We start from the raw sequence: 55,106 nt of genomic DNA, 5'->3' as shown, positions 1-55,106 counted from the left end.
TGCCGGGGCCCAGGGCGACCGCCCCGATACGGCCGTCGAGCGGCTCGGCCCCCGCCCGTTGCAGGAGTACGGAGGCCAGCGCGCTCGGCAGGAAGGGCCCGGGCAGCGCCGCCCGGGCGGCCTCCTCCACCACGACGGCCAGATCCAGCAGGGTGCCGCCCGCCAGGTGGGGCACCGCCAGCCCGGATTCCACCAGCCCGTCCCAGTAGCCGGGCCGGACCCCCGTCCGCGGCGGGGCGTCGAGCAGCTTGCGCACCTCCTCGGGCGGTACGGTCCGCGCCACCCAGCCGCGCACGGCGTCGGCCAACTCCCGCTGTTCCCGCGTGATTCCGATGCCCATGCGCGGCAGAGTAGAACACGTTCCAATCTGACGGAAGGTCAGGAACGGGCTCTTCTCGGCACCCCGTACGCCCCTTCGGCAGCGGCCCGGGTGCTGTGGGCCGCCCCCCATCAGCCCGGACTGCCCGCACTGCGGGAGAGCACTGACCGCGCTGAGCGTCTCGTACCGCCGCAACCGCTGGGACGGGGCACCACCGTCGCCGAGGCCCGAACAGTGGTGGAGGTGCAACGGCTGCGGCTGGCTGGGCCACCGCCGCGACGCGGACCGGCCGCTGCGCCCGATGCGGCTCCTGGAGGGCGACCGCGGCACGAGCAACCCGCGCCGCGTCGCGCCGCCCGGCGGGAGCTGCCCCCCGCCCTCAGCCGGCCGGCACGGCCGCGAGGGCGGCTCGGGCGATCGCCACGGCTTCTTTCCGGCACCCGGACGGCGGGGCGGGCGACCCGCTCGCCCCGCTTTCGTCCGACGCGCCGTCATCCGCCTGGCTTTGATCCGAATCGCCTCCGCTCCACACGTAGAGCCTGAGGTTCCCGTCCCGGACCACGAGTTCGCAGCTGTCCTTCCACAGCGTCTCGTCGCCGAGCCCCACCTTCGTCTGCTCCACCGTCCGCACGGCCGCCCGCACCGTCCGCCGCTCCGAGGCGAGCCGCTCCCGCTGCTCCTCCCGCCCCTCCCGGCCGCCGCCCTCCGCGTTGAGCTTCAGGGACCACTCCGCGATCACGCGGGGCTTCCCCCCGCCGAACCAGTAGCAGCGCACCGAGGTGGTGGGGCCGCCACCGCGCTCCGGCAGGACGGTTTCCAGCGTCGGCGCCGGCTCCGCCCCGGGCGGCAGCGGCAGCTTGGCGGCCGCCGTATCGCAGCGGTCCAGCTTCGTGTGCACCGTCTCGCCCCACCACCCACCGGCCTGCTGCCCGTACGCCCATACGCCCGTACCGGCCGCCACCAGCGCGACGGCCGCCGCCAGCGGCCCGGCCACGCGGAGCACGCGGCGCCGGGGCGGCGCGGAGGTCAGGGCGCCCACGGTGACGGGCGGATCCTCCGGCAGGGGTACGAGGGCGGGCCGTGGATCCGGAACCCGCGCCGGCTGCGGCTGCGGCTGCCCCGTCGACGCCGGTGCCGGTGCCTGCTCCCGCTCCGGCACCACCTCGGCCACGAGCGTCGCCGGTTCCCGCGGGCCGCCGCCCAGCAGGCGGTCGATGGCCGCGCCCTGCTCGGCGATCATGCGGTGCACCGCCGGAGGCCACGGCTGACGGCCCGACGGGGCGACCGGGCCGAGGAGGGCGAACAGGTCCGCCGGGGACGGCCGGGCGGCGGGGTCCTTGGCCATGCAGCGCTCCACGACCTCCCGCAGCCCCGCCGGGACGGCCGACAGCTCGGGCTCCGCGTGCACCACGTCGTACAGGGTCTGGAGGGTCGACGACGCCGCGAACGGGTTGCGCCCCGTGACCGCCAGGTACAGCACCGACCCGAGGGAGAACACGTCGCTGGCCGCCGTGAGTTCGCGCCCCTCGGCCTGCTCGGGCGACATGAAGGGCGGTGAGCCGATCACCAGGCCCGTGTGCGTCAGCCGAGTGTCGACCCCGCTCTCGGCCGCCCGTGCGATGCCCAGGTCGATCACCCGGACGCCGTCCTCGGTGAGCAGTACGTTCTCGGGCTTCAGGTCACGGTGGACCAGCCCCGCCCGGTGGATCTCCGCGAGCGCGGACGCCAGGCCGGCCGCGAGGCGGCGTACGGTCTCCTCGGGAAGCGCCCCGACCTCGGCCACGGCCGCCCCCAGCGACGGACCGGAGACGAACACCGAGGCCAGCCAGGGGGTCGGCGCGTCCGCGTCGGACTCCATCACGGCCGCCGTATAGGCCCCGGACACCCTCCGGGAGGCGGCGACCTCCCGCCGGAACCGGGCGCGGAAGCCCTCGTCGTCGGCGAACCGCGCGAGGACCTGTTTGACGGCGACCAGCCGCCCGTCCGGCGCGGCGCCGAGCAGCACCCTGCCCATCCCGCCCTCGCCGAGCACGCCCAGCACCCGGAACGGCCCCACGTACGACGGACCCGACGGCCCTAACGGCTCCACAGCAGCCCCCTCATCGCGGCATCGCCGCCGGCCCGGCGCGGGCGATCGCCCCGGCCTCCGTCGCCTCCCGGCCCGGCCCGCCCGGCCCCGGCCCCGCGGACGGATCCCGCCCTCCAGGTACGGGAGGGGATCATACCGACCCGTCAACTCCCGTCCCCGGAGCGGGTACCGCGTACCTCGCGGCGAGTACCCCGACGGCCCCGACCACCGCCGCCCGCAGCTCCGGCGGGCCGAGGACCTCCGCCTCCGCGCCCAGCCGGAGCAGGTCCCCCACGGCGACGGCCCGCGACTCCACCGGCAGCTCCACCTCCGCCCAGCCGTCCTCGTCCGGGGGCCCGGCGCCCTCCAGGGCCCCCGCCCCCGCCGCCCCGAACTGCACGGGCAGCAGCCGCTGCGCACGCGGCGAGACCCGCAGCCGTGCCACCCCCTGCCGGAGCGCGGCCTCCAGCCGCCGGGAGGACTCAGCCCAGTACTCCTCCAGCACGAACCGGGCGGGCCGCTCGAAGCCCTCCCCCGTCTCCCGCACCGACAGCAGCCGCGACACCCGGTAGGTGCGGGCGCTCCCCTCCGCCGGGGCCGCGACGAGGTACCAGATGCCGCTCTTGAGGACGATGCCCAGCGGGTGCAGCGCCGCCTGCCGCGGCTCGCCCGACCAGCGCCGGTACTCCACCCGCACCGCGCGCTGCTCCCACACCGCGCGGGCGACCGCCGCCAGGTGCGGCACCGGGTCCGCGTCCCGGAACCAGGCGGGCGCGTCGAGGTGGAAGCGGTCCCGTACGAGGCGGGCCCGGTCCGCCGGTCCGGCCGGCAGCGCGGCCTGGAGCTTCAGCTGGGCGGTGGCCAGCACGGCGCCCAGCCCCAGCTCCCGCGCGGGTCCCGGCACCCCGGCCAGGACCAGCGAGGCCGCCTCGGCGTCGGTGAGCCCCGTCAGGCGCGTGCGGTAGCCGTCCATCAGCCGGTACCCGCCCGAGGGGCCCCGGTCGGCGCGGACGGGCACGCCGGCCGCGCCGAGCGCCTCGATGTCCCGGTACACCGTGCGGACGGACACCTCCAGTTCCGCCGCCAGTTCCGGGGCGGTCATCAGGCCGCGGTTCTGGAGCAGCAGGAGCAGGGAGAGAAGCCGGTCGGCGCGCATGGGCCCATTGTGGCCGCGTACCTGACAGGAGGTGTCAGGTACGCCGTCCAGGCTGGTCACAGCGCGGGGAAAGCCCCCGCTGCCCTCGGAAGGATCCCCATGCCCACGCGCACCGCCACCGGCCACTTCACCTTCGCGGACTGGGAGGAGCGCCCCGTCGGCCCGGCCGACGCCCTGCCGCGGCTCGCCCACGCCTCGGTCGTCAACACCTTCTCCGGCGGCATCGAGGCCGTCGGCACCGTCTGCGCGTACACGATCGCCTACATGACCGCGACGACCGGCTCGTACACCGGCGTGGAGCTGGTCACCGGCAGCCTCGACGGCCGCGTGGGCGGCTTCGCCGTCGAGGAACGCGGCACCTTCCTGGAGGACGGCACGACCCACTGCGCCTTCGAGGTCGTGCCCGGTTCCGGCACCGGCGAGCTGACCGGCCTGCGCGGCGCCGGCACCTTCCTCGCCCGGCACGGCGAACCGTCCGTCGCCTACACCTTCGACTACGACCTCGGCTGAGACCGGCTGTGGAGCAACCGCCGGGCCTGCGCGGCCAGTCGGGCGAAAGAAGCAACCCGCACGGCCCAGGGCCCACAACCGGCCGGGCCGGGCGGCGTTGGTGCGGTCATGGCCCACCTCACCCTCACCCGTGTCCTGTCGGGCGCCGCCCTGGCCCTCGCCGTAGGCCTCGCCTCCGCTCCCGCCGCCCAGGCCGCTCCCACCCCCGGGCGCCCGAGCGCCAGTCCCCTCAGCCTGGACAACCTGCTGTCGCTGCGCTTCCTCACTCCGACAGTCGAGGACGCCAAGCGCCAGATCGCCGGCCTCGCTTCCGGGCTGTCGCCGGCGCCGGCCAACGCCACCGGTCTCGGCACCCTGCTCAAGTAGCCGGCGACAGGACTGTCCGCATGAGACTCGCCGGAGGACTTGCCCTCGTGTGTTCGACCGCCACCGCGCTGTCATCCTCTCCGCCGGCGGAGCCGCCGCCGACGACGACCTGATCCCGGCCTTCAACAACCCGGCGGTCGGAGCGGTGCGTTACCCCTCCGGACAGGGATGGGCATCGGGAACACCTTCAACGGCACGCAGAACGTCAGCTGCGCCCAGAGCACCGACCAGACGGTCACCACTCCGACGCCCCCGGTCGACGGCGGTGTCACCGGCACAGAGGTCGTGGAGTCCGAAGGGGTCGACGCCCCGTCGGGCGGCATCGTAGGAGCCACGGCGGAATGCCCTGCCTGCAAGGTGGCCACAGGCGGGGGCTACACCCAGTCCGGGGGGTGACGGCTGACGGGATGCGGGCGGCCCGCGAGGGCGCGGACCCCGGCATGGTGCCCTACCGGGCGGTAGGGCACCATGGGCCGCCACAGCCGCTCACCGCCGGAGGAACCACCATGGCCGCCACTCCCAAGCCGGAGACCCTCGCCGCTTTCGAGGCCGCCAAGGGGTTCATGCCCGTACGCGAGGGCCTCGCCCTGTACGGGGCGGCCGCCGCGGCCGCCGCACTCGGGCTGCCGCTGCTGGAGGTCGGCACGTACTGCGGGCGCTCCACGATCCTGCTGGCCGACGCGGCCCGCGAGGCGGGCGTCCCCGCGATCACGGTCGACCACCACCGGGGCAGCGAGGAGCAGCAGCCCGGCTGGGAGTACCACGACCCGACCGTCGTGGACCCGGAGATCGGCCTGATGGACACCCTGCCGGCCTTCCGCCGCACCCTGCACCGGGCCGGTCTCGAAGAGCACGTCATCGCGATCGTCGGCCGCTCCCCGCAGGTCGCCGCGGCCTGGGGCGGCAAGCTCGGCTTCGTCTTCATCGACGGCGGCCACACCGACGAACACGCCACCGGTGACTACGAGGGCTGGGCCCCGCACCTCGCGGAGGGCGGCACGCTCGTGATCCACGACGTGTTCCCGGACCCGGCGGACGGCGGCCAGGCCCCGTACCGGATCTACCTGCGCGCCCTGGCCTCGGGCGCCTTCGAGGAGGTCTCGGTGACGGACTCCCTCCGCGTGCTGCGGCGTACCGGAGCCGGCATCTAGGCCGGCGTCCGGGCCTCGGGAGCGGCGTCCGGGCCTCGGGGCCGGCGTCCGGGCCTCGGGACCGGCGGAAGTGCGCCTGTCCAGGATCATTGGACGACAATCACACCACGCCCCCGGATGGCCCATGGTCCGTACGGGGCCCGGGCGGGCGTTCTAGCATCGCGACGTGCGCTACGACGAAAGCCCCCCGCTCCCCGAGTCCCGGTCCTCGATCAGCCCGGACCGGCCCTGGTTCGCGCGTCGGCCCGCCCTCACGGTGGCCCTGGCGGCGCTGGCCCCGACCTGTCTGGCGGGCTGGGTGCTGGCCCAGGTGCTGACCGGCCCGGGGCCCGACGGGCGGCAGCCCGAGGGCCCGCCCCTCACCGCCTCGCACGCCACGGGCTCGACGGACGCGAAGTCCAGCGCCTCGCCCAGCCCGGCGCAGGGGCCGGCCCAGAGCCCCGCCCCGAGCGCTGGCGCGCAGGCCCCCACCGCCGCCAAGGGCCCGCTCGCCGGCCGGACGGTCGTCATCGACCCCGGCCACAACACGGGCAACTTCCAGCACGGCTCCGAGATCAACAAGCTGGTGGACATCGGCACCCACCGCAAGGAGTGCGACACCACCGGCACCACCACCAACTCCGGCTACAAGGAAGCGGAGTTCTCCCTCGACGTCTCCCGCCGGGCGCGCGCGCTGCTGGAGGCCAAGGGCGTCAAGGTGGTCTTCACCCACGAGGCCGACCGCCCGTGGGGCCCCTGCATCGACGAGCGGGCCCGGATCGGCAACGAGGCGGCGGCCGACGCAGTCGTCTCCGTCCACGCCGACGGGGCCTCCGCCGGCAACCGGGGGTTCCACGTCATCCTCCCGGCCCGGGTCAAGAGCGGGGCGGCGGACACCACGAAGATCGTCGGCCCCTCCCGCGACCTCGGGGAGCGCATCGCGCGCAACTTCGGCCGCACCACGGGCTCCGCCCCGGCCAATTACCTCGGCAGCGGCACCGGGCTGGTGGTCCGCGACGACCTGGGCGGGCTCAACCTCTCGACGCGTCCCAAGGTGTTCCTCGAATGCGGCAACATGCGTGACGCCAAGGACGCGGCGCAGTTGACGAGTCCGGAGTGGCGGCAGAAGGCGGCGCAGGGCATCGCCGACGGCATCGTCGGCTTCCTGGGCGGGTAGTTCACCGGCAGTCGTCCCGGGGCGGCTCGCCGCCCCGATCCTCTCGGCCGCGCGAAGCTCCGTACCATGGGGGCGCCCGCTCCGCCCAGCCAAGACCGAGAAGGACACCCCAAGACGTGAACATCCGCTCCCTCACTCGAGGTGACGGCGTGGTGATCGGAGCAGCGGTGCTGCTGTTCATCGCCTCGTTCCTCGATTTCTACTCCGCCACCGGCCTGGACCTCCCGAGTGCGTGGGACACCGACGTCTACGGGCTGGCGCTGCCCACCATCTTCCTGACGGGGTTCATCGCCGCCGGCCTGCTGATCGGCGCCCGCTTCCTGCCCGAGGGCCGCAAGCTCGGGGGCCTGACCCTGACGGCCTGGGGCACCGTGCTGGCCGTGGCGGCGGCCTGGGCGGCACTGTGGTCGCTGATCACCAGCCCGGCCAGGGCCGACCTGGGCGCCGGCTGCATCATCGCCTTCCTCGCCAACCTCGCGCTGGCGGGCGTGGCCGTCGCCGGTGCGAAGATCCCCGCGCTGGCCGGGCCGCTCGTGCCCGAGCCCCGGCCGGTCGCCCCCCAGCCGTACGGCGGCCAGCCCGGCACCGGGTACGGCTACCCGGGCGGGCAGCAGCCCCAGGCCTACGGGGCCAACCCGCAGCCCGCCCCGCCGTACGGGGGCACCCCGGCGCCCGGCCCGCAGGACGCGCCGGCCGCCCCGGCGGCGGACTTCACGCCGTTCTGGTTCGCGGTGCCGGTGGCCCGGCCCCTGTACGGCGAGGACGGCTCCCCCGTCCCGATCGCGGAACTGGCCCCGGGCACCTGGTACCTGGCCGTCGACCAGCGCGGCCCGTCGGCGCTGATCGCGCAGACGCAGGACGGCCGCCGCGGCGTCCTGAACGACACCTCCGGGATCCAGCGCGGCTGACCGCCCCGCCCGGACCACGGCGTACGGCCCCCCTCCCCGCACTTGAGTTCTAGTGATCGTCGCAACACCCCAGCCTGGGGAGTGCGATGGACTTCGAGATCCGAGACCGTTCGGTCAACCGGGGACGCCGTTCGTTGACCGAGGAACGGCGTGCCTACCTTCAGCTCATGCAGCAAGGCGTGAGCAGTCGGGAAGCGTGCCGGATCGTCGGCATCAACCTTCGGACGGGGAAGCGGTGGCGTAATGGCCGCGCCCCGTCCGGCAGGACCGGAAGGGCGCTACCGCTCACAGCGGTAGCGCCCTCGTCCGGTCCTTCGCGTTATCTGCGCGAGGCGGACCGGATCCACATCGCTGACCGGCTGCGGGAGAAGGCCACGGTCCGTGCGATCGCCGCCGAGCTGGGCCGCAGCCCCTCCACGGTCAGCAGGGAGGTACGCCGCAACCGGCACCCGTTCAATGGCCAGTACCGGCCGCACGCGGCCCAGGCCCGGGCCGATGCCCGCCGGCCTCGCCCCAAACCGGGCAAGATCGGCCAGAACACCGCGCTGCGGGACTTCGTCCAGGACGGCCTGGACCTGAAGTGGAGCCCGGAACAGATCTGCGAGAGTCTGCGCCGGACGTTCCCCGACCGGCCGGAGATGCACGTGGTCCACGAAACGATCTATCAGGCCCTCTACGTCCAGGGCCGCGGCGAACTGCGCCGAGAGCTGGCAAAGGCACTGCGTTCGGGACGCGCCCGCCGCACACCGCGACGCCAGGCCCAGCAGCGCCAGCCCCGCTTCGCCACCCCGATGATCATGATCAGTGACCGCCCGGCCGAGGTCGAGGACCGGGCCGTGCCCGGGCACTGGGAGGGCGACCTGATCATCGGTAAGGACAACGGCTCCGCGATCGGCACCCTCGTCGAACGCGCCACCCGCTACGTGATGCTCCTGCACCTGCCCGACGGCCGCAGCGCCGAACACGTCCGCGACGCCCTCGTCGAGACGGTTCAGACGCTGCCCGCACACCTGGTGCGCTCGCTGACCTGGGATCAAGGCAGCGAAATGGCAGCCCATGGCTCGTTCACCCTCGCCACCGACATCCCGGTCTACTTCTGCGACCCCGCCAGCCCCTGGCAACGCGGCTCGAACGAGAACACCAACGGCCTGCTGCGGCAGTACTTCCCCAAGGGAACCGACCTGTCTGCCCACAGCCGCGAGCACCTCGACGCCGTCGCAGCCCAGCTCAACGGCCGCCCACGCAAAACGCTCGGCTGGGAAACCCCAGCCGAGCGCCTGCATAAACTACTCGCGGCCTGATCAACACAACCACGTGTTGCAACGATCCCTAGAAACCGCCGCACGGGGAGGGGGGCCGTTCCGCACTTCCCGGCGGGGCGCGCGTGCCCTACAGTCGCCTGACGTTACCTGACGTACCGTCAGATCCGGCTTCGCGGAGGGGACCGTCCATGCGCCTCGGACTCGCACTCGGCTACTGGGGCCGCGGACCCGCCCCCGCCCACCTCGGCCTCGCCACCGAGGCCGAACGCCTCGGCTACCACTCGGTGTGGACCGCCGAGGCCTGGGGTTCCGACGCCTTCACCCCGCTGACCTGGATCGCCGCGCACACCTCCCGCATCCGGCTCGGCACCGCCATCGCCCAGATGGCCGCCCGGACCCCCACCGCCACCGCCATGCACGCCCTCACCCTCGACCACCTCTCCGGCGGCCGGATGATGCTCGGCCTCGGCCTGTCCGGGCCGCAGGTGGTGGAGGGCTGGTACGGGCGCCCGTTCCCCGCGAGCCCGCTCACCGCGACCCGGGAGTACGTGGACGTCGTCCGCCAGGTGCTGCGCCGCGAGGGCCCGGTCACCCTGGACGGCCGCTTCCACAGCCACCCCTACCGCGGGCAGGACGGCACGGGCAGCGGCAAACCCCTCAAGCCCATCACCCACCCGCTGCGCGCGGACCTCCCGCTGCTGCTCGGCGCCGAGGGCCCCAAGAACATCGCCCAGACCACCCGCATCGCGGACGGCTGGCTGCCCCTCTACTGGTCACCCACCCGCACCGACGTCTACCGGGCCTCGCTGACGGACCTCCCCGACGGGTTCATGATCGCCCCGATGGCCCGTGCCGAGGTCTGCGAGGACGTCGCCGAAGGGCTGCTCCCCGTCAAGGCGATGCTCGGCTTCTACATCGGCGGCATGGGCCACGCCACCCGGAACTTCCACGCCGACCTGATGGGCCGCATGGGCTACGAGGCCGAGGCCCGGCGCATCCGGGAACTGTTCCTGGCGGGGCGCAGGGAGGAGGCGGTGCTCGCCGTCCCGGACGCGTTCGCCGACGAGATCTCCCTCGTCGGGCCCCGCGAGCGGATCGCGGAACGCCTGGAACTGTGGCGCGGGGGCCCCGTCACCGACCTGCTCGTCACGGCCCCGGACCCGCACACCCTGAGGGTGCTGGCGGAGCTCAACGCCTGAGCCGGGACTAAGGGGTCTCTTCCGGCACGGCTTCGAGGAGCGCGCGCAGGTCCAGCGGCATCACGGCGATCTCCATCGTCCCCCCGCCCTCCAGGGCACAGGCCACGATCCGCGAGCCCGGGTTGATGGAGATCCCCTCCCGTACGGAGGGCACCCGGACGGCGGTGGCCCGGGCGCCGGCCAGGGGCACGGCCGGGCGCCGGGCGGGCTGCCAGCGGGCCGCGCCCTGGTCCGCGTACAGCCGGCCGGGGCGCCAACGCCCCTCGCCCGCCGGGATCCGGGCCATGCCCGGGATCCCGGCGGGACCGCCGGCCGCCAGCCGCTGCCGGTGCCTGCGCCGCAGCAGCCAGCCCAGCCCGCCGACCGCGAGGGAGAGGAACAGGAACTCGATCACATCCGCCATTGAAACAGGCGGGCGGCTCAGCCGGTCAGCTGCGAGGTGCTCGGCACCTTGTCGGTCACCACGGCGCCCGCGTTCTTGCCGGCTTCCTTGACCCCGCCGATGACGTTGTTGAAGGCGTCGATGTCGGCGTCGCCCGCCTCGCCCTTGCGGAGCTTGTTGCCCAGCCCCTTGAGGGAATCGATGCCCGCCGTCAGCGGGCCCATCGCCTTCGACAGCAGCGGGTCGCCCTTGGCGTTCTCGGCGGCCGCCTTCAGCCGGTTGTACGCGAAGGCCCCCGCGAGCCCCGCCTTGATCAGCGCGAACGTACGCCCCTTCGCGCCCTTCTTGAACTTGCCCTCGCGGTACGGCTTGACGATCCACTGGTACGTCGCCCCGGCCGCGAGGCCGGCGTTGGCGACGAACCGCGTCTTGGCGAACTTCTGCCTCTCGGCCTCGGTGCTCGGCGTCGGCGTCACGGCGGCCAGCTCGTCGGCGGCGGCCGCGTCCGTCTCCGCCACGGCGAGGGCGGCCAGCTCCGCGGCGGCGGCCGAGGAGACCTCCCCCCGCTGCCCCCGGTCGCCGCCGCTGCCGCACGCGGTGGCACCGGCCAGCAGCGCGGTGGACAGCACCACCGCCGTGAGGGCTCGACGGATACGGACGGTTGCGGATACGGCCACGGTTTCCTCCGGGGACTGAGGTGTCCCCCGCAGCCTCACCCCCGGCACCCGGCCCCACCACCCGGGGGACCCGTTCGGGGGGTCCCCCGCGGGACGTCAGCGGCAGCAGTCCGGTTCCAGGCCCGACGGCAGGGCCAGCCCGCCGAAGACCTCCCCGGTCGCCCCGTCCCCGCCCAGTGCCGCCACCGCGAGCAGCAGCGAACCGGCCGTCCAGGTCGTCTGCTCCACCGGCCACACCGCCCGGTCCTCGAAGACGTACCCCGTCCAGTACATGCCGTTCTCGGCGCGCAGGTGCCCGATCGAGCGCAGGATCTCCAGCGCCCGGTCCGACTCGCCCATCACCCACAGGGTCAGCGCCAGCTCGCAGGACTCGCCGCCCGTCACCCACGGGTTCGGCAGCACGCACCGCACCCCGAGGTCCGGGACCACGAACTCCTCCCAGCGCCGTTCGATCCGCGCCTTCGCCTCCGGGCCCGACAGCGCCCCGCCCAGGACCGGGTAGTACCAGTCCATCGAGTAGCGGTCCTTGTCCAGGAACCGCTCCGGGTGCCGGCGTATCGCGTGCGCGAGCGCGCCCGTCGCCAGCTCCCAGTCCGGCTGCGGGTCACCCCGGTGGTCCGCGATGGCCAGCGCGCAGCGCAGCGCCTGGTGGATGGAGGAGGAACCGGTCAGCAGGGCGTCGGTGACGACGGTGCCGTCCGCCTCCCGCTTCCAGCCGATCTCGCCGCCCGGCTGCTGGAGCGCGAGGACGAACTCGACGGCCGCGACCACCGACGGCCACATCCGGTCCAGGAAGGTGTCGTCGCCGGTCGCCAGGTAGTGGTGCCAGACGCCGACCGCTATGTACGCGACGAAGTTGGACTCCCGGCTCGCGTCCTGCGGCGCGTCCGTGTCCACACCGTCGGGCCGGTCCGCGTAGGCCGCGTACCAGGAGCCGTCCTGGTTCTGGTGCCGGGCCAGCCAGGCGTAGGCCCGCTCGGCCGCCTCGTGCTCGCCCGCCGCGTCGAGGGCCATCGCGGCCTCGGTGTGGTCCCACGGGTCGAGGTGGTGGCCGCGGAACCACGGTATGGCCCCGTCCGCGCGCTGCGCGGCCAGGATCCCCGCCACGGTCCGCGCGGCCTGCTCGGCGGTCAGTACGCCGTCCAGGACGAGGTGTTCCGGCACGGTGCGCCCCGGCGAGCTCACTGGGCGGAGCCGGCTGCGCCGACGGGCAGGTGGGGCTTGGTCGCGTACGCCACGAAGCTCTTGCCGATGAGCGGATTGAGGGCCTGCTCGGCGAGGCGGGTGGCCAGCGGCTTCTTCATGATGTCCCAGACCAGGAGCTTGTGGTACGCCTTGACGGGCAGCGCCTTGTCGTTGTCGACGCCGAACGCGCACTTGAGCCACCAGTACGGGGAGTGCAGGCCGTGCGCGTGGTGGGTGCCGTACGGCTTGAGGCCCGCGGCCTCCATCTTGCCGAGCAGCTCGTCCGCCTTGTAGATGCGGATGTGGCCGCCCTCGACCTCGTGGTAGGCGTCCGACAGCGCCCAGCAGACCTTCTCCGGGCCGTAGCGCGGGACGGTCACCGCGATGCGCCCGCCGGGCTTGAGCACGCGCACCATCTCGGCGAGCACGCCCTTGTCGTCGGGGATGTGCTCCATGACCTCGGAGATGATGACGACGTCGAAGGACTCGTCCGGGAAGGGCAGCGCCAGGGCGTCGCCCTCCATGGCGGTGGCGGTGGCGCCGGCCGGGGCCTCACCGGCCTCCTTCATGGCGGCGAACCACTTGGCTACCTCGCGGATCTCCTCGCCGTTGCGGTCGACGGCGACGACCTGGGCGCCGCGCCGGTAGCACTCGAAGGCGTGCCGGCCTGCGCCGCAGCCCAGATCGAGCACGCGGTCGCCTGCGGCGAGCGGGAACCGGGAGAAATCGACGGTCAGCACGGGGTCCTGCCTTCGCGGTCACGGGGGTGAAGGGTGTTGCGGATGAGAAGAACTGCCAGGTGGCGCCCGGGGCGCTCGACGTGGTCGGGGCGCTTCGGGCTCATTCAGGTGCTTCGGGTGCTTCGGGTGCTTCGGGTCTCGGTGGTGCGCCGGGCGGCGCGCCCGGTGCGGGCTCCGGAGCTCACCGGGTCCGGGCGGCGGCGGCCCGCGCGACGGCGGATCTGTAGTGCGCGACGGTGCCCTCGGCGGCCTTGGCCCAGGTGAACCGGGTCAGGACCCGCTCGCGCCCGGCGGCCCCCAGCCGGGCGCGCAGCCCGGCGTCGCCCAGCAGCCGGCCCAGCGCGACGGCCAGCGCCCCCGCGTCGCCGGGCGGCACGGCCAGGCACGTCTCCCCGTCGGGGCCGGACACCTCGGGGATGGCCCCGCCGGTGGTGGCGACCAGCGGGGTGCCGGTGGCCATCGCCTCGGCCGCCGGGAGCGAGAAGCCCTCGTACAGGGAGGGCACGCAGGCGACCTGGGCGCTGCGCACCAGGTCCACGAGCTCGGCGTCGGTGATGCCCTTGACGAACCGCACCGCGTCCTGGAGCCCGTACGTCTCGATCGCGCGGGCGACGGGCCCGCTCTCGGCGCGCTTGCCGACGACGACGAGGTGGGCGCCGGGCTGCTCGGTACGGAGCTTGGCGAGGGCCTCGACGAGGTGGACGAGCCCCTTGAGCGGGACGTCGGCGCTGGAGGTGGTCACGATCCGCCCGGGAACCTCCGGGACGGAGGGGTCCGGCGACCAGAGGTCGGTGTCGGCGCCGATGTGCACGACGTGGATGCGGTCGCCGCGCACACCGAGGTGCTCGGCGATCTCCTGCTGGGAGGAACCGGAGACGGTCAGCACCGACGGCAGCCGTCGGGCCACGCGGCCCTGCATGCGCGTGAACGCGTACCAGCGACGCACGGACGCGCGCTTCTTGCGGTCCTTCGCGGCGGCGAGGTCGAGCTTGCGGTCGACGGTGATGGGGTGGTGGATGGTGGTCACCAGGGGCGCGCCGAGATCGCCCAGCAGGCCGTAGCCGAGGGTCTGGTTGTCGTGGATGACGTCGAACTCGCCCGCGCGGGCGCGCAGGTGGCGCCGGGCGCGCAGCGAGAAGGTCAGCGGCTCGGGGAAGCCGCCGGTCCACATCGTGCCGACCTCGAGGGCGTCGATCCAGTCCCGGTACTCGTCGCGCTTGGGCGTACGGAACGGATCGGGGCTGCGGTACAGGTCCAGGCTCGGCAGCTCGGTGAGCGCGGCACCGGTGTCGAGCACCGGGTAGGGCTGGGCGCCGATGACCTCGACGGAGTGCCCGAGCTTGACGAGCTCCCGGGAGAGGTGCCGGACGTAGACGCCCTGGCCGCCGCAGAACGGGTTCCCCTTATAGGTGAGGAGTGCGATGCGCAACGGGCGGTCGCCGTCAGTGGCGGAACCCACGAAAGGGCTCGTCACCATGGCCTCTGCGGTCACTCTCGGCCCCCTTCTCCCTGCACTTTCGCCGGAGCGTAACCGCTCGGATAATGTAGAACAAGTTTCAGACTTGATCCTCTGAAGACCATTGAATCTACCGGCCGGAAACCGCACCGTAAGAGGCGGAGCAGGTGATTCGCGCCACGGCTCGGACGCCTGACATGCTGACCCCCGGACCATCCCGGAATCAGCCGCCGCAACGACACGGAACGCCAGGAACGGGACACATGACAGCGGAAGCGAAGGCCGTGACGCCTCCCCTGACGGAACGCCAGGAGGCGCGTCGGCGCCGCATCCTGCACGCGAGCGCGCAGCTGGCCAGCCGGGGCGGCTTCGACGCCGTGCAGATGCGGGAGGTCGCCGAGTCGTCGAACGTCGCGCTGGGCACCCTGTACCGCTACTTCCCGTCCAAGGTGCACCTGTTGGTGGCCACCATGCAGGACCAGCTCCAGCACATGCACACGACCCTGCGCAAGCGCCCCCCGGCGGGCGAGGAGCCGGCGGCCCGCGTCGCGGAAACCCTGATGCGCGCCTTCCGCGCGCTCCAGCGGGAACCGCACCTCGCGGACGCGATGGTGCGCGCCCTGACCTTCGCGGACCGGAGCGTCTCCCCCGAGGTGGACACGGTCTCGCGGCTGACGACCGCGATCATCCTGGACGCCATGGGCCTCGACGCCCCGCCGACGGCGGAACAGCTCTCGGCGGTCCGGGTCATCGAGCACACCTGGCACTCGGCCCTGATCACCTGGCTCTCGGGCCGCGCGTCGATCGCCCAGGTGAAGATCGACATCGAGACGGTGTGCCGGCTGATCGATCTGACGGGTGGGGCGGCGGGCGGAGCGGGCGGAGCCGCGGGAAAGGCCTGATTGTGGTGTAGGGGGTGCGGGGGGCGGGGCCCTGTGGGGCCGTCTCACAGCCGGTTTGGGGGGTTCCCGGCAGTCCCATCGTCCTTCCGGTGCGTGCCGGTCCCTCAAGGGCGCTCACTTCGTTCGCGTCGCTACGCGATGGCCTTCGGCCACCCTTGACCGACCGACCCGCCCCGGAAAGACAAGGACTGCCGGGAACCCCCCAAAAGAACGGTCACGGGGCAGGAATGGAGGGACCCCCGTGTCAGGGATGAGGCGGGCGGCCGGGCGTCGGCCCGCCGGGCATCCGGGCCCCCGGAGACGCTCGGCGGTCCACCCCGCGCACCAGATCGCTACGCGCTCCTCCCGGCTTGGCGTCCGGCGGCCGTCCGTGGCCGATACCCGCACCACATGTTGACCAGGACAGCATGGGGACCGGGTGGACGCGTCAGATCGCCACCGGCCAATCGGCTGCTGGTGGTGTGTGCAGTCGCCAGATGACGCCCGTTGCGTCCTGCGAGGACAGCGTGAATCCCAGGCGCTTGGGGACGGCGGCGCTGGCGGAGTTGGCCGGATCGTGGGCGATCTCGACGTACTCCACGCCCGGCAGGGCGAACGCCTCGCGGACTGCGGCCGCCGCTGCGCGGGTGGCCATGCCCCTGCCGGTGGCGGCCGGGTGCAGCCAGTAGCCGACGGCGCGGCCCTGCGGTTCGTCGGCGAGGTACAGGGAGAGGCTGCCGACGGGCCGGCCGTTCACGGTGATCGCGTAGTTGTACGCCTCACCGCTGCGCCAGTTCGGACCGCAGCCGGCGAGGAAGTCCCGGGTGTGCTGCGGCGTGTGCGAGCGTGCCCACGGCATCCAGGGACTCAGGTGCTCGAGGGATTCCTCGCTCAGGCGGAGGAGGGCATCGAAGTCGCTCTCCTCCCGCCAGCGCCGCAGGACGAAGCCTTCACAGTCAATGGTGTCTTTCGGCTGCTCCATGGGCGCATCGTTTCGCCACGCAGGTGATCACCGCAATCGGATTGACCGTTAGCCTCTCCGGATGATCGCTGAAGCCGACGTATGGAACCGTTTCGTCCGCCTCTTGCCGGATGCCGAGGGGCGCGAGGTCCAGGTCTGCTGGGAGATCGGCGAGCAGGAGGCCGGGCTGGACCTGCTGGTGTGCGGTCTCCTCGAACACCGGGTGGCCATCAGTGAGACCACCCGGGTGGAGATCTCCGTCATCGCGGAGAGCTGGGGTGTGCGGCGGGACATCGCTTCCCGTCTCCTCGCCTGCCAGGGTGACGGTCTCCCCAGCCCGGTGGAAATCGTCGAACACCCCACCACCACACCCCTGGCGTACCCGGACCTGGCCGATCTCCTCGTCATCCCCTGGATCCGACACACGTCCGGCCGCCTGCTCGCCCGCGCGCACGTCGAGGAGCCCTGGGGCGACCTCTCCCTCATCCCGGCGCACTACGCCGTCCTGGCCTCCGAACAGGGCCCAACCCTCCGCCTCCTCGAGTCCTTCTCCGCAAGGGAAGCCCTCGAAGCCCTGCATTCCACGCACCTGTGAGCCACGACCAGCCCCAGACGGCCGTCGGACGCCGAGACGTGAGAGGCGCGTAGCGATCTGACGTCCCCCATGCCGCCCTGATCGTCATTTGGTGCGGGTATCGGCCCCGGACGGCCGTCGGACGCCAAGCCGGGAGGAGCACGTAGCGATCTGGTGCGCGGGGTGGACCGCCGAGCGCCTCCGGGGGCCCGGCGGGCCGACGCCCGGCCGCCCGCCTCATCCCTGACACGGGGGTCCCTCCATTCCTGCCCCGTGACCGTTCTTTTGGGGGGTTCCCGGCAGTCCTTTGTCTTTCCGGGCGGGACGGTCGGTCAAGGGTGGCCGAAGGCCATCGCGTAGCGACGCGACGAAGGAGCGCCCTTGACGGGCCGGCACGAACCGGAAGGACGATGGGACTGACGGGAACCCCCAAACCAGCCCTGAGACGGCCCCACAGGCACCCCGCCCCCGGCCCCCCACCCCTCACTCCTCCGGCGGGAACACCGCCTCCCCCGACGGGGACAGGGTGATGAGGATGGCCTCCACCGGGCAGCCCTCGGCGGCCGTCAGCGTCGGTTCGTTGGCGTCCGTTTCCGGGGAGCGGGGGTGGGACTGGCGGGCCGCGTCGAGGGTGAAGGCGTCGGGGGCGTGGCTCACGCACATGCCCGAGCCGATGCAGACCCCCCGGTCGACCTCGACCTGCCAGCGGTCCCCCATCAGGCACCCGCCGGGAGGTGGATCATCTTGTGCTCCAGGTACTCGCTCAGGCCCTCCGGGCCGAACTCCCGCCCGACGCCGCTGCTCTTGTAGCCGCCGAACGGTCCCAGCATGTCCAGGCTGAAGGTGTTCACGTTGAAGGTGCCGGTACGCACACGCCGCGCGAGGTCGATGCCGTGTTCCACGTCGGCCGTCCAGACACTGCCGCTCAGGCCGAACTCCGAGTCGTTGGCGATCCGTACGGCCTCCGCCTCGTCCCCGTACGGGATCAGGCACACGACGGGGCCGAAGATCTCCTCGCGGGCGATCCGCATCGAGTTGTCGACGTCGCCGAAGAGGGTCGGTTCCACGTACCAGCCGCGCTCCAGGCCCGCCGGGCGGCCGCCGCCCGCCAGGACCTTCGCGCCCTCCTCCTGGCCGATCCGGATGTAGTCCAGCGAGCGCCGCTGCTGGCGCTCGGCGACGAGCGGCCCGAGCTGCGTCGCCGGGTCGAGGGGGTCACCGACGACCAGGGCGCCGGCCGCTGCCGCGAGGGCTTCGGCGACCTCCGCGTAGCGGCTGCGCGGGGCGAGGATGCGGGTCTGGGCGACGCAGGCCTGGCCGTTGTTCATCCAGGCCGCCGGGACGATCCCGGCGATGGTGCTCTCCAGGTCGGCGTCCGGCAGGATCACGGCGGCGGACTTGCCGCCGAGTTCGAGGGTGACCCGGGTCAGGTTGCGGGCGGCGACCTCCATGACCCGCTTGCCGGCGGCGACGGAGCCGGTGAAGGCGACCTTGTCGACGCCGGGGTGCCCCACCAGGTACTCGCTGACTTCCCGGTCGGCGGGCAGCACCGACAGCACTCCCTCCGGCAGCCCGGCCTCCCGTGCGATGTCGGCCAGGATGAAGGAGTCCAGGGGGGCTTCGGGGGACGGCTTGAGGATGACCGAGGAGCCGGTGAGCAGCGCCGGCGCGAGCTTCGCCGCGGCCACGAACTGCGGGACGTTCCACGGGATGACGGCGGCGACGACGCCGACCGGTTCGCGGCGTACGAGGATCGGGCCGAGCGCGCCCTGACGGCGCTCCTCGTAGGGGTATGCGGCGGCGACCTTGATGGCGGAGTCGTACACCATCATGGCGCCGAGCGCCTGGGCGAGGACGCTCCAGGAGTACGGGGAGCCGTTCTGGGAGCTGATGGAGCGGGCGATCTCCTCGTGCCGGACGGCGATGGCGTCCTTGATGCGGGAGACGACGGCGGTCCGCTCCTCCAGCGACAGGCGGGGCCAGGGACCCTCGTCGAAGGCCTTGCGGGCGGCGGTCACCGCCCGGTCCACATCGGCCTCGGAGGCGTGCGGGACGCTGCCGATGACCTGCTCGGTGTGGGGGGAGACGACCCGGATGGTGCCGGTGCCCAGCGGATCCGTCCATTCCCCGCCGATGAACAGTTGGCCGTGTTCCACGAGCTCGGTCATGTCCGATGCCTCCAGGAGCTGCGCACGATCTCACCGATGTCGCAGAACTGATACCAGTTCTACTTCAAGGAGTCCACGGTCGGGACGGGGTCGGCGGCGAGGACGTCAACCGCGCGGCCCGATCTCACCGCTGGCCAGGAAGCCCCACAGATGGTCGACTTGGGCTACTACTGAAACACGTTCTCGCCACCTCAGCCCTCGCCCCTCGCCCCTCGCCCAAAGCCCCCCAGGGAGAGCCCTCATGACGGAAACCACTCCCCGACCCACCCCCCGAACCCCTCCCCACCCCCTCCCCACCCCCCACCTCACCGACCACGGCGGCGGTGTCCGGGCCATCAAGGTGCCCATCCCCGACAACCCGCTCGGCCACACCCTCGTCCACGTCCTCGACACCGACCGCGGGCCCGTCCTGATCGACACCGGCTGGGACGACCCCGCCTCCTGGGACACCCTCACCGCCGGGCTCGCCGCGCTCGGTACCGCCGTCGCCGACGTCCACGGCGTCGTCATCACCCACCACCACCCCGACCACCACGGCCTGTCCGGCCGGGTGCGGGAGGCCTCCGGGGCGTGGATCGCCATGCACGCCGCCGATGCCGAGGTCGTCGTACGGACCCGCTCCGCCGAGCCCGCCGTCTGGTTCGAGTACATGAGCGAGAAGCTGGCCGCCGCCGGGGCCCCCGAGGAGCACATCGCGCCCCTCCGCACGGCCCGGGCGGAGGGGCGCGTCCGCACCCTCCCCGGGCTGAGCGCCGCCGTGCCCGACCGGGAGATCGTCCCCGGCGAGCTGCTGCCCCTCGCCGGGCGCCGGCTGCGCGCGATCTGGACTCCGGGGCACACCCCCGGCCACGTCTGCCTGCACCTGGAGGAGGCCCACCCGGCCGGCCTCCCCGGGAGCGGCCGGCTCTTCTCCGGCGACCACCTGCTGCCCGGGATCTCCCCGCACATCGGCCTGTACGAGGCCCCGGGCGACACCCGTGTCACCGATCCCCTCGGCGACTACCTCGACTCCCTCGAACGCGTCGGCCGCCTGGCGCCCGCCGAGGTGCTCCCGGCCCACCAGTACGCCTTCACCGACGCGCCGGCCCGCGTACGGGAGCTGCTGGAGCACCACGAGGACCGGCTGGCCGGGCTGTGGCGGCTGCTGGCCGAGCCCCTGACCCCCTGGGGGCTCGCGGAGCGGATGGAGTGGAACCGGCCCTGGGAGCAGATCCCGCACGGCTCCCGGAACATCGCCGTCTCGGAAGCGGAGGCGCATCTGCGGCGGCTGGTGAAGCAGGGCCGGGCGGAGCCGGTCCCGGGCACGGACCCGGTGGCGTACCGGGCGCTGTAGGCCGCCGCACGGCCGGTCGGGGGCCGCCCGCGGGGGGCCGGTGCCCCCGGGCCGGGGAGCTACGGGCCGGTAGAGTGGGCCCGTCGTCCACACTTCCGTACGGGGGGAAGCCGGTGCGAATCCGGCGCTGACCCGCAACCGTGACCCGGCCCGCAGCACGCGGGACGGCAGCCGGAATGCCCCGTACCGGAGGTGCGCGGCTCGTGCCGCCGGGTCCTCCGGCGGCCGGCACCGTCGAGGTAAACGGAGCCGGAGCCCGGTGCCTGCGCGTGCCTGTCTCCCGCCCCCCGTACGAGAGGCACCCTCCCCGCCATGAACGTCCGCCGCAGCGCCGCCGCGCTCGCCGCATCCGCCGTGCTCTGCGTGGGCGCCGCTCCCGCCGCTCTCGCCGACACGCCGCCGCCCTCCCCCGCCGCTTCCCCGGTCCTGCCGGCCGGCCTGTTCGGCAAGGCGGACCCGACGTACGACGGGGTGTGGCGGCAGTCCCTGGCCCTGCTCGCCCAGCGGACGGCCGGTGTGAAGCCCGCCGCGCAGGCGGTGGCGTTCCTGGTTTCCCAGCAGTGCCCGAGCGGCGGTTTCGCCTCTTTCCGCGCGGCCGTGCCGTGCGACGACAAGACGATGTACGACACCAACGCGACCGCCGTCGCCGTGCAGGCCCTGAAGGCCCTCGGCGGCAAGGACGCGGAGGTCAAGAAGGCCACGGACTGGCTGAAGTCGGTACAGAACGAGGACGGCGGCTGGGCCTACGTCCCCGGCTCCCCCAGCGAGGGCAGCTCCACCTCCCTCGTGATCAGCGCGCTGGCCGTGGCGGGCGAGAAGCCGGCCGAGGTGAAGTCGAAGGCGGGCAAGTCGGCGTACGACGGGCTGCTCTCCTTCCAGCTGGGCTGTTCCGCCGAGCCGGCCTCCGACCGGGGTGCCTTCGGGTACCAGCCGGCCGACGGCAAGCTCGCCGCGAACGCCGACGCCACCGCCGCGGCCGCGCTGGCGGGCCTCGGCAAGGGCATGGTCGTCGACCCGGCCGCCGCGGACACCCCGGCCGCCGCGCTGGCCTGTCCGGCCGGCTCCGCCGACCCGGCGGGCGCGGCCCGGGGTGCGGCCGGCTACCTGGCCGAGGCCCTGAAGAAGGACGGCCACCTGACGGCCGTCACCCCGGGTGCCGACCAGCCGACCGCCGACACCGGCAACACCGCCGACGCGGTGATCGCCCTGGCCGCGGCCGGGCACCGGCAGGCGGCGGCGGGCGCCCTGGAGTGGCTCCAGAAGAACTCCACCGCCTGGGCCAACCGCAACCCGGCGGCGCTGGCCACCCTGGTCCTGACCGCCCACGCGACGGGCACCGACCCGAAGGCCTTCGGCGGCGTCGACCTGGTGGCGGCGCTGAACGCCACCGGTCCGGCCCCGGAGGCCGTCCCCGGCACCGAACCGCAGACGGTGGAGGGCGAGGAGGAGCCCGGCTCCGGCAACGGGAACGTCTGGTGGATCGTCGGCGCGGGCGCCGCGGCCGGCATGGGCATCGGCATCCTGCTGAGCGGCCGCCGCAAGAAGAACCAGCCGTGATCCGCGGCCGTACGCGTACCCGGGCCGGTGCGGTCGCGGGAGCCCTCGGCCTCCTCGGGGTACTGGGTCTGGCGCTGACCCTGTTCGCGGCCGCCCCCGCCCTGGCGGCGAGCTACCGCTACTGGTCGTTCTGGGACGGCGCGGACGGCAGCTGGACGTACGCCACCCAGGGGCCCTCCACGGCCCGTCCCGCGGACGGCGCCACGCTCGGCTTCCGCTTCTCCGTCAGCAAGGACGCCGGCGCCGAGGCGGCCCGGCCGCGCGCCGGCGCCGACTTCCAGGCCGTCTGCGGCGGTACCGCCCCGGTGGACGGCAGGAAGCGGGTGGCGCTGGTCATCGACTTCGGCGTGCCCGGGGACGCCCCGGACGGCGAGAACGTGCCGCAGGACACCCCGCGCACCGCCTGCGCCCAGCTGGCGCCCGCGGCCACGGCGGCCGAGGCCCTGGCGGAGGTGGCGAAGCCGCTGCGCTACAACGGCGCGGCCCTGCTCTGCGGGATCTCCGGCTACCCGAGGACGGGCTGCGGCGAGCCGATCCCCGACGCGGAGCCGAAGCCTTCGGCCTCCGCCCCGGCACCGGCGGCCTCCTCGGACGGCGGCTCCTCCGCCCCCTCGGCGGGCCTGTTCCTGGGCATCGCGGCGCTGCTCGCCCTGGGCTCCGCCACCGTCTGGCAGTCCCGCCGCCGCAGGCGATGACGGCGCGCCCCACCCACGGCGGGGCACGTGCCGGCGCACCCCCGGCCCGGCGGGGCGCGGCCGGGCGGGCCGGCCCCGCGCACGGGCCCGCGTACGGAAGGGAACGGCGCTGGCGGGCCCCCGAGGCACGGCGCGGGAACGCCCTGCACGCGGGGGCCTGGTGGCTGTGGGCCCTCGGGCTCGCGACCGCCGCCTCCCGGACCACCAATCCGCTGCTGCTCGGGCTGATCGTCGGCGTCGCCGGGTACGTGGTCGCGGCGCGCCGGACGCAGGCGCCGTGGGCGCGGTCCTACGGGGCCTTCCTCAGGCTCGGCCTCTTCGTCATCGGGCTCCGGCTGGTCTTCTCCGTGCTGCTGGGCTCCCCGATTCCGGGCTCGCACACCCTCTTCACCCTGCCCGGGATCGCGCTGCCCGACTGGGCGCAGGGCATCCGGTTCGGTGGCCGGGTCACCGCCGAGCAGCTGGCCTTCGCCTTCTACGACGGCGCGAAGCTGGCCACCCTGCTGATCTGTGTCGGTGCCGCGAACGCGCTCGCCAACCCGGCCCCGCTGCTGAAGTCGCTGCCGGCCGCGCTGTACGAGGCGGGGGTGGCGGTGGTCGTCGCCATGACCTTCGCGCCGAACATGGTCGCCGACGTGGCCCGGCTGCGGACCGCCCGCCGGCTGCGCGGGCGCCCCACCGGTGGGGTGAAGGCGGTCCTGCAGATCGGGCTGCCGGTGCTGGAGGGGGCGCTGGAGCGTTCGGTGGCGGTCGCCGCGTCGATGGACGCGCGCGGGTACGGGCGTACCGCGCGGGTGGCGCCGGCCGTGCGGTACACCACCAACGCCCTCACCCTCGGCGGGCTGCTCGGCATGTGCGCCGGTACGTACGGGCTGCTCGCGGCGGAGGGCGCCGCGTTCGGGCTGCCCGTGCTCGGCATCGGCCTCGTGCTGGCCCTCGCGGGGCTGCGGCTCGGCGGGCGGCGCAGCGTCCGCACCCGTTACCGGCCCGACCGGTGGGGGGTGCGGGCCTGGCTGGTCGCCGGCTCCGGGACGGCCGTCGCGGCGCTGCTGATCCACGCGGGCTCGCTGGACCCGGAGGGGCTGCGGCCGGGCGTGGTCCCGCTGGTCGCGCCCGCCCTGCCGCTGTGGCCGGCGGCGGCGGTCCTGATCGGTCTGCTCCCGGCCTTCGTGGCCCCCGTACCTTCCGAGGAGTCTTCCCGTTGATCCGCTTCGAGCAGGTGTCGGTGACGTACGACGGCGCCGAGCACCCCTCCCTCCGGGACGCGGACTTCACCCTCCCGGAGGGTGAGCTGACGCTGCTGGTCGGCCCGTCGGGGGTCGGCAAGTCCACCCTGCTGGGGGCGGTGTCGGGGCTGGTCCCGCACTTCACCGGCGGGACGCTGCGGGGGCGGGTGACGGTGGCGGGCCGGGACACCCGTACGCACATGCCGCGTGAGCTGGCGGACGTGGTGGGCACCGTGGGGCAGGATCCGCCGGCCCACTTCGTGACGGACGTGGTGGAGGACGAGCTGGCGTACGGCATGGAGTCCCTGGGCCTGCGGCCGTCGGTGATGCGCCGCCGGGTGGAGGAGACGCTCGACCTGCTCGGCCTGAACGAGCTGCGCGACCGTCCGATCGCCTCCCTGTCGGGCGGTCAGCAGCAGCGGGTGGCGATCGGCTCCGTCCTGACGACGCACCCGCGCGTGCTGGTGCTGGACGAGCCCACGTCGGCGCTCGACCCGGCGGCGGCCGAGGAGGTCCTCGCGGTGCTCCAGCGGCTGGTGCACGACCTGGGCACGACGGTGCTGATGGCGGAGCACCGCCTGGAGCGGGTGGTCCAGTACGCCGACCGCGTCCTCCTCCTCCCGTCCCCCGGCGCGGCCCCGGTCCTGGGCTCCCCGGCGGAGATCATGGCCGTCTCTCCGGTCCACCCGCCGGTGGTCTCCCTGGGCCGCCTGGCGGGCTGGAGCCCGCTGCCCCTCTCCGTCCGCGACGCCCGGCGGCGTGCGGCTCCGCTCAGGGCCCGCCTGTCGTCCGTGACCGCACCCGCGGCGGGGGAGCTGCCGCGGCAGTCCGCGTCCCCGGGCCCGGGGCCGTCCTCATCCCCGGCCCTGCCCCCGGCCGGCCCGGTCGCCGTCGCCGCGGCCCCGGGCCGGGGGCCCGCCGCACCCGCCGGTGCCGCCGGTGCGAGCAGCACGGCCGGACCGTGCGACGCGGCCGCCCCCGGCCTCCTCGGCCGGCTGGCCCGGTTCGCGCGCCGCGCGCCGTCCGCCGACGCCCCGGCCGGCCCGCCCGGCGACACCACCGCCGCCGCCACCGCCACGGGTCTCGGCGTCCGCCGCGGCCGCGCCGAGGTGCTCCACGACGTCACCCTCCGGGTGGCCCCCGGTGAGACCGTCGCCCTGATGGGCCGCAACGGCGCCGGCAAGTCCACCCTCCTCGCCGCCCTCACCGGCACCCTCGCCCCGTCCGCCGGCCAGGTCACCGTCGGCGGCCGCACCCCGCACCGCACCCCGCCTCCGGAGATGGTCCGGCGCGTCGGCCTGGTCCCGCAGGAGCCCCGCGACCTCCTCTACGCCGACACCGTCGCCGCCGAGTGCGCCGCGGCCGACGCCGACGCCGGGGCCGCGCCCGGGAGCTGCCGCGCCCTGGTCACCGCCCTGCTGCCCGGCGTACCGGACGACACCCACCCCCGGGACCTGTCCGAGGGCCAGCGGCTGACGCTGGCCCTGGCGCTGGTGCTGACCGGCCGGCCGGCCCTGCTGCTGCTGGACGAACCGACCCGAGGGCTGGACTACGCCGCCAAGGCCCGTCTGGTGGAGACGCTGCGCGGCCTCGCCGCCGACGGCCACGCCATCGTCCTCGCGACGCACGACGTGGAGCTGGCGGCCGAACTGGCCCACCGGGTGGTGATCCTGGCGGGCGGAGAGGTCGTCGCCGACGGCCCGACGGCCGAGGTCGTGGTGTCCTCCCCGGCCTTCGCCCCGCAGGTCGCCAAGATCCTGGCCCCGGGCCATTGGCTCACCGTGTCCCAGGTCGCCGCCGCCCTCGGGGAGTCCCGATGAGCCCCGCCCGTCCGGTCCGCGTCGGCCCCCGTGCCGCCGCGGCCCTGCTCCTGGTCACCCTCATCGGCATCGCCGCCTTCGGCTGGCCCCTGCTCGCCGACCGCCAGTCCGGTCTCGCGCACTCCCAGGACGCCCCGTGGCTCTTCGCCGCGCTGCTCCCCCTCCTGGTGGCCGTCGTCATCGCGACCCTCGCCGACGGCGGCATGGACTCCAAGGCCGTCGCGATGCTCGGGGTGCTCGCCGCCGTGGGGGCGGCGCTGCGGCCGCTGGGCGCGGGCACGGCCGGGCTGGAGCCCATGTTCTTCCTGATGGTGCTCAGCGGCCGGGTCCTCGGGCCGGGCTTCGGCTTCGTCCTCGGCTCCGTCACGATGTTCGCGTCCGCCCTGCTCACGGGCGGGGTGGGGCCGTGGATGCCGTTCCAGATGCTGGCGCTGGGCTGGTTCTCGCTGGGCGCCGGGCTGCTGCCCGGGCCGGGGAGGATCCGGGGGCGGGCCGAGCTCGCGATGCTCGCCGCGTACGGGTTCCTGGGCTCCTTCGCGTACGGCACGGTCATGAACCTCCAGGGGTGGGTGATCCTGCAGGGCATGGGCCAGGGCATCTCCTTCCACCCTGGCGATCCGGTGCCGCAGAACCTGGCGCGCTTCGTCGCGTACTGCCTGGCGACCTCGGTGGGCTGGGACCTGGGGCGGGCCGCGCTGACGGTCGTACTGACGCTCGCGCTCGGGGGCACGCTGCTGAAGGCGTTGCGGCGGGCGACTCGGAAAGCCGCGTTCGACGCGCCCGTTTCCTTTGATTCAGCGGCTGGAAGTGACCCAGACCACCGCCCAAAAAGGGACGAACGGGGCACTCAGCGTGACATCGGGGCCGCCGGGCGGTGAGGCGCCCCACAGGACCCACGTCACATTCGACCCGAGGTAGTAGACGCACCCGGCCGCCTGAAGACCCCCTCCACCTGCGCGTACGCCACCCCGGGCCAGGGGGTCCTCCGTCCCCGCCTGCCAAAGTCATTAGTAAGAGGGGGGCGTTGCCAGGGCGGCGGGGGGCTGGCTAACTGGTGTTGTCGCCGAGGCGGCCGGGGCGCTTCGCCCCCCGCCGGTCGGATCCCTCTCCTCCGTGTGAGTGGCTCACGCATGTTTCGGCATGCGGCGACCGCCCTTGTTCCCGTCGGAAGGTTCCTCCGTGTCCAACGCTGTCATCCGCCGCATCGCCGCTTCGAAGAAGGCCCTCGCCGGCACTGTCCTCGCTCTGGGCGTCGCGGGTTCCATGCTCGCCTCCGCTCCGGCGCAGGCCGCTCCGACGGGTGCGAAGGCGATCGCCCAGCAGATGATCAAGGACCCGGTGCAGTTCGCGGCCTTCGACAAGATCATCAGCCATGAGAGCGGCTGGAACCACACCGCGACGAACCCCTCCTCCGGCGCTTACGGCCTGGTCCAGGCGCTGCCCGCGTCGAAGATGTCCTCCGCGGGCTCGGACTGGAAGACCAACCCGGCCACCCAGATCAAGTGGGGCCTGGACTACATGAACGACCGCTACGGCAGCCCGGTCGGCGCCTGGAACTTCTGGCAGGCCAACCACTGGTACTAAGCCACCAGTACCGCGAGACGTACGAAGGCCCCGGTGGCCGGCCTCCCCAGGTCCGGCCACCGGGGCCTTCCGCCATCCCTTCCCAGGGGGTTCAGCGGGCGCCCGGAACCGTACTCACAGGCGCTGGATGATCGTGCCCGTCGCCAGCGCGCCTCCCGCGCACATGGTGATCAGCGCGAATTCCTTGTCGCGCCGCTCCAGCTCGTGCAGCGCGGTGGTGATCAGCCGGGCGCCGGTGGCGCCGACGGGGTGACCGAGGGCGATGCCGCCGCCGTTGACGTTGACCTTCTCCAGGTCCTGGCCGAAGACCTGGGCCCAGCTGAGGACGACGGAGGCGAAGGCCTCGTTGATCTCGACGAGGTCGATGTCCTTGAGGGACATCCCCGCCTTGCCCAGGACGGCCCGGGTCGCGTCGATCGGGCCGTCCAGGTGGAAGTGCGGGTCCGCGCCGACCAGTGCCTGGGCGACGATCCGGGCGCGCGGCTTGAGCTTCAGCGCGCGGGCCATCTTGCGCGACGCCCACATCACGGCGGCGGCGCCGTCGGATATCTGGGAGGAGTTCCCGGCGGTGTGCACGGCCGTCGGCATGACCGGCTTGAGCCGGGCCAGGCCCTCCATGCTGGTGTCGCGCAGACCCTCGTCCCGGTCGACCAGCCGCCACATGCCCTGACCGGCGGCCTGCTCCTCCTCCGTCGTCGGGACCTGGACGGCGAAGGTCTCCCGCTTGAAGCGCTCCTCGGCCCAGGCGGTGGCGGCCCGCTCCTGCGAGAGCACGCCGAGCCGGTCGACGTCCTCGCGGGTCAGGCCCCGGTGGCGGGCGATCCGCTCGGCGGCCTCGAACTGGTTCGGGAGGTCGACGTTCCACTCGTCCGGGAAGGGCTTGCCGGGCCCGTGCTTGGAACCGGAACCCAGCGGGACCCGGCTCATGGCCTCGACCCCGCAGGCGATGCCGATGTCGATGACCCCGCCGGAGACCATGTTGGCGACCATGTGGTTGGCCTGCTGGGAGCTGCCGCACTGGCAGTCCACGGTGGTCGCGGCGGTCTCGTACGGCAGGCCCATGGCGAGCCAGGCGTTGCGGGCGGGGTTCATGGACTGCTCGCCGGCGTGGGTGACGGTGCCGCCGACGATCTGCTCGACGCAGTCCGGCTGGATTCCGGTACGGGCCAGGAGCTCGCGGTAGGTCTCGCCGAGCAGGTAGGCGGGATGGAGGTTGGCCAGCGATCCCCCGCGTTTCCCGATGGGGGTGCGTACGGCTTCGACGATGACGGGTTCCGCGGCCATGAGCTCGTCCTCTCCTGCACTCTCTGCACAGCGCCGGCGTGGCGGGCCCGTCCCGGCGACTGCCCCGCACGAACTAGTACGCGTTCTAGTTCTCCCCCGCAGTCTTATGACCTCGACCCCGGGCACGCAAGGGTCTTGCACGCGCCTTACACGGATTCCACACGCAACAGTTGCCGCGAGAGCCCTTGTGGCTTCTAGAACTCGTTACTACCTTCGAGCCAAACTTCTGATGGGCCGTCAGACATTCGTCAGACTTTGGAGTCGCCCGATGCCCTGTCCCGCGCTGCCCGAAGGCTTCGACGCCACCGACCCCGACATCCTCCAGGACCGGGTCCCCCTCCCGGAGTTCGCGCAGCTGCGGCAGACCGCGCCCGTGTGGTGGTGCGCGCAGCGGCGGGGCGTCACGGGGTTCGACGACGAGGGCTACTGGGCCGTCACCCGGCACGCGGACGTCAAGTACGTCTCCACGCACCCCGAGCTGTTCTCCTCCACCACCAATACCGCGATCATCCGCTTCAACGAGCACATCCAGCGCGAACAGATAGATGCCCAGCGCCTGATCATGCTGAACATGGATCCGCCGGAGCACACCCGCGTACGCCAGATCGTGCAGCGGGGATTCACCCCCCGCGCCATCCGGGGCCTGGAACGGGCCCTGCGCGACCGGGCCCGGAAGATCGTGGAGGAGGCACGGGAGGCCTCGGCGGACGGCTCCTTCGACTTCGTCACGCACGTGGCGTGCGAACTCCCGCTCCAGGCCATCGCCGAACTGATCGGCGTACCGCAGGAGGACCGCTCCCGGATCTTCGACTGGTCGAACAAGATGATCGCGTACGACGACCCGGAGTACGCGATCACCGAGGAGGTCGGCTCCAACGCGGCCGTGGAGCTCATCGGCTACGCGATGAACCTGGCCGCCGCGCGCAAGGAGTGCCCGGCCAAGGACATCGTCACGCAGCTGGTGGCGGCGGAGGGCGAGGGCAACCTGCGCTCCGACGAGTTCGGCCTCTTCGTCCTGCTGCTGGCGGTCGCGGGCAACGAGACCACGCGCAACGCCATCAGCCACGGCATGCACGCCTTCCTCACCCATCCCGAACAGTGGGAGCTGTACAAGACGGCCCGGCCGTCCACCGCCGCGGAGGAGATCGTGCGCTGGGCCACCCCCGTGGTGTCCTTCCAGCGCACCGCCACCCGGGACACCGAGCTGGGCGGCCAGAAGATCAAGGCCGGTGACCGGGTGGGCCTGTTCTACTCCTCCGCCAACCACGACCCCGAGGTCTTCGAGAACCCGGACGTCTTCGACGTCACCCGCGACCCCAACCCGCATCTCGGCTTCGGCGGCGGAGGCCCGCACTTCTGCCTCGGCAAGTCCCTGGCCATCCTGGAGATCGACCTGATCTTCAACGCCCTGGCCGACGCCCTGCCCGACCTCCGGCCCGCCTCGGACGGCCCGCGGCGGCTGCGTGCGGCATGGCTCAACGGCATCAAGGAGCTGCGGGTCAGCGCGGGGTGACGGACCGCCGGCGCCCGGGCCCGTCGCCGGGCCGGCCCGTGAACCAGGACGGCAGGGGCCGTACCACCCACGCCCCGGCCCCTGCCGTCCGCCGGCCCGGCGACGGGCGTCGTCGCCGCTACGCCCGGCCCGACGCCGCGGAGGCGCGTACCGGGTCCCCGGCGGTCCGGCGCTGCACGGGAAGGGGCGCCTTCAGCCCGCGCGGCCCGGACAGCACGTGGACCAGCCCGAAGCCGGCGGCGACGACGGCCGCGCCGCCGACCGCGTCGAGCACCCAGTGGTTGGCGGTGGCGACGATCGCGCACACCGTGATCAGCGGGTGGAGGACGCCGAGCAGCTTCTGCCACCGTTGGCGCGCGAGGACCACGATCACGGCCCCGCACCACAGGGACCAGCCGAAGTGCAGCGAGGGCATCGCGGCGTACTGGTTGGAGATCGCGGTCATCGCCCCGTACGACGGGTTCGCCAGGTCCTGCACCCCGTGCACGGTGTCGACGAAGCCGAGGCCGGGCATGAGGCGCGGCGGTGCGAGCGGATACAGCCAGAAGCCCGCCAGCGCCAGGACGGTGGCCAGCCCGAGCGAGGCGCGCGCCCAGCGGTAGTCGCCGGGGCTGCGCCAGTACAGGACGGCGAGGATGCCGAGGGGGACCACGAAGTGGAAGGAGGTGTAGTAGAAGTTGAAGAAGGCCTCCGGCCAGCGCGTGTTCACCACGGCCTGGTTGACGGCGTACTCGATGTCGATGCCGAGCGCCCGCTCGATCCCGTGGATCCGGCCGGCGTTGTCCTCGGCGACGGAGCGGCTCGCGGGGGCGGCGGCGCGGATGTGCGAGTAGACCGAGTAGCCGACCCGTATCAGCAGGAGTTCCAGCAGCAGGTTGGGGCGCGAGGCGACCCGCCGCCAGAACGGCAGCAGCGGGACGCGGGACCAGCGCGCCTCGGCGGGCCGCCCGTGGACGGTGGGCACCGGCTCGCGCCAGTACGGGGAGGAGCGCGGCAGGAACGGCACGGCGCAGGCCGCCGCCAGGGCCGCGAGGAGCGGCACGTTGTCGCGTACGGGGGCGAGCGCGGCCAGGTTGGGCAGCAGTACGGCGCTCGGCAGGGTCATGGCCAGCACGACGGCGACGGGCCACACCGGGCGGTCGGCCGCCCGCCTGCCCACCTTGCCGGCCACGGCGAGGAGCACCCAGAGCAGCTGGTGGCGCCAGCCGGCCGGGGACACGACGACGGCGACGCAGCCGGTGACGGCGACGGCGAGCAGCAGCTGGCCGTCGCGGGCGTAGCGGACCGCGCGGCGCAGGCCGGTCCAGGCGACGGCGGCGGCGAGGGCGAGGCAGAGCGCGACCTCGCCGGGGCCACTGAGGCCGAGGCGCAGGAGGGCGCCGTGCAGGGACTGGTTGGCGAGGCCGTCGGGGGCGCCGCCGAGGCCGGTGCCGGCGAGGTGCTCGACCCAGTACGTCCACGAGTCGCGCGGCAGCGAGGCCCAGGACAGGGCGGTGGCCCCGGCGAAGGTCACGGCGGCGGCCCTGGCAGCCGGGCGGCGGCCGATGAGCCACAGCAGCGGGACGAAGAGCAGCAGTGCCGGCTGGAGGGCGGCGGCGAGGCCGGCGAGGAAGCCGGCGGGCCGTCCCGCGGGGACCCGGAAGACGGCGAGGAGCACCAGCAGCACGGGCAGCACGGCGGTCCGTCCGGGCAGGGCGGCCTCGCGGACGGGGAGGGAGACCAGCAACAGCGCGACCAGCACGGGCGCGGCCGGCAGCGCGGCGCGCCGGGGCACGGGGGCGGGGTCGGGGCCTGGGCCGGGGTCGGAGCGGGGGAGCGCCCGCGCGGCGACGAGACCGGTCGCGGCGACGAGCAGCACGGTCACGCAGGTCCAGGCCACCTCCAGGGAGGGGGCGGCGAGGGCGGCCAGCGGCTTGAGGACGAGCCCGGCGAAGGGGGTCCCCGTGAACTGCCCGGCGTCGTAGAGCGAGCCGGGGAACTGGAAACCGCCGAGCCACTCGCCGGGTGGCACGCGCAGCACCGCGGCGGCCTGTCTGACGCCGAGGACGGCGGCGAACGCCCACAGCAGGAGCCGCACCGCCCCGGGCCGGCCGCTACCGCCTATGACCCCGGCATGCCCGCCGGCACCGCCCCGCTCCGCCGCGTCAGCCACGCCCCGCCGCCCTCCGCCCTGTCGACCGCCACTGTGACTTCGCCTGGCTGCCGCGCGTCGTGCCCCGTTTCATTACCTGGACGACGATATCCCGGGCGGGATCCCTAGGATGGCGGCCATGAGCATCGTGAAGATCAACGCGCTGACCGTCCCGGACGAGCAGCGGGAGCTGCTGGAGCAGCGGTTCGCCTCGCGGGCGGGCGCCGTGGAGGGTTCGGACGGGTTCGAATGGTTCGAGCTGCTGCGGCCGATCGAGGGCACGGACCAGTACCTCGTCTACACCCGGTGGCGGTCGGAGGAGGACTTCCAGGCGTGGATGGAGGGTCCGATGAAGGCGGCGCACCAGGGTGGCGGCGCGGGCGGGGCCGGCGGTGAGCGGCCGAAGCCGGCGGCTTCCGGGTCGCAGGTGTGGTCGTTCGAGGTGGTGCAGCAGGCGGCGCCGAAGAAGGCCTGAGGGCCCCTCGGGGGGAGGGGTCCGGAGGGGCCGGAGGGGCCGGGGCGCGCTGCGGGCCGGGGTCCGCAGCGTGTCGGGGGCGTCGGGCCGGGGTCCCTCCGGCGCCCGGGGCGCCCGGGGGCGCCCCGGGGCTCCTCCGGTCCGGCTCGGTGTGGCTGTGACCACCGGCCTCGGCCCGACGTCCGGCGCTCCGCCTCGGTCCGGCGTCCGGCGCTCCTGTTCGGTCAGCTCCAGAAGGCATCGCTCTCGTCGATGTCCTGGGTGCACTGGTCGATGTCGGTGATCTTGCCGCCGACGATGGTGAAGAAGAGCCCCTCGTGGATCTCGATGCCCCGGTCGCCGCGGTCGCCCTGGGTCAGGTGCACGGACATCGCGTGGCCCCGGCCGTCCACCATGACGTTCTCCAGGCGGACCCGTAGGGTGCCGTTGGTCTCCTCGCCGAGGCGGCGGTAGAGCTCGAGGACGGCTTCCCGGCCCTTGTGGTGCCCGGAGAGCACGTTGTTGCCGGGCACGTGGTGGATGACGTCGGCCGTCATCAGCGTGCCCAGGGTCTCCATGTCGCCCTTGCCGAAGGCCTCGTAGCCGCGGCGGATCAGGGCACAGTCCGGATGCTCCGACATGACGATTCAACCCTCCGCTTGTGCGATTTACACCTTTCCTCATCATCAGCCCGTGCCTGTGGATATTCCACGCGGAGGGTTCGGCGGGCGCTGCACAATGACGCCATGGACAGGAATTCGATCACCGGAACAGACACCACGACCACCCTGAACAGCAGGTGGGAGGTGGTGGCGGAGCCCTTCGCCACCCCGGACGCCACGGCGCTGCGCCGCGCCTATTACGCGGAGGTCGCCGGGCGGTACTGGGAGCGGTCCGTCACCGAGGCCGAGATCGACCAGGGGATGCTGGACGACCCGGCGGACGGGCTCGTGCCGCCGACGGGCCAGTTCGTGGTCGGCCGTCTCGACGGGCGGCCACTGGCGTGCGGCGGCATACGCCTGCTCGACCCCGGCACCGCCGAGCTCACCAGGGTGTACGTGGACCAGTGCGCCCGCGGCACCGGCGGCGGGGCGGCCCTGCTCACCGCCCTGGAGGAGGCCGCCCGCGAACTGGGCGCCGCGCGCGTGCGCCTGGACACCCGCTCGGACCTGCTGGAGGCCCGTGCCCTGTACGCGCGCCACGGATACCGGGAGATACCCGCGTACAACTCCGGGCCGTACGCCGAGCACTGGTTCGAGAAGAGCCTGGGCGGCGGCGGGACCGCCGCCGCCTCCTCCTAGGCGGCGGCGTGGTCCCGGCGCGGCAGCGCGTCGTAGGGCTCCTCGGAGTCGGATCCGCAGAGCTCCCGGTTGAGCTCCTCGACCAGCTTGACGAGGTCGGTGGGCCGGTCGGGCCCCCACCAGTCGCCGAGCAGCTCGGCGAGTGATTCCTGCCGCGCCTGCGCCAGCCGGGCCGCCACCTCCCCGCCCCGGTCGGTGAAGACGAGCTGGAGCCCTTCCCTGGTGGCGAGACCGCGTTCCTCGATCTGGCGGGCGGCCTCCGTGATGGTCTTGAGCGGGACGGCGGTGCGTTCCGCGAGCACGGCCGGCTCGACGGAGCCGTACTTGTTGATCCGCAGCAGCAGCCAGCTCGCGGCGGGCAGCAGGTCGTAGCCCGCCTTCGCGGTGATCTTCTCGTAGACGTGGCGGCGGCCCTCGCGGGTGCCGAGCACGGACAGCGCGCGGGCGACCTCCTCGTGCGAGGAGCGGTGCACCGGGTTGGACGCCAGGGTCTCCGTCACATCGGGTGCGGTGACGGACGCGCGGAGCTTGTCCTCCTTCAGGAACCAGGAGATGAGGAAGGCGAGCAGCACCACGGGCACCGCGTAGAGGAAGACGTCGGTGATGGCGGAGGAGTAGGCGTCCAGCACCCGTGGGCGCAGCTCGGGCGGGAGGGCGCCGATGGCCCGGGGGTCGGCCTCCAGCCGTGCCGGGGTCGCGGTGGGCGGCAGCGGGACCCCCGCGAGGGTGTCGGACAGCTTGTCGTCGAGCCGGTTGGTGAAGACCGTGCCGAAGACGGCGACGCCGAAGGAGGCGCCGATGGAGCGGAAGAAGGTGGCGCCCGAGGTGGCGACACCGAGGTCGGCGTAGCTGACGGCGTTCTGCACGACGAGGACGAGCACCTGCATGACGAGTCCGAGGCCGACGCCGAAGACGAAGAAGTAGACGCTCGTCTCCCAGTCGGAGCTGGTGCGGTTCAGCTGGTGCAGGAGCAGGAGGCCGAGGGCGGTGATGGCGGTACCGGTGATCGGGAAGACCTTCCAGCGGCCGGTGCGGCTGACGATCTGTCCGGAGGCGGTGGAGGCGATCAGCAGGCCGAGCACCATCGGCAGCATGTGGACGCCCGACATGGTCGGGGACACGCCCCGCACCACCTGGAGGAAGGTCGGCAGGTAGACCATCGCCCCGAACATCGCGAAGCCGATGACGAAGCTGATCACCGAGCAGAGGGTGAAGGTGCGGATCCGGAACAGGCCCAGCGGCAGGACCGGTTCCGCGGCCCGCCGCTCGACGAAGAGGAACGCGACGAGGAGGACGGCGCCGAGGACCGCGAGCCCGATGATCCGGGCCGAGCCCCAGCCCCAGGTGCCGCCGAGCGAGGCGACGAGCACGAGGCAGGTGGCGACGGAGGCGATGAGGAAGGTACCGAGGTAGTCGATGGTGTGCCGGGAGGAGCGCACCGGGATGTGCAGGGCGGCGGCGATGACGAGGAGCGCGACGAGACCGATGGGGAGGTTGATGTAGAAGACCCAGCGCCAGGAGAGGTGGTCGACGAACAGGCCGCCCAGCAGGGGTCCGAGGACGCTGGTCGCGCCGAAGACGGCACCGAAGAGGCCCTGGTACTTGCCGCGCTCGCGGGGCGGGACGATGTCACCGACGATCGCCATCGACAGCACCATCAGTCCGCCGCCGCCGAGACCCTGGAGGGCGCGGTACCCGATGAGCTGGGGCATGTCCTGGGCGAGGCCGCAGAGGGCGGATCCGATCAGGAAGATGACGATGGCGGCCTGGAAGAGCTTCTTGCGCCCGTACTGGTCGCCGAGCTTGCCCCACAGGGGTGTGGCGGCGGTGGCGGCCAGCATGTAGGCGGTGACCACCCAGGACAGGTGCTCCATGCCGCCGAGGTCGCTGACGATCGTCGGGAGCGCGGTGGAGACGATGGTCTGGTCGAGTGCGGAGATCAACAGGCCCAGCAGCAGGGCCCCGATCGAGACGAGCACCTCGCGTGAGGCGTGTTCGGCGGCGGGCTTCGGGCCCCTGGCCGACGCGGTCACATCCTGAGCCATCGACTCCTCCTCAGGCCGGATCAACATCTCCATCCTGAGCGGTGTGTCCCGTTATGGCCTCTTGGAAGGGTTGGGTGGGGCCGAAGGGGTCTGCATAATCGCTGGCAATGTCCAGGGGAGGGGTACCAGTGAGCACAGAGCGCTGTCCGGAGTGCGGCGCCGTGGGCGTCGGCTGTGAGTGCGCACGGGGCGTGGGCTTCAACCCGCTGCGCATTCGCCCGTACGTGGCCATGCCGGAAGCCGACCAGGCCCCACCGTCCCCCCAGCCGGTCTTCGGCGCCATGGCCCACCCGGACGCGGCCCGGGGCGCGGACGGCGGCGCGGACGGCGGCACGGACCCCGGCACGCGCTGTCCCGTCGTCCCCCCGGCGCCCCAGGAACCCCCGGCGCCCGCTCCCACACCTCCGCCCGGTGTTCCGCATCCGGCCGAGGCGACTCCGTGGCCCGCTTACGCCGCGGCCGGGGAGAGTCCGCGGGGCCCGATGGTCCAGGGGCCGGACAGCGCACCGCACGGGCACGACGCCGGGGGTGACGAGGCCCCGACGGCCATGCTGCCGCCCGTCCCCGCCGGGCCCGGTCCCGCGGAGGGGCCGGGCACCCCGGCGTACGGAACACCCGTGGCCGGACCCGTACCGCCGGCGGAGCAGACGGTGCAGCTCCGGGCCGTTCCCCTGCGGGGCCGCGACGGACACCCCGCCGGGCGGGCACGCTCCCGGCGGCTGCCGCTGCTGGCCGCTGCGGGTGCGGCGGTGGCCGTCGGCGCGGTGGCGCTGGCCCTGGTGCTGTTCACGGGGTCCGGGGGGCACGACGCGGCACTGGTGGACCCGAAGCCGTCGTCGCCCGTCACCGAGTCCGCCCCGGCCGTGCCGTCCGAGGTGCCCTCCGGCCCGACGGCGAGCCGCTCCGCCTCGGCCCCGTCCTCCCCGTCGGCGAGCGCCTCCCGCTCGGCGTCCGCGTCCGCCTCCCCGAGTGCCTCGCGTTCGGCGTCGCCCTCCCCCACCGCGACCCGCGCCCCGAGCCCCACCGCCCCGCCGAAGTCGGCGAAGCCCGCCACACTGCGTCCCGGCGACTCGGGCCCCGAGGTGGAGAAACTCCAGCGGCTGCTGTGGGAGCAGGCGCTGTACCGGGGCAGGTTCGACGGCCGGTACGGCCGCGGCGTGGAGCGGGCGGTGGCGGACTTCCAGCTGGAGAACGGGATCTACGAGGACGAGTTCGGCGTCTACGGCCCGGCGACCCGCAGCGCCTTGGAGGGATAAGTCACTCGGCCGTCGGTGGCGCGCACCCCGCCAGGTTTTGTATCGTGAAGAAACAAAGTGGTTCCGTCCGCAATCCCTGACCGGTGGACGGAACCACTTGTTCTCTTTAACCACCCGTCTGGAGCCCCGCCGATGCCGGCCAGCACCACCACCGCCCCCGCCGTCCTCACCGCCAGGGCGCTGCTCCTGGACATGGACGGGACCATCGTCAATTCCGACGCGGTGGTCGAGCGCTGCTGGCGCGAGTGGGCGCTGTCGCACGGACTGGACCCGCAGGAGGCCATGAAGGTGGTCCACGGCCGGCAGGGCTACGCCACGATGGCGATCCTGCTGCCCGAGCGCCCGATGGAGCTCAACCACGCCGAGAACGCGGTGATGCTGGCACGGGAGACCGCCGACACCGACGGCGTGGTCCCCGTCGCGGGCGCCCCCGAGTTCATGGCCTCGCTCGCGGGCCTGCCGCACGCCCTCGTCACCTCGGCGGACGCCGCCCTGGCCGAGGCCCGGATGACGGCCGCCGGGCTTCCGATGCCGCCCGTGCGGGTCACCGCCGAGTCCGTCGGGGCCAGCAAGCCCGACCCCGAGGGCTTCCTCAAGGGCGCCGCCGAGCTGGGTGTGGATCCGGCCGACTGCGTGGTCTTCGAGGACTCCGGGGCCGGTATCGCGGCAGGCCTGGCGGCCGGCATGCGCGTGATCGGTGTCGGCCCCCGCGCCGCCGCGCACGGCCCGACGACCCGCGTCCCCGACCTGACCTCGGTCCGCGTCGGCCCCGCCGAGGACGGCACGGTCCGCCTCACCCTCACGCTGCCCGTATGACGCCCACGCGCCGCCCGCTCCCACCGCGCGTCCGGCGCAGGTAGTAGGCCCGGGTCACCACCGCCAGGAGCGGCCCCCAGGCGAGTATCGGGGCGTAGCAGACCCACAGGGCCCACGCGGCCGGGCCACTGGTCGCGAAGGTCTCGCCGGTGTCGTTCAACGGGGGGACGAAGCCGAACAGTTGGTTCAGGGTGGCGTACGCGGCGAGCGCCGTGACCAGGAAGGCGCCGACGGAAGCGCAGGTCACCGCCGTGCGGAGCGGCACCGTCCGCCCTCCGGCGAAAGGCACCCAACGGGGCAGCCGCTCACCCCAGGGTGCGACCAGCCCCAGGGTGAGCAGCGCCAGGCACTCGGCGACCAGGGAGAGCGAGAGCACGTACCACCGCTCCCCGGGCAGCCATACGTGCCCGGTGTGCCAGTCGGGCCAGCCGGCGACGAGCGCTATCCGCCACAGCCCCGAGGGCAGGGCGCACAGGGGGACGGCGTAAGCCGCCCACCTGATGTGGCGGGGCACGCCGTGGAGGGTCTGGGGGTGGCTGGCGGTCATCGTCGTTCCTCTCGCCCGATCTGGTACCGCCATGCTCGTCCCGGCGCGAAGGCCCCCACATCCCCCGCCGGTGGGGGCCGTCTCCCCCGCATGGGGGGGGAGCCCGGAGCGGCAAAGGGCGCCGGCATGACCCGCGGGCCGGCGAGGGGAGGGCGGGACGGCCGCAGGCGGCTACGGCCCGCCCTCCCCGCGAAGCGGGGGGATCCCCGACCGGCGCGGAGGATCCCGGATCGGCGCGGATCGGCACGGATTGTGCAAGATCAGGCCGAAACGGCACGATCAGCCCGTGATCGCCTCGTACAGCGAGAAGCCGGCCAGCGCCGCCATGACCACCGCGGCGATCTTGGTGATGAGCCTCAGCGGGACGTACTTCATCAGCGTGCGCCCGCCCAGGATTCCGATGCCCGCGACCGCCCAGAGCGCCAGCACCGCACCGAGGCCCACGGAGAGCGGGTCGTCGTACCGCGCCGCGAGGTTCGCCGTCATGATCTGGGTCAGGTCACCGAACTCGGCCACCAGGATGAGCATGAAACCGGCCCCCGAGACCTTCCAGAAGGACTGGTCCGCGGGCGGCTTGACCTCCTCGTCCTCGTCGTTCTTCTTCAGGAGCAGCATGGCCGCGCCCGCGAGGAAGAGGAGGCCGACGACGGCCTGGACGAGCCGGTGCGGGAGGAGCGTGAGGACGCTGCCCGCGGCGATGGCGAGGGCGACGTGCACGGCGAAGGCGGCGGCGACGCCCGCGAAGACGTAGGAGGCGCGGTAGCGGGTGCCGAGCATCAGGCCGGCGAGGGCCGTCTTGTCGGGGAGTTCGGCCAGGAAGACGACGCCGAAGGCGATCGCGAGGACGCTGAAGCTGAACACGGGGTGGGAACCTCGATCGGTCGGTCGGGCAGGACGCCGTCGGACCGAGAGACCAGGGTTCTTCAGGGGTCGCTTCGGCTCGGCGGCGCCCTGGGAGGCGTGATCACGTCACGCGCCACGCATCACATGCGTCGCGCGCGCCACGTCACATGGACAGGGCACTGCGGCCGAAGGTCTCGCTGGCCGGCCGCTGACGCGGTCTGCCTCCGGGCGCCGGCTGGGTGACCCAGCAGTATGTCGACGGTCCGGCGAAGAGCTACTCCCCTTCTGCTCCGTTCAGGGTACGCGACGGCACCGGCGGGGCGACGGCGTCCGGTATGTGAGTTTGACCCCACTCACCCCCGCTTCGATCCCGGCTTCGAGCGCCGGAATATCAACTTCCCCTTGAGTGGGGGACGTTGCCGCCCTTGATGTGACGTGCCCATGTCGGCAATCTGTCACCTGGTGCCCGTCCCCGCGACATCTGGCGCCGCCACCATGGCCGCGCCCCGCCGGGGCCGCACGGCCACACCCCCCGCACCCAGGGAGCCCTCCATGGCCCTCATATCCACCCGCACGCCCTCCGTCTACGCGCGTCGCATCGGGCGCGCGGGCGTCCTCGCGTCCGCCGTCGCCCTCGCCTCCCTCACCTCGCTCGTGAACGCTCCGGCCGCCCTGGCCGCTCCGCCCACCCCCATCACCGCCGCCGAGGCCCGCTCCTACCTGGCCACCGTCAATCCGGCGGCCGAGGGCTCCCTCACGGGCTACAGCCGCTCGCTGTTCCCCCACTGGAGCACGGTCTCCGGAACCTGCAACACCCGCGAGACGGTCCTCAAGCGCGACGGCGTGAACGTCGTGACCGACTCCTCCTGCGCCTCCGTGAGCGGCAGCTGGTACTCCGAGTACGACGGCGCCACCTGGACCGCCGCCTCCGACATCGACATCGACCACATGGTCCCGCTCGCCGAGGCCTGGCGCTCCGGGGCCAGCTCCTGGACCACCACGAAGCGCCAGCAGTTCGCCAACGACCTCACGCGGCCGCAGCTCATCGCCGTCACCGACAACGTCAACCAGGCCAAGGGCGACCTCGACCCCGGCAAGTGGCTGCCGCCGCGCACCGAGTACCGCTGCACGTACGCCCGCATGTGGGTCCAGGTGAAGCAGTACTGGGGCCTGAGGATGGACTCCGGGGAGAAGACGGCCCTGGTGAACCTCCTGAACGGCTGCTGACCCGAAGCCCCGCCCGGTCCGTTCCCGGTCACCGCCCGGCCCTCTCCGGGCCCCCTCGGGGAAGTCCCGGGATTTTCACCCGCGCTATCCCCCGCCAGGGGGAGGCCCAGCCCCCTCCCGCCCCTTACCGTGATCGAAAGGGCTGCCGAGGAGGGGGAGTTGGATGGCCGGGCTGCGACTGGGACCACTGCTGCGCTACGTCGACTGGGACACGGGCGACTCCGCCACGATATGGGTCGAGGCGGACCGCCCGTGCACGGCCGAGGTGCGGTGTGCCGACGGATCGGGCGGCAGCATCCGCACCTTCCAGATAGCCGGCCACCACTACGCACTGGTGCCGGTCACCGGCCTGACCCCGGGCACGACCACGGCGTACGAGGTACTGCTCGACGGCCGCCTCGTCTGGCCGGCGGACGGCGACGGCTTCCCGCCGAGCACCATCAGCACCCCCGCCGTGGGGGGAGGCCCCGGGCGGCCCGCCCCCGGGCTCCGCGTCACCTTCGGCTCCTGCCGTCAGGCGGCCCCGCCCGCCCGCCGGCGCGGGCCGCACGGGGCCGACGCCCTCGACACCCTCGCGGCGCGGCTGGCCCACCACCCCCAGGAAGTACGGCCCGACGTCCTGCTGCTGCTCGGCGACCAGGTGTACGCGGACCACCTCTCACGCGACACCCGCGAATGGCTCGCCGCGCGCCGCGACCTGCGGGAGGCACCGGGCGCGCAGGTCGCGGACTACGAGGAGTACACCCGGCTGTACTACGAGTCCTGGCTCGACCCGGAGATCCGCTGGCTCCTGTCGACGGTCCCCAGCCTGCACATATTCGACGACCACGACGTCATCGACGACTGGAACACCAGCGCGGCCTGGGTGGCGGAGATGCGGTCGACTCCGTGGTGGCCGGAGCGGGTGCTCAGCGGGCTGATGTCCTACTGGGTGTACCAGCACCTGGGCAACCTCTCCCCCGCCGAACTCGCCGCGGACACGGTGTACGCGGCCGTACGTTCCACCCCGGACGGCACCGACGCGCTGCGCGCCTTCGCGGCCTCGGCGGACGCCGACCCGGCTTCGGTGCGCTGGAGTTACCGGCGGGACTTCGGCCGGTCGAGGCTGCTGATGGTGGACACCCGGGCGGCCCGGGTGCTCGCCGAGGACGGACGGGCCATGCTCGACCCCGGGGAGCAGCTCTGGCTCCGGGAGAACGCGCTGGAGGGTCACGGGAATTACGACCACCTGCTGATCGGGTCCTCGCTGCCGTGGCTGATGCCCCCGCTGATCCATGACGCGGAAGTGTGGAATGCCGCGCTCTGCCGGGGGGAGCGCGGGGCGCGGTGGGCGCGCGTCGGGGAGGACCTGCGGCGGCGCAGCGATCTGGAGCACTGGGCGGCGTTCCCGGCGTCGTTCGCGGCGCTGAGCGACCTGATCGAGGAGGTGGGCACGGGCCCGAGGGCCCCGGCGACGGTCGCCGTCCTGTCCGGAGACGTCCATCACGCGTACGTGGCCGAGCCCCGAATACCGAGCACGGCCCGGGTGTTCCAGCTGACCTGTTCCCCCGTGCACAACTCCATCCACCGGGTGGTGAAGTGGGGGTTCCGGCTGGGCTGGTCGCGGCTGGGCCGGTGGCTGGGGCGCGGCTTCTCCCGGCACGGCCGGACGGGAAGGCCGCCGGTGAGCTGGCGCCGTACGGGTGGACCGTGGTTCGGCAACCAGCTGATGACGCTGGCCCTGGCGGGCCGCAGCGCCCGGCTGCGGCTGGACCAGGCCCGGTCGGGCCGGGCCGGGGCCCGGCTGGTGACGCTGCTGGACCGGGAACTCACCGCGGTGGAGTAGGCCACGGCTTCCCCGGGCCGACTCCGGGCGTACGCTGTATGGCTGTCAGCCGCCCCTGCCGCTCCCCGCGACGACGCGGCGCTTCGGACTGGGGAGTCCCGCTTTGCTTGAGACTCTGGGGTCGTTGACCACGAGCCCTTGGATCTACGCCGTGGTGGCGGTGTCGGTGGTGCTCGACGTGTTCCTGCCGGTGCTGCCGAGCGGGATGCTGGTGATCACCGCCGCCGCGGCCGCGGCGACGGGTGCACCCGCCCAGGCCCCCGACATCCGGCTCCTGCTGGTGGTCGCGGCGACAGCCTCCGTACTGGGCGACACGGCGGCGTACCGGCTGGCCCGGCGCGGCGGAGACCGGCTGGACCGGGCCATCGCCCGCTCCCGCCGGCTGACCCGCGCCCAGGAACGCCTGGGGACCGCCCTGGCGAGGGGCGGCGGCGCACTGGTGGTCATCGCCCGCTTCGCGCCGGCCGGCCGCTCGGTCGTCTCCCTTGGCGCGGGCCGGACGCGGCGCAAGGCGTCGGAGTTCCTGCCCTGGTCGGTGCTGGCGGGCATCAGCTGGGCGAGCTACAGCGTGTCGCTGGGCTACTTCGGCACCCAGTGGCTGGGCACGGCCTGGCTCGGCACCGCGGTCTCCCTGGCCGCCCTCTTCGCGGCGGGCTCCCTGGCCGCCTACCTCGTACGCCGCCGCCCCTCCCCGTCCCCGGCCCCGGCCTGACCCCAGCCCTCCCCGACCCCGCCCCCAGCCGGCCAGGCCCTCCCGCCACCACCGGGGCCTGCCCCACCCCTCCCGGACCGCGCCACCCGCACCGCACAGAACCCGGCCAGACCCCGCAGCGCCGCCCCACCCGGCCCCTGTCCCTGGCCCGCCCTTCCCGGACCGCCCGCACCGCACAGATCCCGGGCACTGCCTCGCGCGCCGCACCCCGGTCCGAGCCTGACCTGACCCGGCCTTTCCGGACGGCTCCGGACCCGCACAGAAGCCGGCCAGGCCCCGCACGGAACCCGGCAGGTCCTCCCGCCACCCACCCGGCCCCTCCCGGACCGCGCCCCACCCACACCGGTCCCGCCAGGCTCCGCCGCCTGCGCCGCGGCCCACCCCGGTCCGCACCTGACCCGCATCCCCGGGCGTAACCCGAGCAGACGTCGACAGGGATGCGCCGCCCCCCGAAGGGAGCAGGCCAGTCACCCGTTCACCCGGCAGGGATCGCCGCCTCCCTCAGGGGCTTCTAGCGTCCAGAAGACGGCGCACTCCCATCCGCATCCCCGTCCCCCGTCCGCATACGCATCCCGCCCCGTCCCTGGCCGCGCCGTTTCGACGAGCCCGAGGAGTTCCCTCCATGTCTTCCACGCGCACGCGCAACCGGAGCCGCCTGACCGGGATCGCCGCCGCGACACTCGTCGTCGCGGCCGTCACACCCGCCACGCTCGCCTCCGCCGCCCCCTCAGCCACCGTCTCCCCTGGCACCGTCGCCCCCGGCGGCCGCGTGAGTCTCAACGTCGACGGCTGCGACACCTCCACCGGCAGGGCCTCGTCCCGCGCTTTCGGCGACGTCTCGCTGGCTCCGGGCAGCCGGAACGCGAACAACCTCTTCGGCACGGCCACCGTCTACCGCGACGCCGCCGCCGGCTCCTACCCCGTCACCTTCGAGTGCGGCGGAACCGGGGGCCGCCGCGTCACGGTCACCCTCCACGTCAGCCCCGGCGCCGCCCGCGGCGGCCTCGGCGGCAGCGTCGAGTCCATGAGCCCGGGCCAGATCGCCCTGGGCGGCACCCTCACGGCCGGCGCGCTCGGCACCGGCATCTGGCTGCTGCGCCGCCGCTGGGCCCACGCGGGCTGACGGCCCGGTCAGACAGCAGCGGTCGTCCGGCCCCGGACCTGCACGCCGTCGAGCAGCGCGGCGGTAGCCTCCGCGACGGCGTCCACGGCGGCGTCGAAAACCTCCTGGTTGTGCGCGGCCGGGGCACGGAACCCGGACACCTTCCGTACGTACTGGAGCGCGGCCGCCCGGATCTCCTCCTCGGTGGCCTTCTCGGGGATGGCGGGCGGGCGCAGAGTCTTGATGGAGCGGCACATACCTCCACTATGGCGCGGCCGGCGGCAGCTCGGCCCCGGAAAGCTTCATGATGAGCCCGGCCTGGAGCCTTCCGCGCAGCTCCGGGTCGGACACCTCCTCCAGGAGGCCTATGGCCTGCTGGGTGCTCTCGGCGGCCCGCCGGTCCTCGCGCAGGGACGCGGTCTGGGCGGCCATGTGCCGCAGGGCCAGGTCGGCGCGCCGGTGGAACAGCTGCCCGACGAGCGTGACGACCAGGCCGGCGGAACTGGTGACGACCCCGATGTACGCGTCCCCCGTGCTCTCCGCCTTCCACACCGCGAGCCCGACCCCGAGGAGCAGCACGGCCGCGCCGACCCCGGCGAACCGCTGGCTCGTGGCGAAGCTGCTGCGCGCCTGCGTCAGGCCGTACGCGTAGTACTCCACGAGGATCGGCGTGAAGTCGTCATGCCCGTCCCCCAGCTCGGCCGACGCCCCTTGATGCGCCCCGGCGTCCACCAGCCGCGGATCCCCCGCCTCCCGCGGGCCCTCGCCCAACCGCGCGAGCAGCCGCGTCCGCTCGGCGTCCCGCTCCCGCTCGAACCGGCCCTGCCCCAGCAGGGCGACCACCAGCAGCCCGAGCCCCACCACCCCGAGCCCCGCGACCCAGACCCACTCCGCTCCCCCAGCCACACCTTCCAGATCCCCGTGTCACCGCGCGGGAAACCGGCCCGGAACCTAGACTGACGAACGCCCGGATCGTTCGGCACCAGGGACCCAGGGAGCCACACCATGGCCAAGCGAGGAAACAAGAAGCGCGCCCGCAAGAAGAAGAAGGCCAACCACGGCAAGCGCCCCAACGCCTGAACCCCAGACATGCGGAAGACCCCCCGCCGTGAACGGCGGGGGGTCTTCGTCACGTGTGGGCGCGGACGGTTTCGAACCGCCGACATCTGCTTTGTAAGAGCAGCGCTCTACCCCTGAGCTACGCACCCGTGGACGAGTGGACAGCCTACATGCAGGGCGGACCCCCCACGCAATCCCGTTCCCGTGGGGGAGAATGGACCGGGGCATGGGCGGACGGGGCACGGGAGAGGGATTGTGACGACGGCATCCCGGCGGTGGTTCGGTGGGCGGGACGAGAGTCGGCGGGCGGATGCGCAGGCGGCGAAGGATGCCGCGGCGGCCGCGTTCTACGAGCTGGACACCGCGCAGCGGGATCTGCGGATCTCCATCGAGACCATCGCCGCCGCCGACGGGTCTCCCGCGGCGCGGCAGGCCACCGAGGGGTTCGCCGCGCTCGGGCGGCGGATCGACGAGGTGAGCCACGCGTACATCGAGGCCGTCGACGCGCACGACCTGGACCGGGTCGACCTGGAGGGCTCCGTCGCGCACCAGGCGCGGCAGCAGTTGACCCGGGCACGGGACGAGCTGGTGCGGGTCAAGGGGGAGCTGGAGCGGTTCGCGCAGGGGCTGCAGCCACTGCTGGACAAGGCGGAGACGCAGCTGGCCCGGGTCGCGCCCGCGCGGGAGCGCGCGAAGGCCGCGCTGCTGGCGGCGAGTGACGCGCTGGACGCGGTACGGGCCCAGGGGATGCGGGCCGACGACCTCGCGGCGCGGCTGGCGGCGCTGGGGCCGGAGCTGACGAAGCTGAACCAGGGTGCGGCCCGGCACGGGGTGCAGGAGACCGTGCAGCGCGCCGACCGGATCCTGCGGGACGCGGAGACCGTACGGGCGGAGGCGGCGCGGCTGCCGGAGCGGGCCGCGGAGATCGACCGGCGGTTGGTGAGCCTGCGGACCCGGGCGCAGGCGCTGCGCAACCGGGCGGACCGCGTGGATCCGGTGCTCAGCGAGCTGAGGCGCCGCTTCAGCGCGGCCTGCTGGCAGGACCTCCAGCACGTCCCCGATCAGGCAGTACGCGATGTCGCGCGGGCCGAGGACCGGCTCGGGGAGGCCGCCCGGGCGCGGGAGGAACAGCGCTGGGCCGACGTATCGGCACTGGTCGAGGCGGTACGGGCCGCGCTGGACGCCACCGACGAGGCGGTGTCGGCCGCGCAGGACCGGCTCACGCGGCTGGAGGCGGTGGCGCGGGACCCCAAGGAGGAGGCGCAGCGGACCCGGTTCGCGATCCGGGACGCGCAGCGGCTGGCGATGGCCGGCCGGAGCGTGCCCGATCCGCGGCACGCGCGGCCGCTGGACGAGGCGGTGGCACGGATGGAGCGGGCGCTGGCCGGGCTGGAGGGGCGGCACCCGGACTACTGGCACTTCATCCAGGAGATGGAGCAGGTCCGGGCGGCGGTGGGCCGGGTGGTGTCGGACATCCGCGACCAGCGCGGGACCGGGTAGCCCGCCACCGGCCGGGCGCGCGGCCGGGACAGCGGGCGGCAGCATCCCCGACCAGGCCCGTAACCCTCCGCCGTTGCCCGAGGCCCGGCAGCGGTACGCCCGGAGCGTCGCCGGCCGGGTCCGTAGCCCCCGCGGTTGTCCGGGCGGGGGCGGCGGCGGATGCTGGAACGGAGCAGAGGAGGGCGTTATGGCTGCCCGCATGTTCCACCGGCCCCGCACGCGCTACGTGCCGCCCGCACTCCCCGCACGTCACGAGACCTACGCGCCGCACGCGGCGTACGGGTGCACGGAGCCCCACGAGCACTACGCGCCCTACGTACCCCACGAGCCGTACGGGCCGCCGCCCGGGCCGCGGGGCCCCCGCCTGGTGGAGCGTCTGCTGCACCCCGTCAACGCCCGGCTCGACGAGCACCTGCCCACCGACCACAAGCTCAGCAAGGTCTACCGGGTCGGCGCCGGCCTCACCGGCCTGCTGCTGATCGCCTTCGGGATCCTCGGGCTGATCGACCGGATCGGCTTCTTCGACACCGGTGGCGACACGGTGCTGGCCCTGAACACCAACGGCGCGCTGAGCGTCCTGTCGATCTGCATCGGCGGGCTGCTGTTCGCTGGGATGGTGATCGGCGGAACCTTCGCCTCCACCCTGAACATCGTGCTCGGGCTGGCCTTCATCGCGAGCGGGTTCGTCAACCTCGCCCTGCTGGACTCCAGCCTGAACTTCCTGGCGTTCCGGATCCAGAACGTGCTGTTCAGCTTCGTCGTCGGCGTGATGCTGATGTGGTTCGGGATGTACGGGCGGGTCGGCAGCGCCCTGCCGCACGACAATCCGTACTGGCGCGCCCGCCACCCCGACCAGGCGGCGCGCGAGCAGCGGGTCCGGGAGGGATTCCGGTCCGGCCGCGGCACTGCGTAGCCTGTGTGCATGCCTCGTTACGAATACCGCTGCCGGACCTGCGACGACACCTTTGAGGTCAGCCGGCCGATGGCCGAGTCGTCCGCGCCCGCCGACTGCCCCTCCGGGCACGCCGACACCGTCAAGCTGCTCTCCGCCGTCGCCGTCGGCGGGACCAGCAGTGCTCCCGCGCCGGCCGGCGGGGGCGGCTGCTGCGGTGGGGGCGGCTGCTGCTGACGCCCCCGGGGCGGCTCAGCGCTTGCGCGAGAGGGTCAGGCCGTCGGAGATCGCCAGCAGGACGGAGTCCATGCGGGTGTCGGCCATGGCGTGCTCGTTGAACGCGCGGACGCTCGCCCCCCGGCCGGTGGGCGACTCGTCGAGCACCGTGCCGTGGAACAGGGTGTTGTCGGTGACGATCAGCCCGCCCGGGCGCAGCCTCGGTACCAGTTCCTCCCAGTAGAGGATCTGGTTCTCCTTGTCTGCGTCCACGTACGCCATGTCGATGTGCGGCTCCGCCGGCATGGCGCGCAGGGTCTCCAGCGCGGGGGCGATGCGCAGCTCGATCCGGTCGGTGACGCCCGCCGCCCGCCACGCCTCGCGGGCATACGCCGTCCACTCCTGCGACACGTCACAGGTGATCAGGCGTCCGTCGGCCGGGAGGGCCTGGGCCATGGACAGGGCGGAGAAGCCGGTGAAGGTGCCGACCTCCACGATGTGGCGGGCTCCGGTCAGCCTGACCAGGAAGGCCAGCAGCGGTCCCTGTTCCTCCGCGGACTGCATGCCGGCCGACTCGGGGAACTTCTCCCAGGTGGTCCTGACCAGCCCCCGCTGGACCTCGTCCAGCGGGGGGTTGTGGGCCAGGACGTACTGGTAGAGCTCGTCAGTGATCTTGGTGCTGTTGCCCTTGGTCATGCGGTCAGTGTCGCAACGGCCCGGCCGAATTCCCGGACGATCTGCTCACCCGCCACGACTCCGGCCGCACTCAGGGCCGTCACCGTGGGAGCGGTCCAGCCCGCGTCGGCCAGCTCCCCGTGCCCGGGCCGCCAGGCCCGGTCGGCCGCCAGCAGCAGGTCGGCGTCCAGCAGCGAGTCGCCGGCGGCGAGGGTCGTGGAGGCGCCCGTGCGGCGGGCGATCTCCCGCATGGCGGCGCTCTTGGTCAGCGGCCGCGGGACGGCGTAGATCTTGCGGCCCTGGAGCGAGACCGTCCAGCCGCGCGCCGCGCACCACTCCGTCAGGGCCTTGAGCCACTCGTCGGGCACCAGGGCCCGCTCGACGACCAGGTACGCGAAGAGGTCCTCCGCCACGCGCGTCTTGCGCAGCCACACCGGATCGGACACGGCCAGCAGGTGCTGGTGCACCTCCTCCAGCGGGGCGCATTCCGCCGCGAGGCGTGCGGCCACCGCGCGCCGCCAGTCCCGGTCCGGGACGCCGTCCACCAGCAGCTGGCCGCCGTTGGCGCAGATCGCGTACCGGGCCGGGGGGCCGGGGAAGCGGATCCGCTGGTACTGCTTGCGCGTGCGGGTGGTGGTCGGGACGAACACCGCCGCCGGGTCGGCGGCCAGCCCGGCGAGCAGCGCCGCCGCCGTCTCCGTCATGTAGGACAGCGGCCTGCTCTCGTGCACCTCGACGCACAGCAGCCGGGGGGCCTCGGGGTCGGGCATGGTCAGGGCGAGGGCGGCCGACGAGTAGATGAGCGTACGGTCGAGGTCACTGGCTACGAGGACGGTCACTTGGAGGCCACAGCCTTTCCGTCGGCGCCCGTGGCGCCGCGCGTGAAGCGCGGGTGGATCAGTCCCACGCACATGTAGGGCAGGTCGTCGACCTCCTCGACCGGCACGCCGCGCTGCTCGGCGAGCAGGCGTACGTGGTCCAGGTCGGAGCCGGCCCCGCGCTGGGCCAGGATCTTCCACGGCACGCGGCGCAGCAGCACCCGGGTCGTCTCGCCGACGCCCGGCTTGACCAGGTTCACGTCGTGGATGCCGTACTCCTCGCTGATCCGTTCCACCGCCGCCCAGCCCGCCCAGGTCGGGGTGCGGTCGGCGGCGAGGAGCTCCTTGACCTCGGCGGCGACCGCGTCGGCGACCTCGTCGAAGCGGGCGGCCACGGTGTCGACGAAGGCGGCGGAGACATCGGCTCCGGCCAGCTCCCGGTAGAACTTCGCGCCGTGGAAGTCGCGGGGGCCGACCAGGTCGGACCTGAGCACCGTACGCGAGACGAGTCCGGAAACGGTGGAATTCAGGCAGGCGGAGGGGATCAGGAAGTCCTCGCGCGTGCCGTACGTGTCCACGCAGGACCCGGGGTCGGCGAGGACGACGATCTCCGGGTTGAAGCCTTCGAAGCCGGTCAGGGCCTCCCGCAGCTCGCGGGTGATGGCGCCCTTGCCGGTCCAGCCGTCGACGAAGACGACGTCGGCCGGGTCGTGGTGGGCGGCGAGCCAGCGCAGGGCGTTGGCGTCGATGCCGCGGCCGCGCACGATGGAGACGGCGTAGTGCGGCAGGTCCAGGCCGTGCCGGGCGCGGGCCCAGCGGCGCATCAGCACGCCGACGGGGGTCCCGGCGCGGGCCAGGGAGACCAGCACGGGCGAGGGGGAACGCTCGGCGAGCACGGTCTCGGTGACGGTGCCGACGGCACGGGCGATGCGCGCCGCCGAGGCGTCCAGGGCGCTGCGGTACAGCTCCTGGTACTGCGGCGAGGGCTGGTACTCGACGGGCAGGGACTCGGCGTAGTGGGCGCCGCCCGCCTGGATGGCCTCCTCGCGTTCCTCGGTCGGGGCCTCCAGCCGCACGCCGGACAGGTCCTGGAGGAGCCAGCCGACGTCCTCGGAGGCGTACGAGGAGAAGGCCGGCCCCCGCAGCGGTTCGGGCAGCGGCGGCTCGGTCACGGTCGGCTCCTGCCGGTCGGGTACGTAGGACGGTACGACGGCCAGGACGACCCGGCCGGTGTGCGGTGCCAGCCGGGCGAGCAGTCCCGCGTGGAGCCGGGGCGTGTCCCCGGCGGAGTCGACGACGGCGACGACGGTGTCGAAACCGGCCCCGGCGACGTTGTAGGCGTAGCGTTCCCCGGGCCCGTCGGCGGGGTCGTCGTGGGCCGGGAAGACCAGCCGGGTCCGGATCGCGTAGCCGGGGTCGTCCACGGCGAGCACGGGCGAGCGGGTGGTGGTGGAGAACCGCACCTCGCGTGCCGCGCCGGACTGCTCCAGGGCCCGCGCGAGGCGCAGCGGCGCGTACATCAGCTCCTCGTTGCCGAGTACGAGGACCCTCCCGGGCCGCTCGCCCAGCGCGCCCGCGAGCCGCGCGGCCATGGCGGGCAGGGCGGCCTCCAGCGTCTCGCGGTGCGCGGGGGTGAAGCCGTGGCGGCCGCCGTCCGGCAGCCCCGCGGGCCAGCCGAGCCGGACCCGGGTGACCGCCGGCGGAACGCCCGTCCCCGTCCCGGCGGCGGCGGCGGCGTCGGCGTCGGCGTCGGCGGCCTCGTGCTCCTCGACCAGGGCCCGTCCCTTGGCGAGGACCCCGTCCGGGAGGGAGACCGTCCCGGACGCCAGGGCGATCAGGTCGACCCGCGCGCCGAGCTCGGCGGCGAAGGCGGTGAGGCGGTCGCGGTCGGCGGCCGAGCGCATGTCGACGAGGGCGACGACCACGTAGTGCGCGCGGGGGTGGCGGGTGTGGAGGTCGCGGATGGTGTTCAGGACGGTGTTGCCGGTGGAGAACTCGTCGTCGACGAGGACCAGCGGCCCCTGCCCGGCCAGCAGCGCGGGGTCCTCGGGCAGCAGGAGGTGCGAGGTGGCGTGCGAGTGGGCCTCCTCGAACCCGCCGGCGGGCCGCAGCCCCGGCACCGGGCGGCGCGTGGAGTGCAGGTAGGGGGCGGGGCCCAGGCCGTCGGCGACGCAGTGGCCGAGGCCGGTGGCGGTTTCGGCGTAGCCGAGGACCACCGCGGCGGCGGCGGATTCCCCGAGCAGCTCGCGGACCCGTACGCCCAGCCCGTGGCCGGCGGCGTACACGGCTTCGGGCGACTGTGGGACGTGCTTGCCCAGGACCCGTGAGACGAGCAGGTGCGCCCGCTTCGGATTGTGCCGCAGGGCCAGCCCGAGCAGCTCCTTCAGCCGCGGCGATGTCTCGCCGGCGGCTTGGCTCAGGTCCACGCCCAGCCGCTCGGCGACCCAGGTTCCCGACCACACCGTGTCGATGGTCTTGCCCTTCCTCGTCATGGCCGGCCGGCTCACACCTGGAGCCCGGCCGTCAGGAGGTCGACGAAGCCGACCTCCTCCTTCGCCACACCGAAGACCTCGGCGCGCAGCATGGTGCGCTCGGCCCAGGCTCGGTGGGGCTTCACCTCGTTCATCTTGTTCGTGTAGGCGGAGCGCATCACGCCGCCGCCGCCGCGCTCGGGGCGCAGGATGTCCTGGGCGTCGCTGAACTCCTCGTGGGAGACCACCGACAGCGCGTGCACCGGAGTGACGTGGGCCGGGTGGATGCACGTCTTGCCGAGCAGCCCGTTGGCGCGGTCGAGCTCGATCTCGCGCAGCAGCCCGTCGAGGTCGTGTTCGATCAGGGCGGTGCGCAGTTCCTCCACGCCCTCCTCCAGGAAGGGGCTGCGGCGCAGCTGCGGCTTGAAGAGGCGCTGCTGGCTGCGGAAGTACTCCCAGACGGGGCCGGTGACGGTGAAGCCGGTGCCGTCGGCGCGGCTGAGGACGTTGACGACGTCGGCGATGACCCCGGCGACGATCTGGACGTCGTAGGCGGTCATGTCGGGGGTGCGGCGCAGTCCGTAGAGGGAGCAGAAGTCGGTGACGCCCAGGCGCAGGGCGAGGACCCGCTCGCGGTAGCGGTTGACGGTGCGCGAGATGCCGGCGAGGGCCTCGACCCGGGTTTCGAGGTGGAGGAGGTCGGGGGTCTCCAGGACCGGCATGGCGTACAGCCGGGGCAGTCCGGCGGCCGCCTCGGCGTGGGCGACGGCGTCGAGGAAGGCCGTTCCACGGCTTTCGGTGAACTTGGGTAGTACGAATCCGGCCAGGTTGTGCACCGAGCGGCCTAGCCGCCGGACGAGATCGGGTATCTGCTCGGGGGTGCGGACGCGGATGAAGAGGAGCGGCAGCCCGGCGGGGTCCGCCCCCTCGGTGTCGAGGGCAGCGAACTGCCGGACGAGGTTCTCCTCGCCGTCCACCACGTCGGCGTCGCTGATGGAATCCTCCAGGCAGAGGACCATGGAGACGACGCCGCGGCCGGCCTGCTTGCGGATGTCCTCGGCCAGCTTCGGCCGGATGGCCGGGCTGTAGAGGGTCGCTCCGAGGGCGGCGGCCAGGGTGCGGGCCGGGGAGGCCAGGGTGAACTCGGCCGGCTCCTGGTGGAAGAGGTCCTTTCGGACGGTGGGCGATATGTGCCCGAAGTGACGCATGTGCTTCCCCCGTACTGCCTCGGCGGCCCAACTGGCGTGGCCGGTAATAGTACGTACGAACGCGAGTCAAGAGTTCCTCGAGCACATGAAGTTCAGGTAACCCTCTTGCACCATGCCCAGCTCCCGCTCTCGGAACAAGGCCCTACGGGGGGCCGCATTGTCCCGGTCGGCCCCGGGAGGGCAGGATGACGGGCATGACGCACGCGATGCAGAAGGGCTCCAACATCCCGGTGACCGCCACGGCGGTACGGGCGGTGCTGCGCTGGACCACCGGACCCGAGGTGCCGGACGTGGACGCCTCCGCGCTGCTCGTGGGAGCGGACGGGCGCGTGCGCTCGGACGAGGACTTCGTGTTCTACAACCAGCCCCGGCACCCCTCGGGGTCCGTGTGGCGCCTGGGCAAGAAGCAGGTGGGCAACGGGGTCACCGACGCCGTCCAGGCGGATCTGCGTGCCGTTCCTCCGGTCGTGGACCGGGTCCTGGTGGTGGCCTCCGCCGAGGACGTGCCCTTCGAGCAGGTCCGCGACCTGCGCATCCAGCTGTACGACGCCACCCCGGGCGGCGCTCCCGAGCCGCTGGCCCACTTCGACGTCCACCCGGAGACCGGCGCCGAGACGGCGCTGATCTGCGGGGAGCTGTACCGCCGGGGCGAGGCGTGGAAGTTCCGCGCCCTGGGCGAGGGCTACTCCGACGGCCTGGTGGGGCTGGCCACCGACCACGGCATCTCCGTCGACGAGAACGCCGCCGAGGCGGCCGGTTCCGGCGGGGAGCCGGCCCCGGCCACCGCCCCGGCCCCGGGGTCGGAGCAGACCGCCGCCATGCGCCCTCCGGCGCCGGCGCCGGTCACCCAGGCCCCGCCGGCCGCCCCGCCGGCCTACGGCTATCCGCAGCCGGTGTCCCCCGCCCCGGTGCCGGCTCCGGGCGGCGACCCGTCCTTCCGGCTGCCGGTGCAAGGTCCGCAGTTCGTCCGCCGCTGAACGGGCGGGGGCCGCGCGGCCCCCGCGCTCAGGCCTTGGTGCTCTTGTAGCCCCGGCCCCACTGGAGCCCCCAGCCGTACAGCCGGTCCAGCTCGGCCTGGAACCCGTACACGAACTTCACCTCGCGGCGGACGAGCAGCTCGCCCTTGACGTTCTCCAGGGAGAGGACCGCGCAGGAGCGGGCCTGCGGGTGCCGCTCGTCCAGCGGGATCTCGATCCTGGGTCCGGCGGTCGGGTAGAGGGTGACCAGGGCGTGGGTCCGGTCGAAGGCCGGGGTCTGGTCGTAGATGTAGACGAAGACGAGCAGCCGTTTGATCTCGGCGGCGTGGTCGAGGTTGATGTACAGGGTCTCCCCCGAGCCCGAACCGAACCGGTCGTCGCCGCTGAGCTTCACGTACGGCGGGTCGTTGAGGTCGCCGAGCAGGTTGCCCAGGGGCTGTACGGCGCCCCGGGTGCCGTCGGTCAGCTCGTAGAGACAGCCCATGTCCAGGTCCACGTTGACCATGCCCTGGGTGTGGGCCTGCACGATGTCCGGTTTGAAGAGTTTGAACGGATGCCGGAAGAGCTGGCCGCTCTGGCCGGAGCGGCCGCCGAAGTCGGAGGTGCGCATCCGCCAGGAGAGGTTCACGCGCATGTTGCCGTGGACGGCCTGCTGTTTGGTGAGCGACACCGTCGGGTGCCGTTTGGTCAGCTCGATGGCGTTCGACGAGGCGTTGCCCGAGTCGAAGCCCATGGCGCGAGCGCCCCTGATCCCGTCGAAGAACCCCATGTGTTCCAACCCCCCGGGTCGGTCGGTGCGGAAATGCGGCGGGGGGGGGGGGGGGGGGGGGGGGGGGGGGGGGGGGGGGGGGGGGGGGGGGGGGGGGGGGGGGGGGGGGGGGGGGGGGGGGGGGGGGGGGG

55 protein-coding genes and 1 tRNA gene (1 of these 56 running past the window's edge) are annotated in these 55,106 nt (G+C 73.7%); 31 read left to right on the top strand and 25 right to left on the bottom strand.

The features are described from left to right. The 3 genes from ACZ4WZ_RS25755 to ACZ4WZ_RS25745 all read right to left on the bottom strand — a co-directional run. On the bottom strand, positions 1-340 hold the 5' end (the start) of the coding sequence (locus tag ACZ4WZ_RS25755; RefSeq protein WP_467893831.1) for an acyl-CoA dehydrogenase. The gene continues 1,826 nt to the left of window position 1, outside the view; only the first 340 of its 2,166 coding nucleotides appear in the window; it begins with the start codon at positions 338-340; its stop codon lies beyond the left edge, outside the window. A 358-nt stretch (positions 341-698) separates the two neighbouring features. Continuing rightward, positions 699-2,408, bottom strand: a complete 1,710-nt coding sequence (locus tag ACZ4WZ_RS25750; RefSeq protein WP_467893830.1) for a serine/threonine-protein kinase — start codon at positions 2,406-2,408, stop codon at positions 699-701. 130 nt (positions 2,409-2,538) lie between these two features. Beyond that, on the bottom strand, positions 2,539-3,543 hold the full coding sequence (locus ACZ4WZ_RS25745; RefSeq protein WP_467893829.1) for a helix-turn-helix transcriptional regulator: 1,005 nt from the start codon (positions 3,541-3,543) through the stop codon (positions 2,539-2,541). Positions 3,544-3,642: 99 nt separating this feature from the next. Here ACZ4WZ_RS25745 and ACZ4WZ_RS25740 point away from each other — a divergent pair, with 99 nt between their 5' ends. The 8 genes from ACZ4WZ_RS25740 (at position 3,643) to ACZ4WZ_RS25705 (ending at position 10,095) form a co-directional block, all read left to right on the top strand. Further along, positions 3,643-4,053, top strand: coding sequence for a DUF3224 domain-containing protein (locus tag ACZ4WZ_RS25740; RefSeq protein WP_467893828.1), 411 nt, complete (start codon positions 3,643-3,645; stop codon positions 4,051-4,053). A gap of 108 nt (positions 4,054-4,161) precedes the next feature. Continuing rightward, positions 4,162-4,419, top strand: coding sequence for a hypothetical protein (locus ACZ4WZ_RS25735; RefSeq protein ID WP_467893826.1), 258 nt, complete (start codon positions 4,162-4,164; stop codon positions 4,417-4,419). Positions 4,420-4,587: 168 nt separating this feature from the next. Then, a complete protein-coding gene (locus ACZ4WZ_RS25730) occupies positions 4,588-4,815 on the top strand; it encodes a hypothetical protein (RefSeq protein ID WP_467893824.1) in 228 nt (75 codons plus the stop codon). Positions 4,816-4,925: 110 nt separating this feature from the next. Beyond that, complete coding sequence (locus ACZ4WZ_RS25725; RefSeq protein ID WP_467893822.1) at positions 4,926-5,570, top strand: class I SAM-dependent methyltransferase; 645 nt, start codon at positions 4,926-4,928, stop codon at positions 5,568-5,570. Between the two features lie 166 nt (positions 5,571-5,736). Beyond that, the gene (locus tag ACZ4WZ_RS25720; RefSeq protein ID WP_467893820.1) at positions 5,737-6,726 is read left to right on the top strand and encodes an N-acetylmuramoyl-L-alanine amidase; all 990 of its coding nucleotides are present in this window, start codon (positions 5,737-5,739) and stop codon (positions 6,724-6,726) included. 116 nt (positions 6,727-6,842) lie between these two features. Next, positions 6,843-7,634, top strand: coding sequence for a DUF5336 domain-containing protein (locus tag ACZ4WZ_RS25715; RefSeq protein ID WP_467893818.1), 792 nt, complete (start codon positions 6,843-6,845; stop codon positions 7,632-7,634). 86 nt (positions 7,635-7,720) lie between these two features. Further along, the gene (locus ACZ4WZ_RS25710; RefSeq protein WP_467893816.1) at positions 7,721-8,935 is read left to right on the top strand and encodes an IS30 family transposase; all 1,215 of its coding nucleotides are present in this window, start codon (positions 7,721-7,723) and stop codon (positions 8,933-8,935) included. 149 nt (positions 8,936-9,084) lie between these two features. Further along, complete coding sequence (locus ACZ4WZ_RS25705; protein WP_467893815.1) at positions 9,085-10,095, top strand: LLM class F420-dependent oxidoreductase; 1,011 nt, start codon at positions 9,085-9,087, stop codon at positions 10,093-10,095. A 7-nt stretch (positions 10,096-10,102) separates the two neighbouring features. Here the strand turns inward: ACZ4WZ_RS25705 and ACZ4WZ_RS25700 are convergent, their stop codons facing one another. From ACZ4WZ_RS25700 to ACZ4WZ_RS25680, 5 genes are all read right to left on the bottom strand, one after another. Continuing rightward, complete coding sequence (locus ACZ4WZ_RS25700; RefSeq protein ID WP_467893813.1) at positions 10,103-10,489, bottom strand: hypothetical protein; 387 nt, start codon at positions 10,487-10,489, stop codon at positions 10,103-10,105. Positions 10,490-10,515: 26 nt separating this feature from the next. Then, complete coding sequence (locus ACZ4WZ_RS25695) at positions 10,516-11,088, bottom strand: hypothetical protein (RefSeq protein WP_467893924.1); 573 nt, start codon at positions 11,086-11,088, stop codon at positions 10,516-10,518. Positions 11,089-11,250: 162 nt separating this feature from the next. After that, positions 11,251-12,339 (bottom strand): prenyltransferase/squalene oxidase repeat-containing protein, encoded by a 1,089-nt coding sequence (locus tag ACZ4WZ_RS25690; protein WP_467893811.1) that lies wholly within the window; start codon positions 12,337-12,339, stop codon positions 11,251-11,253. Continuing rightward, positions 12,336-13,079, bottom strand: a complete 744-nt coding sequence (locus tag ACZ4WZ_RS25685; RefSeq protein ID WP_388936019.1) for a class I SAM-dependent methyltransferase — start codon at positions 13,077-13,079, stop codon at positions 12,336-12,338. The genes ACZ4WZ_RS25690 and ACZ4WZ_RS25685 overlap by 4 nt, the downstream gene beginning before the upstream one ends. Positions 13,080-13,260: 181 nt before the next feature. Next, positions 13,261-14,571, bottom strand: a complete 1,311-nt coding sequence (locus ACZ4WZ_RS25680; RefSeq protein WP_467893809.1) for a glycosyltransferase family 4 protein — start codon at positions 14,569-14,571, stop codon at positions 13,261-13,263. A gap of 227 nt (positions 14,572-14,798) precedes the next feature. Here ACZ4WZ_RS25680 and ACZ4WZ_RS25675 point away from each other — a divergent pair, with 227 nt between their 5' ends. Then, positions 14,799-15,437, top strand: coding sequence for a TetR family transcriptional regulator (locus ACZ4WZ_RS25675; protein WP_467893808.1), 639 nt, complete (start codon positions 14,799-14,801; stop codon positions 15,435-15,437). A gap of 427 nt (positions 15,438-15,864) precedes the next feature. On the opposite strand, the gene ACZ4WZ_RS25670 is transcribed toward ACZ4WZ_RS25675, so the two are convergent. Next, positions 15,865-16,398 carry a GNAT family N-acetyltransferase gene (locus tag ACZ4WZ_RS25670; protein ID WP_467893806.1) on the bottom strand — a complete coding sequence of 178 codons (534 nt, stop codon included), beginning with the start codon at positions 16,396-16,398 and terminating at the stop codon, positions 15,865-15,867. A gap of 61 nt (positions 16,399-16,459) precedes the next feature. Here ACZ4WZ_RS25670 and ACZ4WZ_RS25665 point away from each other — a divergent pair, with 61 nt between their 5' ends. Further along, positions 16,460-16,972 carry a hypothetical protein gene (locus tag ACZ4WZ_RS25665; protein WP_467893804.1) on the top strand — a complete coding sequence of 171 codons (513 nt, stop codon included), beginning with the start codon at positions 16,460-16,462 and terminating at the stop codon, positions 16,970-16,972. A gap of 462 nt (positions 16,973-17,434) precedes the next feature. On the opposite strand, the gene ACZ4WZ_RS25660 is transcribed toward ACZ4WZ_RS25665, so the two are convergent. Both ACZ4WZ_RS25660 and ACZ4WZ_RS25655 read right to left on the bottom strand, forming a co-directional pair. Further along, positions 17,435-17,668, bottom strand: a complete 234-nt coding sequence (locus tag ACZ4WZ_RS25660) for a ferredoxin (RefSeq protein ID WP_467893803.1) — start codon at positions 17,666-17,668, stop codon at positions 17,435-17,437. After that, positions 17,668-19,119, bottom strand: coding sequence for an aldehyde dehydrogenase (locus ACZ4WZ_RS25655; RefSeq protein ID WP_467893800.1), 1,452 nt, complete (start codon positions 19,117-19,119; stop codon positions 17,668-17,670). The genes ACZ4WZ_RS25660 and ACZ4WZ_RS25655 overlap by 1 nt, the downstream gene beginning before the upstream one ends. 241 nt (positions 19,120-19,360) lie before the next feature. Here ACZ4WZ_RS25655 and ACZ4WZ_RS25650 point away from each other — a divergent pair, with 241 nt between their 5' ends. The 7 genes from ACZ4WZ_RS25650 (at position 19,361) to ACZ4WZ_RS25620 (ending at position 27,334) form a co-directional block, all read left to right on the top strand. Further along, the gene (locus ACZ4WZ_RS25650; RefSeq protein WP_467893799.1) at positions 19,361-20,452 is read left to right on the top strand and encodes an MBL fold metallo-hydrolase; all 1,092 of its coding nucleotides are present in this window, start codon (positions 19,361-19,363) and stop codon (positions 20,450-20,452) included. Positions 20,453-20,764: 312 nt separating this feature from the next. Further along, positions 20,765-22,009 carry a prenyltransferase/squalene oxidase repeat-containing protein gene (locus tag ACZ4WZ_RS25645; RefSeq protein ID WP_467893797.1) on the top strand — a complete coding sequence of 415 codons (1,245 nt, stop codon included), beginning with the start codon at positions 20,765-20,767 and terminating at the stop codon, positions 22,007-22,009. After that, positions 22,006-22,704, top strand: a complete 699-nt coding sequence (locus tag ACZ4WZ_RS25640; RefSeq protein WP_467893796.1) for an SCO2322 family protein — start codon at positions 22,006-22,008, stop codon at positions 22,702-22,704. The genes ACZ4WZ_RS25645 and ACZ4WZ_RS25640 overlap by 4 nt, the downstream gene beginning before the upstream one ends. Beyond that, entirely contained in the window at positions 22,701-23,909 is a 1,209-nt protein-coding gene (locus tag ACZ4WZ_RS25635; protein ID WP_467893794.1) for an energy-coupling factor transporter transmembrane protein EcfT, read from the top strand. The genes ACZ4WZ_RS25640 and ACZ4WZ_RS25635 overlap by 4 nt, the downstream gene beginning before the upstream one ends. Continuing rightward, positions 23,906-25,750 carry an ABC transporter ATP-binding protein gene (locus tag ACZ4WZ_RS25630; RefSeq protein WP_467893793.1) on the top strand — a complete coding sequence of 615 codons (1,845 nt, stop codon included), beginning with the start codon at positions 23,906-23,908 and terminating at the stop codon, positions 25,748-25,750. Before ACZ4WZ_RS25635 ends, ACZ4WZ_RS25630 begins: the two co-directional genes overlap by 4 nt. Continuing rightward, positions 25,747-26,628 carry an ECF transporter S component gene (locus ACZ4WZ_RS25625; RefSeq protein WP_467893792.1) on the top strand — a complete coding sequence of 294 codons (882 nt, stop codon included), beginning with the start codon at positions 25,747-25,749 and terminating at the stop codon, positions 26,626-26,628. The genes ACZ4WZ_RS25630 and ACZ4WZ_RS25625 overlap by 4 nt, the downstream gene beginning before the upstream one ends. 301 nt (positions 26,629-26,929) lie before the next feature. Further along, positions 26,930-27,334, top strand: a complete 405-nt coding sequence (locus ACZ4WZ_RS25620) for an aggregation-promoting factor C-terminal-like domain-containing protein (RefSeq protein WP_467893790.1) — start codon at positions 26,930-26,932, stop codon at positions 27,332-27,334. 114 nt (positions 27,335-27,448) lie between these two features. On the opposite strand, the gene ACZ4WZ_RS25615 is transcribed toward ACZ4WZ_RS25620, so the two are convergent. After that, entirely contained in the window at positions 27,449-28,618 is a 1,170-nt protein-coding gene (locus ACZ4WZ_RS25615; protein ID WP_388936078.1) for a steroid 3-ketoacyl-CoA thiolase, read from the bottom strand. 268 nt (positions 28,619-28,886) lie between these two features. Here ACZ4WZ_RS25615 and ACZ4WZ_RS25610 point away from each other — a divergent pair, with 268 nt between their 5' ends. Continuing rightward, the gene (locus ACZ4WZ_RS25610; protein WP_467893787.1) at positions 28,887-30,131 is read left to right on the top strand and encodes a cytochrome P450; all 1,245 of its coding nucleotides are present in this window, start codon (positions 28,887-28,889) and stop codon (positions 30,129-30,131) included. Between the two features lie 118 nt (positions 30,132-30,249). On the opposite strand, the gene ACZ4WZ_RS25605 is transcribed toward ACZ4WZ_RS25610, so the two are convergent. Beyond that, positions 30,250-32,283, bottom strand: a complete 2,034-nt coding sequence (locus ACZ4WZ_RS25605) for a phosphatase PAP2 family protein (RefSeq protein ID WP_467893785.1) — start codon at positions 32,281-32,283, stop codon at positions 30,250-30,252. Between the two features lie 118 nt (positions 32,284-32,401). On the opposite strand from ACZ4WZ_RS25605, the gene ACZ4WZ_RS25600 reads away from it, so the two are divergent. Next, the gene (locus tag ACZ4WZ_RS25600; protein ID WP_388936087.1) at positions 32,402-32,737 is read left to right on the top strand and encodes an antibiotic biosynthesis monooxygenase family protein; all 336 of its coding nucleotides are present in this window, start codon (positions 32,402-32,404) and stop codon (positions 32,735-32,737) included. Between the two features lie 224 nt (positions 32,738-32,961). Here the strand turns inward: ACZ4WZ_RS25600 and ACZ4WZ_RS25595 are convergent, their stop codons facing one another. Beyond that, positions 32,962-33,357 (bottom strand): nuclear transport factor 2 family protein, encoded by a 396-nt coding sequence (locus ACZ4WZ_RS25595; RefSeq protein WP_467893783.1) that lies wholly within the window; start codon positions 33,355-33,357, stop codon positions 32,962-32,964. 105 nt (positions 33,358-33,462) lie between these two features. On the opposite strand from ACZ4WZ_RS25595, the gene ACZ4WZ_RS25590 reads away from it, so the two are divergent. Beyond that, the gene (locus ACZ4WZ_RS25590; RefSeq protein ID WP_467893781.1) at positions 33,463-34,017 is read left to right on the top strand and encodes a GNAT family N-acetyltransferase; all 555 of its coding nucleotides are present in this window, start codon (positions 33,463-33,465) and stop codon (positions 34,015-34,017) included. On the opposite strand, the gene ACZ4WZ_RS25585 is transcribed toward ACZ4WZ_RS25590, so the two are convergent. After that, on the bottom strand, positions 34,014-36,089 hold the full coding sequence (locus ACZ4WZ_RS25585; RefSeq protein WP_467893922.1) for a DHA2 family efflux MFS transporter permease subunit: 2,076 nt from the start codon (positions 36,087-36,089) through the stop codon (positions 34,014-34,016). The genes ACZ4WZ_RS25590 and ACZ4WZ_RS25585 overlap by 4 nt on opposite strands. 101 nt (positions 36,090-36,190) lie before the next feature. Between ACZ4WZ_RS25585 and ACZ4WZ_RS25580 the strand changes: the two genes are divergently transcribed. Next, on the top strand, positions 36,191-37,318 hold the full coding sequence (locus ACZ4WZ_RS25580; protein WP_467893779.1) for a peptidoglycan-binding domain-containing protein: 1,128 nt from the start codon (positions 36,191-36,193) through the stop codon (positions 37,316-37,318). Between the two features lie 132 nt (positions 37,319-37,450). After that, positions 37,451-38,134 carry an HAD-IA family hydrolase gene (locus tag ACZ4WZ_RS25575; RefSeq protein ID WP_467893777.1) on the top strand — a complete coding sequence of 228 codons (684 nt, stop codon included), beginning with the start codon at positions 37,451-37,453 and terminating at the stop codon, positions 38,132-38,134. Here the strand turns inward: ACZ4WZ_RS25575 and ACZ4WZ_RS25570 are convergent. Together ACZ4WZ_RS25570 and ACZ4WZ_RS25565 are read right to left on the bottom strand one after the other, a co-directional pair. Next, entirely contained in the window at positions 38,118-38,681 is a 564-nt protein-coding gene (locus ACZ4WZ_RS25570; RefSeq protein ID WP_467893775.1) for a hypothetical protein, read from the bottom strand. The two genes, ACZ4WZ_RS25575 and ACZ4WZ_RS25570, sit on opposite strands and share 17 nt — an antisense overlap. A 279-nt stretch (positions 38,682-38,960) precedes the next feature. Continuing rightward, positions 38,961-39,542 carry a TMEM165/GDT1 family protein gene (locus tag ACZ4WZ_RS25565; RefSeq protein ID WP_467893773.1) on the bottom strand — a complete coding sequence of 194 codons (582 nt, stop codon included), beginning with the start codon at positions 39,540-39,542 and terminating at the stop codon, positions 38,961-38,963. A gap of 534 nt (positions 39,543-40,076) precedes the next feature. Here ACZ4WZ_RS25565 and ACZ4WZ_RS25560 point away from each other — a divergent pair. From ACZ4WZ_RS25560 to ACZ4WZ_RS25545, 4 genes are all read left to right on the top strand, one after another. Further along, entirely contained in the window at positions 40,077-40,751 is a 675-nt protein-coding gene (locus ACZ4WZ_RS25560) for an HNH endonuclease family protein (protein WP_467893771.1), read from the top strand. Between the two features lie 163 nt (positions 40,752-40,914). Next, positions 40,915-42,576 carry an alkaline phosphatase D family protein gene (locus ACZ4WZ_RS25555; protein ID WP_467893769.1) on the top strand — a complete coding sequence of 554 codons (1,662 nt, stop codon included), beginning with the start codon at positions 40,915-40,917 and terminating at the stop codon, positions 42,574-42,576. Positions 42,577-42,679: 103 nt separating this feature from the next. Beyond that, the gene (locus tag ACZ4WZ_RS25550) at positions 42,680-43,288 is read left to right on the top strand and encodes a DedA family protein (protein WP_467893767.1); all 609 of its coding nucleotides are present in this window, start codon (positions 42,680-42,682) and stop codon (positions 43,286-43,288) included. 622 nt (positions 43,289-43,910) lie between these two features. Next, positions 43,911-44,411, top strand: coding sequence for a hypothetical protein (locus ACZ4WZ_RS25545; RefSeq protein ID WP_467893766.1), 501 nt, complete (start codon positions 43,911-43,913; stop codon positions 44,409-44,411). A gap of 8 nt (positions 44,412-44,419) precedes the next feature. Here the strand turns inward: ACZ4WZ_RS25545 and ACZ4WZ_RS25540 are convergent, their stop codons facing one another. Then, positions 44,420-44,647, bottom strand: a complete 228-nt coding sequence (locus ACZ4WZ_RS25540; RefSeq protein ID WP_467893764.1) for a DUF2277 domain-containing protein — start codon at positions 44,645-44,647, stop codon at positions 44,420-44,422. 7 nt (positions 44,648-44,654) lie between these two features. Continuing rightward, entirely contained in the window at positions 44,655-45,296 is a 642-nt protein-coding gene (locus ACZ4WZ_RS25535; protein ID WP_467893762.1) for a TRADD-N-associated membrane domain-containing protein, read from the bottom strand. 99 nt (positions 45,297-45,395) lie between these two features. On the opposite strand from ACZ4WZ_RS25535, the gene ACZ4WZ_RS25530 reads away from it, so the two are divergent. Further along, on the top strand, positions 45,396-45,470 hold the full coding sequence (locus tag ACZ4WZ_RS25530) for a 50S ribosomal protein bL37 (protein ID WP_099895366.1): 75 nt from the start codon (positions 45,396-45,398) through the stop codon (positions 45,468-45,470). Between the two features lie 56 nt (positions 45,471-45,526). Here the strand turns inward: ACZ4WZ_RS25530 and ACZ4WZ_RS25525 are convergent. After that, positions 45,527-45,598, bottom strand: a tRNA-Val gene (locus ACZ4WZ_RS25525). 106 nt (positions 45,599-45,704) lie between these two features. Between ACZ4WZ_RS25525 and ACZ4WZ_RS25520 the strand changes: the two genes are divergently transcribed. The 3 genes from ACZ4WZ_RS25520 (at position 45,705) to ACZ4WZ_RS25510 (ending at position 48,078) form a co-directional block, all read left to right on the top strand. Next, the gene (locus ACZ4WZ_RS25520; RefSeq protein ID WP_467893760.1) at positions 45,705-46,949 is read left to right on the top strand and encodes a hypothetical protein; all 1,245 of its coding nucleotides are present in this window, start codon (positions 45,705-45,707) and stop codon (positions 46,947-46,949) included. Between the two features lie 187 nt (positions 46,950-47,136). Further along, on the top strand, positions 47,137-47,862 hold the full coding sequence (locus ACZ4WZ_RS25515; protein WP_467893758.1) for a DUF4383 domain-containing protein: 726 nt from the start codon (positions 47,137-47,139) through the stop codon (positions 47,860-47,862). A 9-nt stretch (positions 47,863-47,871) separates the two neighbouring features. Then, positions 47,872-48,078 (top strand): FmdB family zinc ribbon protein, encoded by a 207-nt coding sequence (locus ACZ4WZ_RS25510; RefSeq protein ID WP_467893756.1) that lies wholly within the window; start codon positions 47,872-47,874, stop codon positions 48,076-48,078. Between the two features lie 15 nt (positions 48,079-48,093). Here the strand turns inward: ACZ4WZ_RS25510 and ACZ4WZ_RS25505 are convergent, their stop codons facing one another. From ACZ4WZ_RS25505 to ACZ4WZ_RS25490, 4 genes are read right to left on the bottom strand one after another with little or no spacing between them, the layout of a single operon-like run. After that, positions 48,094-48,753 (bottom strand): O-methyltransferase, encoded by a 660-nt coding sequence (locus ACZ4WZ_RS25505; protein ID WP_467893754.1) that lies wholly within the window; start codon positions 48,751-48,753, stop codon positions 48,094-48,096. Next, a complete protein-coding gene (locus ACZ4WZ_RS25500) occupies positions 48,750-49,571 on the bottom strand; it encodes an HAD family hydrolase (RefSeq protein ID WP_467893752.1) in 822 nt (273 codons plus the stop codon). The genes ACZ4WZ_RS25505 and ACZ4WZ_RS25500 overlap by 4 nt, the downstream gene beginning before the upstream one ends. Continuing rightward, entirely contained in the window at positions 49,568-52,042 is a 2,475-nt protein-coding gene (locus ACZ4WZ_RS25495; RefSeq protein ID WP_467893750.1) for a phosphoribosyltransferase, read from the bottom strand. Before ACZ4WZ_RS25495 ends, ACZ4WZ_RS25500 begins: the two co-directional genes overlap by 4 nt. Positions 52,043-52,053: 11 nt before the next feature. Then, a complete protein-coding gene (locus ACZ4WZ_RS25490; RefSeq protein WP_467893748.1) occupies positions 52,054-53,229 on the bottom strand; it encodes an HpcH/HpaI aldolase/citrate lyase family protein in 1,176 nt (391 codons plus the stop codon). 194 nt (positions 53,230-53,423) lie between these two features. Here ACZ4WZ_RS25490 and ACZ4WZ_RS25485 point away from each other — a divergent pair, with 194 nt between their 5' ends. Continuing rightward, positions 53,424-54,206 carry a TerD family protein gene (locus ACZ4WZ_RS25485; RefSeq protein WP_467893746.1) on the top strand — a complete coding sequence of 261 codons (783 nt, stop codon included), beginning with the start codon at positions 53,424-53,426 and terminating at the stop codon, positions 54,204-54,206. Between the two features lie 28 nt (positions 54,207-54,234). Here the strand turns inward: ACZ4WZ_RS25485 and ACZ4WZ_RS25480 are convergent, their stop codons facing one another. Continuing rightward, a complete protein-coding gene (locus ACZ4WZ_RS25480; RefSeq protein WP_388936142.1) occupies positions 54,235-54,975 on the bottom strand; it encodes a TerD family protein in 741 nt (246 codons plus the stop codon). Between the last annotated feature and the right edge of the window lie 131 nt (positions 54,976-55,106).

Source organism: Streptomyces sp. NPDC029122 (assembly GCF_055569445.1).
This window is presented reverse-complemented; position numbering and strand designations above follow the sequence as displayed.

Coding starts and splice junctions, on each gene's coding strand:
- ACZ4WZ_RS25600 (WP_388936087.1), top strand. CDS start 32,402: ATGAGCATCGTGAAGATCAACGCGCTGACCGTCCCGGACGAGCAGCGG.
- ACZ4WZ_RS25740 (WP_467893828.1), top strand. CDS start 3,643: ATGCCCACGCGCACCGCCACCGGCCACTTCACCTTCGCGGACTGGGAG.
- ACZ4WZ_RS25610 (WP_467893787.1), top strand. CDS start 28,887: ATGCCCTGTCCCGCGCTGCCCGAAGGCTTCGACGCCACCGACCCCGAC.
- ACZ4WZ_RS25575 (WP_467893777.1), top strand. CDS start 37,451: ATGCCGGCCAGCACCACCACCGCCCCCGCCGTCCTCACCGCCAGGGCG.
- ACZ4WZ_RS25615 (WP_388936078.1), bottom strand. CDS start 28,618: ATGGCCGCGGAACCCGTCATCGTCGAAGCCGTACGCACCCCCATCGGG.
- ACZ4WZ_RS25490 (WP_467893748.1), bottom strand. CDS start 53,229: ATGCGTCACTTCGGGCACATATCGCCCACCGTCCGAAAGGACCTCTTC.
- ACZ4WZ_RS25505 (WP_467893754.1), bottom strand. CDS start 48,753: ATGACCAAGGGCAACAGCACCAAGATCACTGACGAGCTCTACCAGTAC.
- ACZ4WZ_RS25590 (WP_467893781.1), top strand. CDS start 33,463: ATGGACAGGAATTCGATCACCGGAACAGACACCACGACCACCCTGAAC.
- ACZ4WZ_RS25510 (WP_467893756.1), top strand. CDS start 47,872: ATGCCTCGTTACGAATACCGCTGCCGGACCTGCGACGACACCTTTGAG.
- ACZ4WZ_RS25710 (WP_467893816.1), top strand. CDS start 7,721: ATGGACTTCGAGATCCGAGACCGTTCGGTCAACCGGGGACGCCGTTCG.
- ACZ4WZ_RS25655 (WP_467893800.1), bottom strand. CDS start 19,119: ATGACCGAGCTCGTGGAACACGGCCAACTGTTCATCGGCGGGGAATGG.
- ACZ4WZ_RS25555 (WP_467893769.1), top strand. CDS start 40,915: ATGGCCGGGCTGCGACTGGGACCACTGCTGCGCTACGTCGACTGGGAC.
- ACZ4WZ_RS25480 (WP_388936142.1), bottom strand. CDS start 54,975: ATGGGGTTCTTCGACGGGATCAGGGGCGCTCGCGCCATGGGCTTCGAC.
- ACZ4WZ_RS25515 (WP_467893758.1), top strand. CDS start 47,137: ATGGCTGCCCGCATGTTCCACCGGCCCCGCACGCGCTACGTGCCGCCC.
- ACZ4WZ_RS25735 (WP_467893826.1), top strand. CDS start 4,162: ATGGCCCACCTCACCCTCACCCGTGTCCTGTCGGGCGCCGCCCTGGCC.
- ACZ4WZ_RS25730 (WP_467893824.1), top strand. CDS start 4,588: ATGGGCATCGGGAACACCTTCAACGGCACGCAGAACGTCAGCTGCGCC.
- ACZ4WZ_RS25645 (WP_467893797.1), top strand. CDS start 20,765: ATGAACGTCCGCCGCAGCGCCGCCGCGCTCGCCGCATCCGCCGTGCTC.
- ACZ4WZ_RS25665 (WP_467893804.1), top strand. CDS start 16,460: ATGATCGCTGAAGCCGACGTATGGAACCGTTTCGTCCGCCTCTTGCCG.
- ACZ4WZ_RS25485 (WP_467893746.1), top strand. CDS start 53,424: ATGACGCACGCGATGCAGAAGGGCTCCAACATCCCGGTGACCGCCACG.
- ACZ4WZ_RS25560 (WP_467893771.1), top strand. CDS start 40,077: ATGGCCCTCATATCCACCCGCACGCCCTCCGTCTACGCGCGTCGCATC.
- ACZ4WZ_RS25660 (WP_467893803.1), bottom strand. CDS start 17,668: ATGGGGGACCGCTGGCAGGTCGAGGTCGACCGGGGGGTCTGCATCGGC.
- ACZ4WZ_RS25725 (WP_467893822.1), top strand. CDS start 4,926: ATGGCCGCCACTCCCAAGCCGGAGACCCTCGCCGCTTTCGAGGCCGCC.
- ACZ4WZ_RS25540 (WP_467893764.1), bottom strand. CDS start 44,647: ATGTGCCGCTCCATCAAGACTCTGCGCCCGCCCGCCATCCCCGAGAAG.
- ACZ4WZ_RS25495 (WP_467893750.1), bottom strand. CDS start 52,042: ATGACGAGGAAGGGCAAGACCATCGACACGGTGTGGTCGGGAACCTGG.
- ACZ4WZ_RS25635 (WP_467893794.1), top strand. CDS start 22,701: ATGACGGCGCGCCCCACCCACGGCGGGGCACGTGCCGGCGCACCCCCG.
- ACZ4WZ_RS25675 (WP_467893808.1), top strand. CDS start 14,799: ATGACAGCGGAAGCGAAGGCCGTGACGCCTCCCCTGACGGAACGCCAG.
- ACZ4WZ_RS25705 (WP_467893815.1), top strand. CDS start 9,085: ATGCGCCTCGGACTCGCACTCGGCTACTGGGGCCGCGGACCCGCCCCC.
- ACZ4WZ_RS25650 (WP_467893799.1), top strand. CDS start 19,361: ATGACGGAAACCACTCCCCGACCCACCCCCCGAACCCCTCCCCACCCC.
- ACZ4WZ_RS25595 (WP_467893783.1), bottom strand. CDS start 33,357: ATGTCGGAGCATCCGGACTGTGCCCTGATCCGCCGCGGCTACGAGGCC.
- ACZ4WZ_RS25545 (WP_467893766.1), top strand. CDS start 43,911: ATGTCTTCCACGCGCACGCGCAACCGGAGCCGCCTGACCGGGATCGCC.
- ACZ4WZ_RS25570 (WP_467893775.1), bottom strand. CDS start 38,681: ATGACCGCCAGCCACCCCCAGACCCTCCACGGCGTGCCCCGCCACATC.
- ACZ4WZ_RS25585 (WP_467893922.1), bottom strand. CDS start 36,089: ATGTTGATCCGGCCTGAGGAGGAGTCGATGGCTCAGGATGTGACCGCG.
- ACZ4WZ_RS25745 (WP_467893829.1), bottom strand. CDS start 3,543: ATGCGCGCCGACCGGCTTCTCTCCCTGCTCCTGCTGCTCCAGAACCGC.
- ACZ4WZ_RS25625 (WP_467893792.1), top strand. CDS start 25,747: ATGAGCCCCGCCCGTCCGGTCCGCGTCGGCCCCCGTGCCGCCGCGGCC.
- ACZ4WZ_RS25670 (WP_467893806.1), bottom strand. CDS start 16,398: ATGGAGCAGCCGAAAGACACCATTGACTGTGAAGGCTTCGTCCTGCGG.